The following is a 57,671-nucleotide window of genomic DNA, read 5'->3' as shown; positions in this document are numbered from 1 at the left end:
GGTTCACATTGCCGATATAGCGTTGGTCAGTACCAATACCTGCACCTGTATCTCCGTAGAAACCATCTTTTTTATCTGATTTCAGCTTAATATTCAATACATTCCGTTTCTGGCCATTCGCCAGGGTTTTTTCTATGAACTCCATTCGTTCAATCATATTGGCCTTAATACTTTCAAGTGTTAGCTGAGATACTCCGCCAAAAATCCGTTTTCCATCAACTGTAATCTCCTGTACATCTTCACCTAATATGCTTATACTTCCCCAAGAAGAATTTAATCCTGTGATTCTATCAAAAAGTGTTGAAGCAGCAGCATGAGGGCGAGCATCGTCATCTCTAACATTTACAAATAAAGTGTCTCCGCTTCTTTCAAATCTGTCTTTTTTTTCTTTCACAACCAACTCTTTTAGCTCTACACTCTTTTCTTTCAATATCACCTTAAATACATAATTGTTTTTGATCGTATCAGACAACCACTGTGAACCAGACGAAAAGCAACAATCTGACTGAACCAGAATTCTATAAGTTGTATTCGGTTCTATTTTAAATGAGGTGCATTCAAAATTGATATTACGTTCGGTATCTATTTTTTCTTTACTAGCAGTAAGCATGATTAACCTGATTTTATAATCTTTATGGATTTCAGGAGATTGAACGCAAACCTTAATTTGCTTATTGGATTGTGCGAAAGAATAAAAAAAATGAAAGACACACAGCAAAATGGTAAATAGTCTTACGCACATAAAATAAAATTGTCGGCTCAAATAATTTATTTTTTCTAACTTTTAGTCAGATAAACAACTATAACCAGTATTAATAATTAGTATCTTGTTCTGATAACTGTTGTCTTTCCGTCTTTATCTACACAAACTAAATCGTCTCCGATTACAACTTTACCTCGATAAACTGGGTATGATGTACAGCCAGCAACAAAACTTGCTTTTTTTGTTAGAGTGGGCTTCGCGGATTTTGCAAAAGCACCTGATGACGAAATTATTGAAATTAAAAATAGTACAGCGATTTTTTTCATATTTTTTTTATGATTTAAAGTTATTTAATTTGAGCCGACTTGAAATAATACTTTATTTTATGGAATTTTGCAATGAATAGTAATTTATTTTTTGGAATATTGTGATAAAAAAGATTTATGAAAAAATTAATAATCCTACTCCTGATTGTTTTGGACAGACAGATTGTGTTTGCCCAGACTTACAACTACAATTCTTTAGATAACAAAACCATTGTTTCTATAGTCTACAAAGAATCATCCTTTCTGAATACTGATCCTAAAACGGTAGTTGATGAGAACACAAATACAACCTTAGTAACCAACTATCCGCCCGGTAGTAATAGATTCATTGTTACCAGCAATCTTGATTTCAAAACCAAGGATTCTCCTTTGGTAAAGTTTAAAGTCATGCGGATCCAGCAAAAAACCAGTAAATTTAGTATTGATACGAATGTACCCTTTGGCAGTGACGAAATCTCGAAAATGGCTATTGAAGGGTATCTGCCTTTAATAAAGAAAAATATCAATGTTAAATTAAACCAGAAAAATAACCTGACAAAAGATCAAATTGAAATCATTGAATTGTCGCAGATGGATCTCCCAATTCTCAACTCACAAAGTGTTTTATCGGGTATATTAATAAACAAGCCTGATAATACTAATAGTTGGACAGATAGCGTAAAGGTAAAAGATGGCTTTTATATTAATACATACACAATGGTAGATGAGGCTAAACATCAATATAAATTGAACGGGTACTATAAACCTAATCCGAAAAAAGAATCTTCTTTGAAAAAAAGTACTACTGATGTAACTGATTTACAACCAGGGCAGGGGATTGAGGCTGAAGTAGAACTATTAGAGATGAAATACGAAGCCAGTATTCTATTATCTGGTCAATATACAGGCCTTATTCAAAGTATCGACCTTAACACTTACTCGTCAACCAATATTAAATCGATAGGCATTATTGAGAACGAACAGCTAAAAACAAAAACCCGAATCTCTAATAAGATTTCAGAGTGATAAATGCTATTTACCTTTATAAAAAATATTCCTGATTGACTTTAGCCAATCAGGAATATTTTTGCTATTAAATAAATTGTTACTTGTTTCAATGTTAAACTTAACATCCTTCAGTATGAGACTTAATATATCTTCCGCTTACTGCTATCTCAATCAGGCCAAAACCCAAAATCTACGAACCCGGGAATTGAATGGGTATTGTCCTCTGAATCAGGGAATTTTGCTGCTGATGTAATCGTAGGTTGAATTGTTGTGCCAAATGCCAGCACTTTCAGGCTTCCTTTGGTTATTGGATAAGTGATGATAGAACCTGCTTTAGGATAGGCCTCATTCCAGTTATCAGAGATAATCGAGATAAAATATTCTTTATTAGCTGTTAATGCTAAAGCGGGAATATCTGCCCAGGCTTGCACATTATTGATTATTTGATAGACATATTGCTGAACGATAATAGTCCTGGTAGCAACATCCCATACAGAAATGCGATAGATGCCCGCCTTGGGTAATCGGGAGCCTACTTTTACCATTCTGCCTTTTCTGGTTACAACAAACCTCAAGCCATATTCAAAAATGTTTTGGGCGGGGTTGTTAGTAACCGATATATTCATGGTATTATCTGCTAAAAAGTTTGAAAAAACTTCTGCCGATTCTAATGCCGATTTTGATTTGGTAATGATAACGGGTACACAATTTTTGGGCAGACAAGCCGCATGAGTATTGCCTGATTTTATGACTATATCAGGATTCTCGTTAATGACCTTGGATTGCGTAGGTTTTTCTTTCAAAGGCTTGTCTCCGGCACTATCTTTGGCAAAAACAGAAGAAACATGGATAATTAGCCAATATACGAAAAGTAGTTTGCGCATGCTTGATGAGCGATAGATTGTGGTTTTCATAAGTATATTTTGATGAATACAGCAATAGTTGTTAACTAAAAAAACTTTTTCAAAAACTATACCAAAAAAACAAAGCCTATATCTGGCAGGATATAGGCTTTGTTGATTATAAAACAAAACTGGATTAAATCTCTCTGATTCTCAGGTTTTTAAACCAAACTTTATTGCCGTGGTCTTGTAAGGCAATTTTGCCTTTGGCAAATTTACCGAAACCTTCCCAGGTTTTGAATTTGCTGTTGGCTACCATATTATCCCAACCCGGCCCGGTCAAATCAAACTGTACGGTTTGTTTGCCGTTCAGCCAGAAAGTGCCTTTATTGGCTTTGTGGTCGATTCTCATCTTGGCAGTATTCCACTCACCTGCAGGTTTTACGGCATCAAAACTTGCCGGAGGAATCATGTCATACAATGAACCGGCTTTGTGGTTACCGTCTTTACCTGCTTTTGCATCAGGGTGTCCCTGGTCGTCAAGTACCTGCATTTCAGGGCCTGTTGAATAAGGGCAACAGAACTTTTTATCTTCTATTACTCCCCACATGACCCCACTATTGCCTTTTTCTGAAATTTTCCAGTCTAATTCTAATTCAAAGTTTTCATACTCTTTGTCGGTAACCAGGTCTCCACCACCTCTGCCAGTCAACACCATAGCACCATCTTCTACCTGCCATTTGTCTGACACAGGCTCGGTTTTGTTATAAGCATGCCATCCGGTGAAATCTTTGCCATTAAAAATAGATACCCATTTACCTGGTTTGCTGACGAATGCTGTGGTAGTGCAAATAACCATAAGGGCTACTGATGCAACAGCGAATTGAATTTTTTTCATTGTAAATATGTAAGATTGAGGTTGATTTAAGTTCAAATTTCCTAATAAATCAATTGCAAACCAAATGCAGCAAATTTATTATCCTTTGAATCCGGTGATTATAACGAATGTGGATTGTTAATTATACGCTTGTCAATGAGTTTTTTATTTTCATCATAGATACATGATTAGCGTGTCAGCGAATGAATTCGCCGTCTAAAGTAACAAAGGAATAATTTTAGTAGTATAATGCGGACCGGGCGTCGGTCGCTTAAGTCCGCATATGTAAAATGATAGTACCATTGTTTTCTTAGACGGCGACCGCACGGCGGACCGTTTTAGTCGCTGAAATACTAATTGCGTTCATTAAAGCAATTATATCCCCAAAGCCTTACGATTTACTTTTTCATCGGCGCCAGTAGCCGCAAAGTCATCAAATGCACGGGTGGCTACCTGAATGATGTGGCTCTCGATAAAAGGCGCACCTTCTGCCGCACCTTGCTCTGATGATTTAATGCAGCATTCCCACTCCAATACTGCCCAGCTATCGTAGTCGTATTGTGATAATTTACTAAAAATACCTGAAAAATCCACTTGTCCATCACCCAATGAACGGAAACGTCCGGCACGGTTTGCCCAACCTGCATAGCCACTATACACACCCTGACGGCCAGATGAATTAAACTCTGCATCTTTTACATGGAATGCCTTGATGCGTTCGTGATAGATGTCTATAAATGCCAGATAGTCTAATTGTTGCAGCACAAAGTGGCTTGGGTCGTAGTTGATACAAGCACGTTTATGACCTTTTAGGTAATCAACAAACATTTCGAATGTGGTACCATCATACAAGTCTTCTCCCGGGTGTAATTCGTAGCAATAATCAACGCCATGTTCGTCAAATACATTCAGAATCGGTTTCCAGCGACGGGCTAATTCTTTAAACGCTGTTTCAATTAATCCGGCAGGGCGTTGCGGCCAGGGATATAAAAACGGCCATGCCAAAGCACCTGAGAAACCTACATGAGAGGTCAATCCTAAATTCTGAGAAGCCTTAGCTGCCCATAGTAATTGTTGCTCGGCCCATTTACGGCGAGCTTTTTCGTTACCATGCACTGCCGCAGGCGCAAAAGCGTCGTACATGGCATTGTAAGCAGGGTGAGAGGCAATCAACTGTCCTTGCAAGTGCGTTGAAAGTTCTGTAATGGCCAGCCCTTTGTCGGCTAATTTGCCTTTCAGTTCGTCGGCGTATGTTTTAGATTCTGCTGCTTTTTGCAGGTCAATCACTCTGCCATCCCAGGTTGGCAACTGGATACCTTTGTACCCTAAACCTGCCATATAATCGGCAATAGTATCTAATGAATTAAAAGGGGCTTCATCGCCCATAAATTGTGCTAAAAATATTGCTGGTCCTTTGATTGTTTTCATAAGTCTAATATCGAATTAGTGAATGGTGAATTAGTGAATAATTTCAGCCATTCTGATAGGTGTTTTTTCTTGATTTTGACAAAATTAACAGTACTTCGGTACTGTCACTAATTAAATTACTTAGTTTTTCCTGTTTAAAATAGTTGAGGTCAATTAGCATTTCTAACCAGAAAACAGACTCGTCTATTTCTTCGACGACGATACTTATCTTGGCATAAAATTCATTCTGGCTCCGTGCTCTTCTAACAGCCCTCTAATTAGTAGCTGATGAAGTAGCAGAACGTACTAATTGCTTACCAATATGTTGAGCAACAAAATCATTAAACGGTAAAGATTTATAAACATCAATACATCGAATAGCGAAAGATTTTAATTTCTTTTCGATGTTTTCTGCGAATTGAAATCTTTCTTCCTCTGAATATTTAGATATAGATCTTTGTTTCATAAATCATTAAATATTCGATATTTATGATTTAAATGTGTTTATAAATTATTCGCTAATTCGCCATTCGCTAATTCACCATTCTCCATTCACGATTTAAACTTTACCCACTTACTATTACTTTTCCCCGAAGCTATCACCGTCTCCACAAACTGCATGCCTCTGATACCATCGTCTATTGTCGGGAAATCTAATTCTATTTCAGTTGGGGTTTCGCCATTGATGCGTTTGCGGACAGTTCTGGCAAAATTGCGGTAAATATTGGCAAATGCTTCTAAATACCCTTCCGGATGACCTGATGGAAGACGGATATTCGCTTTGGCTTCAGGACATAAATTCCCTACTGACGGACGATATATATGCTGGAACTCCTGTGACTTATGGATTAAGGTATTTGGCTCTAACTGACCCCAATGCACACTACCTAACTCACCATAAACTCTGATGTAGAGGTTATTTTCATCACCGTTTGAAATCTGGCTGCAATGCAGAATACCTTTTGCACCACTATCGAAGTGTAAGAGAATATTGGCATCATCGTCTAATAGACGTCCTTCTACAAAAGTGCTTACATCTGCACACATTTCAGTAATTTTCAGACCTGTAATATATTCAGCCAGATTTTCGGCGTGTGTACCAATATCACCTACGGCACCTGCAATACCTGAGCGCTTAGGGTCTGTGCGCCATTCAGCTTGTTTATAGCCACGTTTTTCTTCTAAAAATGCCAGCCATCCTTGCGGATATTCTACTACTACTTTACGGATTTTTCCTAAAACACCACTTTTTACCAGATGACGTGCCTGTTTTACCATCGGATAACCGGTGTAGTTGTGCGTAAGTGCAAAAGTCAATCCGGTTTTTTCAACAAGGTCTTTGAGTTTTCGGGCTTCTGAAAGCGTGAAAGTTACAGGTTTATCACAAATGACATGGAAGCCGTTTTCCAATGCCATTTTTGCAGGGGCAAAGTGCATGTGATTGGGTGTAACAATCGAGACTGCATCTATGCGGTCTTTGCGGCGTTTCTCTTTCTGAATCATTTCTTTGAAATCGCCGTAGCAGCGATCAGGGGCAATCATTAAATCTTCTCCTGATGCTTTTGATTTCTCGGCTGTAGAACTGAAAGCCCCACACACCAAATCGATTTCGCCATCAATGGCAGCAGCAGTCCGGTGGACAGCACCAATAAACGCACCACGTCCGCCACCGACCATTCCCATTCGGATTTTTCGTTGCATATTGTAGACTAAAGGGTTGAAATTATGATTATCTATCAATTAAAAACCGCCTTCCATGAAATTGATTGATGAAAAACGATTGGGTTTTAATGCGATGAAAGTTTGTTTTCGTAGAGACGTAATGCATTACGTCTCAAAAGGCCAGTGCAATTCAAAAAATGATGTTTGTAGTAAATAAACCTCTGCGTGATTAAAATTTCTTGGTGAGGACAACCCCTTGGAGACGTATAGCAATACGTCTCTACGAATGCCTCCAAACCTCATTTACACCCTCCAAAAAACGCTTTACAATATCATTAAACACCTGAATTTGCAAATGCAAGGCAAAATTCTAACTTTGCGTAAAATAAAAAGGTTTAATCTGATTTTACAATTAACCATTCTTTTTATTTCTCTAATTTTCGACCACTTTTTATGAAAACCTGCCTCAATTGCCACAAGGAATACCAGGAGTCTTATCAGTTTTGCCCTACTTGTGGACAGAAAGCATCTGTTCATCGCATAAATACTCATTTTATGATTCATGAGGTGATTCATGCTTTTACACATGCCGATACAGGAATTTTTTATCTGATAAAAGAACTGGCCATCAAACCCGGCGAAGTAATAAAAGAATATGTAGCCGGAGCCAGAAAAAAATATTACAATCCTTTCAATTTCTTTCTGATTACTGTAGCTATTTCAACTTTTCTGGCAGCCTATTTTCATGTGTTTGATGGTAATCCCAATTCATCTAATCCGGTCTCAAATTTAGTAACCAAATATGTCAACTGGATTTTCGTGGCCTCGGTGCCTATTCAGGCATTTTTTACCTGGCTGTTCTTCCGGAAGAAGAAATATAACTATGCCGAAAATATCATCTTTCATCTGTTTTTAGGTGGATTCCGCATTGTATTCTATGTGCTGATATTTGTTATCTTTATTACGCTTTTCAGGCAATACTACAATGTTATTTTATATACTTATTTCTTTATTTATATAGTATATGTTTCGTGGGCGGCCAAGCAGTTTTATGAAGAAAATACTTGGCTTACCTTTCTGAAAATTTTACTGTCATTTGTTCTCAATCAGGCTTTGATAAGTGTTTTCATAGGCTTTATTTATCACGCCTTTCTGAAGAATCCGCACTAATTAGCATGTTAATTGTAGAAATTACAATTATAAATATCATTTTCTTTTGAAATTATATTAAAAAAGTTACTTTTACGTCCATAATTTATTACACCCTAAAACACTTTTAAACATTATGGTTAATGACTCGCGTCTATTTAATGCAAGTTGTTTTGCACTAATTACTACAGCATTTTCATTCAGTATCCGGGCAGGTATTTTGCCTCAACTTCAAACCGAATTAAATCTTACAGGTGAAGAAGTAGGAGTTATTAATTCAATGTGGTTCTATGGTTTTCCTCTTTCGATGATTATCGGAGGATTGGTTTATCATAGTATCGGACCAAAAATTATTATGCAGTTTGCTTTTTTTGCCCACTTTGTTGGTATTATCCTGACAATCTATGGCGGAAGCTACATTGGCTTATTGATTTCAACATTCCTTATCGGCTTAGGTAATGGTTGTACAGAAGCCGCCTGTAACCCTTTGATTGCTGATACTTATTCAGGAGCGAAAATGAACACTATGCTGAACAGATTTCACATGTGGTTTCCGGGTGGAATTGTCATCGGAAGTTTATTGTCTGAGTTCATGACTACTCAAGGCTTTGCCTGGCAAACACAAATCTGGATAATCCTGATACCGACTATTATTTATGCTTTCTTATTCTTTGGTCAAGCATTTCCTAAACCAAAAGTTGAGGGGGTTACATCGGTTGGAAACAACCTGAAAGCAATGGCTACTCCTTTGTTTATTTTCATTTTTATCTGTATGATTTTGACAGCAACTACAGAGTTTGGCCCGCAACAATGGGTAGGTTTAATTTTGAAAAGCAGTGGAGCTAAACCTATGTTAATTTTAGCATTAGTAACCGGACTAATGGCAGTTGCCCGCTTCTTCGGTGGTGCTATCATCCATAAATTTGACCAGACAGGTGTTTTACTTGGTTCGGCAGTACTTGCTACCATTGGTGTTTACCTATTCAGTACTCAAACAGGAACAATGGCTTATGTAGCGGCTATATTTTTTGCAATGGGTGTTGCTTATTTCTGGCCAACCATGATTGGTTTTACTGCCGAAAGAGTACCGCTAAGTGGTGCCTTGGGTATGTCAGTAATAGGAGGAATTGGTATGCTATCGCAGGCATTTATGAACCCGCAAATCGGTAAATGGCTGGATACAGCTAAAGCAGAGCAAACAGCTAAAGGTCTTCAGGGCGAAGCATTAGAATTAGCCGCAGGACAGCAAGTACTCGGAACCTTAACTTTATTCCCCTTAGTGTTAATTGTATTATTTGCAGGTTTATACTTCTGGCAAAGAGGTAAAAAACCAGTACATGCCTAATTTATATTTTCATCAAAAAAGCCTTGTTATCTCGAGATAACAAGGCTTTTTTGATGAAAATATAGTTACATATATTTATTCCGAAACTCTAAAATAACCTGAACCCTAAAGTTGCCTGTACTACTACATTTTTGTAGCGTGGATTGGTTGATGAACCATCGCCATTGTTATTTTGTAAATCCCAGCCTGCTCTTGTGCCAAAAACCACTCTGTCAAAGTTGAAATCAACACCTACGACTGCCCCTAAAGTGTTTTTACGGATATTATCATTGTCAAAATCGTTCTCGCCTATCACAGTTCCTAATCCGGTATTGAGTACAGTTTTCTGTCTCATCAGATAAGAAAACTGTGGGCCAACATGAAATGTAAGTACATCAGTAGGTTTGATAGAAACCAATAAAGGTATATCAAGATAATGAGAAGTACGGGTAAAATCATAATTGCTACCCAAAACACTACCCGATTGTTTATAACCTTTTTGTGAATACATTATTTCGGGTTGAATACCCAGAAACCTTCCGATAGGAATGGCAAGAAATCCCCCTGCTGCCAGACCGAATTTGCCATTAGCGTCGTATTCTTCGCTTTTTGAATCATAGATATTTGAATAATTCAAACCTGCTTTCAATCCCAGTTGAATCTTTGAACGGGCATCTTGTGCATAAGAATTGATAGCCAAAAGAGCAATTCCTGCGGTGATTAAAAATGTTTTTTTCATGGTTATTATAACGAAAGTATGTGAATTATATATTATTGTGGTGATTAGCCTAATATTAAAAATTTTGTTCTCTATCGAAACATGGCTGTCTAAAAAGGTTTTTGTGCCAAATAGTATTTTTATAACTTGGCTTTTTAGACAGCCCTGTTAAATGGTTCTATTTAATAACCCTGTCTCCACGGATAAGTCTCAAAACAATTGCAATTGCGGCAATAACAAGCAGGATATGAATAAGACCACCTGCGCTATAAACAAAAAATCCTAATACCCATCCTATAATCAGGATTACGGCGATTAAATACAGTAAATTTCCCATTGTGTTTGAATTTAGTAGTTAATAATTAAATATTTCGGCTTTTGCCTTTTTAAATACTTTTGTCTATTAACCTAAAAATTTCATGCCAGCAACCTGAATCTTGTGTAAATGGCTGTTTTTTGCGCAAATCAGACTATTCCCTTTAGAAAAATAGTGTGGTATTCGCTCCTCAATTTTGAGCAGATGCCATCTTTTAAAGAGTGGAACAACTGTTTTAGGGTTTATTCTTTTGCCTTTAAACCATGTTGCGGGATTAGGGTTGTCTGCATAGGTATAATGTTTAGACCATCCGGAAGTGGTTCAGAATTCTGAACCACTATAGATTTCCTTCTACAAATTCCTTACAGTAGTTTTTTATCATTGTTCGCACACGCCTGAATTCCGCCATCGTTTCTTCTTCTGTAGTTCCCTGAAATTTGGCAGGGTCAGGAAAATTATAATGAAATTTCTTTGCATCAGTCGAGAAATAGGGGCACCGCTCTTTAGCATTATCACACACGGTTATTACAAAATCGAAGTTAATATCTAAATATTCATTCACGTTATTCGAAGTGTGTTCTGAAATATCAATACCATCTTCTTTCATGGTGGCTATGGCTTTGGGGTTAACGCCATGTGTTTCAACCCCTGCGCTGTAAATATTCGCCTTGTTACCTGCAAAATGTCTTAAATAGCCTTCTGCTATCTGGCTCCGGCATGAATTGCCAGTGCATAAAACTAAAATATTTTTCATAAGCCTTAACAACAACCTGATTCAGGTGGACAACAATTTGATTTGGTGATAGACTCTTTTTCGGCATATACAGTTACACTGAAAATGCCACCTTCCTGATTTTTGAAGGCCTCAATTTCTTGCGTATTCAGATAATTGCTTAGAATATCATCAGGGATAATAATGGGTTTTTCTTTCTGCAAAGTAATATTCTGAAACCCTGCTTCTTTGATAAGGGCGAGATAATCGGTCTTTTGGATAGCACCAGATACACATCCTGCATACATTTCTGCTACTTCCTGAATTTTAATGGGTAGCTCACCCACCAATACAATATCAGAAATACTGAAATGCCCTGTTGGCTTCAGTATTCTGCGTATTTCATTAAATACAGCTTTTTTATTCGGCACAAGATTCAGTACGCAATTGCTTACCACAACATCAGCCAGATTATCTCTGAGAGGTATATCTTCAATATCCCCCTGTCTGAACTCTACATTACTAAAGCCCAGTTTTGCTGCATTTGCCTTTGCTTTCTCAATCATGGCTTCTGTAAAATCAACGCCATATACTTTGCCTGTTTCGCCTGTTTCAGCCCTTGCTACAAAACAATCATTTCCAGCACCCGAACCCAAATCAACTACTGTATCACCTTTTTTGATTCTGGCAAATTTGGTAGGCAAGCCACAACCAAGCCCTAAATCAGCATCGGTGGCATAACCATCTAATTCATTATAATCATCAGCCATAATATTATATACTTCTGTCGAGCAGCCTCCGCTGCCACAACAAGAGGCCATATTGGTTGCTGCATCCTGCAAGGCTATTTCGCCATATTTTTGCCTTACGATTTCTTTTAATTCTTGTTCATTTGCTGTCATAATTGTAAAATTTATAGTTTAAAATACTTAATTCGTATAACGTAAACATACGACATATAGGGGCAAAAAATTTTAGCAACATCCGCCAACTGCCTGATTCTTGGTATCTTCAAAGAAAGTGCCGAATAGATTTTTGATGTGTTCCACCACTTTTAAGTCAAGGCAATAGCAAACATTTAAACCACTTACTTCGCCCTGAATGATGCCAGATTCTTTCAGTTCGTTTAAATGCTGTGATACGGTAGTGCGGCTCAACGGTAATTCATCAGAAATATCACCCGAAATACAAACCTGTTTTCTGGCTAACAACTGAATAATGGCTATGCGTGCCGGGTGCGAAAGCACTTTGGCAATTTTAGCAATCTCTTGTTGGTCGGCCTGAAAAAGTTCTGTTTTGGCGTAGGTCATAAACTTAGTTTCTATTATGACGTAAATATACGACATAGTTTTGGACTTATACAAGTATTTGAAATTTTTATTTTCTATTTCAATAGATTTGACTTGCCAAAGTCTATTTTTGTTATTGATTTGATTTTTAACTTTACTTACTGTTGGGAGATTTATTGCGTTTGGCTTTTATCGCAGGCTTTGGCTGTGCGTTGGAAATTACAGGCACTTATTAGGCCAGAACAATAGAGCAAAACTATCAACACTACCACAATTATTCATAAAAAATGCTAACTATTTCTACTCCGGGCAGAATATGCCTCTTTGGCGAACATCAGGATTATTTAGGTTTACCAGTTATTGCAGCGGCTATTTCCCGAAGAGTACAGATTACAGGAGAACACCGGAACGATAAGAAAATCATTATTCATTTGCCTGATATTGGTTCAGAACTGCAAATGGAGTTATCAGATAGCCGTTTGCCCTATCTTGAAAAAAGAGATTATTTCAGAAGCGGATACAATATATTATTAGATAAAGGTCTTCGGTTTTCTAAAGGTATTGAATGTACGGTAAATGGCAATATTCCCATCAATTCGGGTACGTCAAGTTCATCGGCTCTATTGGTTACGTGGCTTCATTTTTTATCAAAAATGGCTGATAATCCGCATGATTTCAGTGCTAAAGAATTGGGTGAGTTGGCTTTTGTGGCAGAGGTAGCCGAGTTTGGAGAACCGGGAGGCATGATGGACCATCTTTCAACAGCTATTGGTAATGCGGTTTATCTGGAGTTTGATCCCCAAGTAACAGCCGAAGCATTGCAACCTAATCTTGGCACATTTGTCCTGGCCGATTCGATCGAACCTAAAGATACCATCGGGGTATTAAAACGAGCCAAGTTTGCCCGACTGGAATTAATAGAAAAGATTAAACAACAGTTGCCTGATTTCTCGCTACACACTTTCGGGACTGCTGATAAAGAACAATTAACACCTTTTTTGAGTAACGACGAATATGCTTTGCTGAGTGGCACACTAAGAAACCGTGATATTCTGCGAGAGGCATTAGAACTATTCAGAAGTCAGTCGATGAGCGATGAGCAATTGGGAGAGTTATTGTCTGAACATCATGGCATCTTACGAGATTTATTACAAATCTCAACACCCAAAATTGAACGTATGCTTGCGGCGGCCATAGAATCAGGTGCTTTGGGTGGCAAGATTAACGGCTCCGGTGGGGGAGGATGTATGTTTGTATATGCTCCGAATGACCCCGAAAAAGTAGCCGATGCCATTGATAAAGCAGGTGGAAAAAGCTATATAATTAAAATAGATAGGGGCACTACAAAGATTTGATAATAAATATTCCGGTATTAAGCAGATTGGCATAAGTTTTATTGCTATATATTTTTAGTATATATCCGCTTAATCATTTTGATTTCAGAACGTATTTAGAAAGTAAAAACAGGGAGTTGCAAAAATTTTTTATGCCAAATAATATTTTCAAAACACCCCATCCCAACCCTTCCGCGCGGCGGCCGCCCCAACTGTGGGGAAGGGCTAAAAGGTCATTCTCCCCACAGTTGGGGAGCGGCCGCCGCTGCGGAGGGATTTAGGGTGTGGGCGGACGTCGCACGGGTTGTATAGTGCCAAATAATATTTTTTGTAATTTTCTTTTGATATAGCCTATTTGTCATACAATTTATCTGATTTTGCGTTCTTTTTAAGAAAGTAGTATGGTTTTTGCTTTACAATTAGTGTAATTTTTGCTTACTTTATCTAAACCTGTATCAGATGAAAATACGTCAGAGTAAATTTGTTAATAAAGAGTGGAAAGAAATATCAACAGAAGAGCGTTTCTCAGCCGCCAAAGCCCAGTTAGTGTTAGCTTTCGGTGAAAGAAAACTATTAGAAACGCATGATCCTTATCCTTTCTTACATCAGGAATATCCGTCTGCTGAGATTATTATTAATTCGACCTCGGGAGAAATCTACGACGATAGTGTACATGATGATTCTATTATTGTAACAGCTATAGAGTTTGATAAAACTACTGTAAAAACGACAAAAATCGATATTCATAACCATACCGAAAGTTTTCGTGCAGGTGAAGCCATTGCGCATGATTTAAAAGGTGATGACCTTGCGGCTATCTTAGTGATTTCGGACGGAGGAAAAGTAAACGGGAGTAAACTGATTGAAGCGCTGAATATTGCTACCAATCACGAAATACCGATTTCGGGTGGTTTGGCAGGTGATGCAGGCCGTTTTGAAAAAACTCTGGTAGGCTTAAACGAACAACCCATTGAAGGGCGCATAGTAGGGATAGGCTTATATGGCAAAGACCTGAAAACAGGCCACGGCACGATGGGCGGATGGGACGTTTTCGGCCCTGAAAGAGAAGTAACGGAGTCAGAATATAATGTACTATACAAAATAGGAGATAAAGCCGCTCTTGATTTGTATAAAGAATATTTGGGCAAATATGCCAAAGAATTACCGGGTGCAGCCTTGCTATTCCCACTATCAATGCGTGTGAAACCAGACTCAGAACCAATTGTACGAACAATTCTGACGATTGATGAAGATAAAAAAAGTATGACTTTTGCCGGAGAGCTACCTAAGGGCGCAATGGTAAGATTTATGAAAGCCAATTTTGACCATCTGATTGAAGCCTCTTCAACGGCTGCACAGGGGTCTATCAAAAACATGGGCAAGTCGCCCGAATTAGCCTTACTGGTTAGCTGCGTAGGACGCAAATTGGTTCTGGGGCAACGTACAGAGGAAGAAGTAGAAGCCGCCAGAGATATTTTTGGTAAAGAAACCGTAATTACTGGTTTCTATTCGTATGGCGAAATCTCACCGCTTCGGCCTGATGCACAATGCGAACTCCATAACCAAACCATGACCATTACTACATTTTCTGAAAATTAACAAAATGGAGCTTGATAACCTACATAGACTGCTTGCTAAACAATTAAAGAAATATCTGTCAGAAGAGTGCTTACAGAATGAGGCTTTCCAGCCTTTTGTTAAAGCTGTAAACGACTCTTACCATAGTTTCGACCGTGATAAAGAATTATCAGAGCACTCTGCTTCTTTAAATGAGGTAGAATATTACGAGATAACTCAGAAATTAAAAAGTGAGATAGCCCAACGTCGTCAGTCAGTCGATAAACTGATTGAGGCCATTTATTTGCTTGAAACACCCGAAAGTGGCGAACTGGCCGGGGTAGATGATAGTAATTTATCTTCACTGGTTGATTTACTGCAAAGACAGATTCAGGTAAGAAAACAGATTGAGACTGAACTCATTCATGCCAAAGAAGTAGCAGAAAACGCCACACAGGCTAAATCGGAGTTTTTATCGATGATGAGCCACGAAATCAGAACACCACTGAATGCGATTATCGGGCTTACGTATCTGATGCAGCAGGAAGAGCAGACAGAGTCGGTAATGGAAAACCTGAAAACTTTGCAGTTTTCGGCAGAAAACCTGCATTTGCTCATAAACGATATTCTGGATTTCAGTAAGATAGAGGCCGGAAAAGTAGAATTGGAAGAAATGCCTTTCGATTTGAAATTGCTGGTATCTAATATCAAAAAAGCCAATCAGGTAAAGGCTGAGGAAAAAGGGAACAAGATTAAACTGATGCTTGATGATGATATTCCGACTACCTTGATAGGGGATTCATTGAGAATAGGGCAAGTATTAGCCAATCTGGTTTCTAATGCCGTGAAGTTTACCCTGAACGGCAGCGTAACCATTGAGGTATCGGTGATGAAAAAAGACGCCGAGAAAGCCAGTATCTATTTTTCTGTAAAAGATACCGGAATCGGGATTCCACCTGATAAGCAAAAGCTGATTTTTGAAAGATTTACACAAGCAAATTCTGAAACTACCCGTAAGTTTGGCGGTACAGGTTTAGGATTGGTAATCAGTAAAAAATTAGTACAGCTACACGGCAGCGATATTGAACTTGAAAGTGAAGCTGGCAAAGGTGCGCAATTCTCTTTTACACTTAATTTAAGAATTGGTACTACGCTTAAACAACAAATGGCCATTGCACTGGCAGAAAATGATAGCGAAGTGAGTCTGGAAGGGGTAAAATTATTGTTGGTAGATGATTATTTTGTGAATATAAAAGTGGCCTCTAAGTTTCTGGAGAAATGGAAAGTTACTTTTGATACGGCTGAAAATGGTTTAATAGCCGTGGATAAATTCAAGAATAACGAATACGATTTGATTCTGATGGACTTACTGATGCCTGAAATGGATGGCTATACTGCCGTTGAAAAAATACGTGAAACAGGTGCAGAGATTCCGATTATTGCGCTGACGGCTTCTGCCACACTCAATAACCAGGACAGAGCTTTTAACGTAGGCATGAATGATTACGTAACCAAGCCTTTCAATCCAAAAGAATTACATCACAAGATTGCTAAGTATAGTGGGAGGATATAGGAGAGGGTAGTTGTTTCGTTTGTAGAGACGCCATGCTGGCGTCTCCGTTGGCCTGTAAATGAGAAAGTCTTTATTCGGTTTTTAAAATTACTCCCACAATTTCTTTTTATTGACCGCATATGCTCTTAAAGACGCCAGCATGGCGTCTCTACGAAATCAGAATAAACTCTTATTCATAGACTCCAACACTATAGGAGATTTTGAATACGCTAATCTGTTCTTTTATTTTGTGGGATTTGAGTTTTCTTTTATTTGCGCTATATAAAGATTATTCATTTTTACTTTGTCTAAAACTTGTTCATCAAAATTCCATAACCTTAATAAGCAAAAATGGGATTCTATTTGAACCCAGCTTTTCCCATTTATCATGTTTCCTCCTTTAATAATTGAGCTATCTTTCTTGAAATGAAATTTTTCTATATAGTTTTTATTTAATTCTTTATTATAAGTAAAACCACATATAAAATCAATTCTTGAGGAATCCTTATATACATTGTCTTGCCCGTAGTAATCTACATCATTATAAACATAAGAGGTAATTTTTTGATAGGTACTTTTAATGTATATTTATGATTATTGCAATAAAATACACTCTTGCTTAGGTGAGTGGTTCTATTTGTTTTGCAACTGCTAATTATAAATACTAAGATAAAGTAGAATAGATTTCTCACGTTAATTATTAATGTTTTCATCCTTTTTATAATTCTGTTTTCTTCGCTACAATTGCTATTACTTGTATAAGCGATTCTATTAATCCCTTATATTGTTAATAAGTTATTACCACGAATATAACACCCTTCCGAGTTATAATAATCGTTTTTATTCGCTATAGAATTAGGCTATGAGCTTGAAAACTGAAAACAATCCCCTATATTAGTAAAATACAAAAATCAGGGAATACACATTTTGATAAAAACCATAGTTATCTCAGAGTTTAGCGCAATAAAAAAAGCAAGTGATTACGACCTGCCTATAGATTCTTTTGCTGAAATTTTTGTTAGTGATACTGCTTTTCTTCGTATCAAAGACCTTGTATTTACTTATGCCAACGATTTACTTTTTACTTACTCTGTTCAACGGGGCAAAGAGCAGATAAAAGTAAAAAACTATGTAGGGCTGATACCTGTTTCTGATACAATTCAGATAGAAATTCTGCCCAAATCTACTGCTGACTCTCCGAAAGAAGCCCGACGAATATTGCTGAAAATGTTGCAGAAAATACCTGCTTATCAGTCTTTATCAAAAGCGCATCTGGCTATCAGTAATCTGCCCTTGTTAGAAATCTATGTCAAGGCTTTTTTAGATGAATTAGAAAAACTACTGAGCACAGGCTTAGGCAGAAATTATGAGCACATAGAAGCCAACGAAACTTTTATCAAAGGTAAAGTACTGATTGCTGAAAATATCCACCGCAATTTATTGAAACAGCATTCAATCTTTATTGCTTACGATGATTTCATGCACGATATTCCGCAGAACAGAATTCTAAAAACCTGTCTGCATCGGCTGAAAAACTATTCCTTTACTAATTTTACCAAACAGCGCATCTGGCAGAACCTGTCTGTTTTTGACGAAATCAGTTTATCGGCTAATCTTCAGCAGGATTTTACTAAAAGTAATACGGTCAGCCCGCATTTTGAGCGATACGAAAACCTGTTACAGTGGGCGTGGGTGTTCCTGAACGAACATTCTTTTTTGCCTTTTTCGGGCAATTATTCGCAAATATCTTTATTGTTTCCGATGGAGGTGCTGTTTGAAAACTATGTAGGTAAGCTCTTTCAGAAATATGCTGGTTCAGACTTTAGTATCAGGTTGCAGGACAGGCGCAAACACCTGGTGCTGAAACACAAAGAAAACGCCAGGTTCAGAATGATACCTGATATTGTAGCAGAAAATAACGCCGGAGAAATATGGATTTTTGATGCCAAATGGAAAGTAATTGATGCCTCAAAACCCCGACAGAACTACGGCATTGAGCAGGCCGATTTATACCAGATGTATGCCTATGGTAAAAAGTATCAGGCTAAAAAGCTTTTCCTGATTTATCCGGCAAACGAAAATTTCAGGAATCCCTTAGAGGTTTTTGACTACGACGAAGATTTGGTACTACACGTTATGCCTTTCAACTTGATGAACGAAGGGGAAGAAGAAGTGAGAAAGATAATGTGTCCGTAGAGGTGTTCTATAATAGACATTTTTACTTATCTTGCACAGGCAACCTTCAACCTGATTTAAACAATGCCTATTTTACTCACCCTATTGGCTATCATAGCACTTGTAGTATTGGTAGCTTTCGTAAAACTCGACACCTTTATTTCATTCATTTTGATAGCTATTTGTCTGGGTCTGGCAACAGGTATGGAAATTCCTGCCATTGGTAAAGCCATTCAGACGGGTATTGGCGGTACTTTAGGCGATCTGATTCTGATTATCGGTTTTGGTGCCATGCTTGGCAAACTGGTAGCCGAAAGCGGTGCTGCCCAACGTATTACCGATACGTTAATTACTATTTTCGGTAAAAAATACCTGCAATGGGGGCTTGCCTTGGCAGGGTTTATTATCGGTATTCCGCTATTTTATAATGCCGGGTTTATCATTGTAGTACCCCTCATTTTCTCTATTGCCATTTCAACCAATATGCCTATTCTTTATGTAGGTATTCCTATGCTTTCGGCTTTGTCGGTCGCTCACGGCTATCTGCCACCACACCCTTCGCCTGCGGCCATTGCTTCTCAGTTGAATGCCAATGTCGGTCAGACACTGATATATGGTATCATTGTGGCTATTCCGGCTATTGCCATTGCAGGGCCTATCTTTGGGCGTACCCTCAAAAAATACAAGCCACAGTTAGATACTACTTTGTTTAATTTAAAGCCTATCCCCAAAGACAAACAACCCAGTTTGTTTGAAAGCCTTTTAGTAGCACTTATGCCTGTGTTTTTATTAACGCTTACCTCATTTATTAAAAAATACCTGCCTGATAATAAGGTAGTGCAACTCATTGCCGAACCATACGTGGGTATGTTGGTTTCGTTGCTATTGGCTATGTATCTATTGGGTATCAAGCAAGGGAACAGTATTAAAGTAGTAAGCAAACAATTAGAAGAAGCCTTCAAAAGTTGCGCAGGTATCCTTTTGATTATCGCAGGCGCAGGCGCATTAAAGCAGATATTGCAAGATAGCGGCACAAGTAGTTATATTGGCACACAATTACAAGGTTTCGATATTAATCCTTTAATATTGGGTTGGACAATTGCCGCAGTATTGCGGCTGTGCGTAGGCTCGGCTACTGTGGCAGGCTTAACTGCCGTAGGTATTTTAGCTCCATTAATTCAGCATCAGACAGGGGTAAAACCGGAGTTGATGGTATTGTCGATAGGTGCAGGGAGTTTGTTATTTTCGCATCTGAACGATGGCGGATTCTGGCTTTTCAAAGAGTATTTCAATCTCTCTATCAAAGATACCATCAAAACCTGGTCGGTTATGGAAACCATCGTTTCGGTCGTAGGTTTGTTAGGGGTATTGGTTTTGAATTTGTTTGTGTAGTAGCGTAACACGGATTGGTAATCCGTGGATGCAGTGAAGTTTTATTGTATAGGTAAACAATAGGCCGTAATTAAAAAGAACTATTATTTTCAAGTTTTAAACATTTAAGTAAATCACATTCATAATGACAGCTGAAGAAAACTTCGCAAAACTTAATTTAGAATTACCACCGGCTCCGACACCTAAAGGCGTATATAAACCAGCCTTAATAGTAGATAAATTTATTTATGTATCAGGGCATGGACCGGTTCAGACAGACGGCTCCCTGATTATTGGCCGGGTTGAAGAGGATATGGATATTGAAGCCGGAAAATTAGCAGCCCGTCAGGTTGGTTTAACTATCCTTACCACACTTAAAACAAAATTAGGTAGCCTTGATAAAATCAAACGGGTGGTAAAAGTATTAGGAATGGTAAACTGCACCAGTAGCTTTGAAAGACACCCCTATGTGATAAATGGTTGCAGCGAATTATTTGCCGAAGTGTGGGGTACCGAAAATGGTATTGGCGTGCGTTCAGCTGTAGGAATGGGTTCATTGCCTGACAATATTCCGGTAGAGATTGAAGCGATGTTTGAATTAAACGAAGATTGAGAGTATGCTTAAAATCAATAAAGTTCATCACATTGCCATTATCGGGTCTGACTATGCCAGATCAAAGCATTTTTATACAGAAATTCTGGGCTTGCGCATTATCAGAGAAGTATACAGGCAGGCACGGCAATCGTATAAACTGGATTTAGCGATTGATGATAACTATGTGATAGAATTGTTTTCGTTTCCTAATCCACCCCCACGTCCTTCACGACCTGAATCCTGTGGATTAAGACACCTCGCTTTTGAAGTAGCCGATGTAGAAGCAGCCAAGGCTGCTATTGAAGCCAAAGGCGTAGAAGTAGAGCCTATCAGGATAGATGAGTTTACAGGCAGGAAATTTACTTTCTTTGCCGACCCTGATGATTTGCCAATAGAGTTTTATGAGGCGTAGGAGCTTTACTTCGTCTCGTTTTTGTTTTAAATTTCCCCTCCTTTTTTCAAGGAGGGGTGTCAATTTTCCTGACGCAGTCGGGAAATTGACGGGGTGGTTAAAACCTTTAAAGCACTTTTATGTCTAATTTATGGAGCCTTTTAACCTCCTCCCCCAAAAATAACCGATGAAAAATCGGCTATTTTTGGGTACTCCTCCTTTTTAAGTAGGAGTAATTTATAAAACCAAAAATCAACAAGCAATTATGTCCTGGTACAAAATAACCAATGAGTACGAACTGGATTCTCCGGCACTGCTGATATATAAAGAGCGGGTAAAAGAGAATATCCGAAAGATGATTGATATTGCCGGAAGTGCCGAACGTCTTTTTACACACGTGAAGACCAACAAAATGCCTGAAATTGTAAAGATGATGTTGGAGCAGGGCATTACCAAGTTTAAGTGTGCCACTATTGCTGAAGCTGAAATCAGTGCAATGGCCGGAGCTAAATTTGTGCTGATAGCACACCAGTTGGTAGGCCCTAAAATTGATAGGTTGATTCAGCTTTCAAGACTATATCCTGCTGTAACTTTTGCATCTTTGATTGATACATTAGACGTTGCAAGAGAACACAATCAGGTTTTCGGGGCTAACGGGCTGGTATCTCATGTGTTTTTAGATGTGAATAGTGGCATGGATAGGTCAGGACATCCATTAGATGAAAATATCATGGATTTATACCGTTATCTTTCTTCACAGGCAGATATTAAACTACATGGCTTGCATGTATATGACGGACATATAAGAGCGGTTGATTTTGAAGAACGTAAACATGAAATTGATGAAGGTTTTGTAGATGTAAAACATTTTTTAGAAACCATAGAAGCCCAGGGATTCCGCAAGCCAATGGTGATTGCAGGCGGAACACCTGCTTTTACTTCTCATGCTTTACGGTCAGAAATCTATTGCAGTCCGGGTACTTGTGTGCTATGGGACTGGGGCTATGGCGATAAGCTGAACGAACAGCCTTTTGAATTCGCCGCTTTGGTATTGACACGGATTATATCTAAACCTCAGAAAGGTATTATAACAGTAGATATGGGGCATAAGGCAGTATCAGCCGAAAACCCGATTGATAAACGCATCCGTTTCCTGAACCTGTCTGATTATGAATTAATCGGGCAAAGCGAAGAACATGGTGTAGTAAAGGTAAAAGATTGGGAAGCCCTGAAGGTAGGCGATGTTTTATATGGCGTACCCTACCATGTTTGCCCAACTGTAAATCTGTATGATGAGGCTTATGTAGTGGAAAATCAGCACGTTGAAGAGACCTGGCAGGTATTGGGCAGGCGTAGAAAGATTAGTGTTTAGAGTAAAATTAGTTCTATGGTAGTGAGCAAATAATAATTTTTTAATGGTGTAAAGAGGGAATAAACTTCCCCGATATTTGGAAAAGATAAGTTTTTATAGAATATTTACAAAAAAACACTCACCCATAATTTATAATCAAATGAGCAAATTAGCAGAAGTAATTGAAGACTACAAAGCACAGGTAGCAGACCTTGGTTTAGGAGTTAGTGAAGAGTTACTAACCGCAGTAGCTAAAGGCTTAGGCCCCTCTATTTATAATGCCGACTCTTCAAAAATCTCCTCATCAGACCCTGAAGAATTAGCGCGTGTAAAAAATAATTTCCTTATCGGTAAATTAGGTCTGGCAGATAGCCCTGCATTAGATGCCGCTATTGACGAAGTAGTTGAACAAATGGGTAAATCTAACCGTAATAAATACCGTGCAGTAGTTTATGCACTACTGGTAAAGAAATTCGGAAAAGAGTCTATGTATGCATAAGCCGGAAAATCTGAAAGCATTAAAAAAGCGGTGTCAAGATTCCTGGCACCGCTTTCTGTTTCTATCTCCAAACTATCAGAACACCTGTCTGGCTACTGCCAGGGTTGTATCAGATTTGCTCATGGTATAAAAATGCAGGGCAGGCACACCAAAGTCTATCAGCTCCCGGCATTGTTGCACACACCATTCTATGCCTAATTGCTTGGCGTGTTTATCGTTTTCGCAAGCCATTACTTCTTTCCTGAAAGCCTCCGGCATATCCAGATAAAAAAGTTTAGGCAGCACATCTAATTGCTTTTTAGTAGCTAAAACCTTTAATCCCGGTATGATTGGAATAGTGATTCCCTCCGCACGACAACGGTTTACAAAATCAAAATATTTCTGGTTATCAAAAAACATCTGGGTTACCACGTAGTCGGCACCTGCGGCTATTTTGCGTTTCAGATTTTCAATATCCTGATCTAAGTCAGGGGCTTCAAAGTGCTTTTCGGGGTATGCTGCTACGCCAATACAAAAATTACTGGCATTCAGGTATTCGGCTTCTTCGTGCAGATATTTCCCGTTATTCATATCATTGATCTGACCTACCAGTTCATTGGCATAAAAATGACCGTCTTTCTTGGCTTTAAATGAGTTATAAGGCCGGGCATAATCGCCCCTGAGTGCCAGTACATTTTCAATACCCAGATAATTCAAATCTATCAGTAAATCTTCGGTTTCTTCTTTGGTAAATCCTCCACACAAAACATGCGGCACAGGATCTATGTTAAATTTATGCAAGATAGAGGCACAGATACCTACTGTACCCGGGCGTTTACGGATTTTTATTTCTTTACTACCTCCATCGGGCAGGTTTTTCAGAATATATTCTTCCCGGTGAAAAGTAACATCAATAAATGGCGGTTTCAGTTCCATCATCGGCTCAATAGATTTCAATAAATCATCAATATTACTTCCTTTTACAGGTGGAATGATTTCGATTGAAAAAACGGGCTTTCCTTGGGTATTGCTCAGATGCTCAGTTACTTTAGCCATTGTCTTGATTTGATAATATATCTTTTATATGTGGCAAAAGTAGATATATTATTTATGAATACAAATTTTTTTAGGTAAATTATCTTTAATTTTTAGCATGAATAGTTTTTATATCGGCTTAAAGGCTGGTTTTTAGATAATTGTTGTTTTATCATCAAAAACATGGTTATCAATCTCAATACCTATTCAATCATTGCCATTGCATAAAATTAATCTTTATCTAATAGTTTTTTTATTTATGATACATGTAAAATATCTATATTGCAACAAAGTATTATCTATTATCAACGTCAAATCATTACAAATTAAATGAAAAAACTATTAGTGTTAGTATGTATAGGCTTATTTGCCTTTTCTTTTGATGTATCTGCACAAACTACTGCAGCCCTTGATACCGTAGCTGCCAAAAGCTATGTAGGTAAATATAAAATGAAAGATTCTCCGTTTGAAGAAATAATAGTTACCCTGAAAGATGGTAAACTCAATGGTGAAGCAGTAGGGCAAGGCTCGGCAGAACTGGCACCTACCAAAGAAACCGATATTTTTGAGGTAGTAGGTTATGACGGAAAACTGGAGTTTGTAAGAAACGAAAATAAAATGGTTACGAAGATAAAACTGACCATGCAGGGCTCCACGATGGAAGGAGAAAAGCAGCCCTGAGTAAACTTTTTTATATAAAAAATCTGTTAAAGCCTGAAAGCCACTCAATAAAGCTCTCAGGCTTTTTGGTTTTATTGTTAGAGTATATTTAAAATTTATGATTCGACCTACAAAGCCATATTTTTCAGCTATACTGCGTTGCATTTTTTCGATGTAGCTGCTGGCTACATCTACAAAATACGCCTTGTCTATCTAAAAAATCTGTCCTTTTCGGTCAGAATAACAAAATTTAAATATACTCTTGAACATTTTGCTTACTTTTGTAAGAAAATTTAAGAACAAGCATACATAATGGATTTTGGACAACAACCTTATTGCTCTTTTTGCGGTAGAAGAAAAAACGAAGTTGAACTCTTAATATCAGGAACAGAAGCAAATATTTGTAACTACTGTGTAGAACAAGGCCATCAGCTTGTACAACAGGAGTTGTATGGCGTTGTAAAAAAGGAGAAAAAGAAAAAGAATGAATTACCCAAATTTGAATTAAAACCTCCGGCCGCACTCAAAGGCCATTTAGACCAATATGTAATAGGGCAGGATGAGGCGAAGAAAGTATTGAGCGTTGCGGTATATAATCACTACAAACGCCTGATGCAACCCAAGAAAGAAGATGATGTAACCATTGAGAAATCGAACATCATTATGGTAGGAGAAACCGGAACAGGTAAAACATATCTGGCTCGTACTATTGCTAAAGTATTGCAAGTGCCATTTGCCATTGCCGATGCTACAGTATTGACAGAAGCAGGCTATGTTGGTGAAGACGTAGAAAGTATTTTAAGCCGCTTGCTACAAGCAGCCGACTTTAATACCGAACTGGCCGAAAGAGGCATTGTTTATATAGACGAAATAGATAAAATTGCACGTAAAAGCGATAATCCGTCAATTACACGTGATGTGAGTGGTGAAGGTGTACAACAGGGATTACTGAAATTGTTGGAGGGTTCTATTGTGAATGTTCCTCCACAAGGCGGTAGAAAGCACCCTGAGCAGAAGTTGGTTCAAATCAATACCGAAAATATTCTGTTTATTTGTGGTGGTGCTTTTGATGGTATAGACAGACACATCGCCAAACGTATCAATACACGTCCAATCGGGTTTTCGAATGATGCCAAACGCCTTGAACTATGGGATAATACCAGTCTGTTGCGTTTTGTAACACAACAGGATTTAAAATCTTATGGATTGATTCCTGAGTTAATTGGTCGTTTACCATTATTAACCTACCTGAATCCGCTTGACCGTGAGGCACTAAGACGTATTCTGACAGAGCCTAAAAATGCTTTGGTAAAACAATACAAAAAACTTTTTGCGATGGAAGACGTAACCTTAGAGTTTTCGTCGGAAGTATTAGAATATATTGTTGACAGAGCGATGGAGTTTAAATTAGGTGCCAGAGGGTTACGTTCGATTTGTGAAGCTATCATGACTGACGTCATGTATGAAATTCCGTCTAATAAGGACGTTAAGCACTTTACGCTAACACTTGACTACGCACAAAATAAATTTGAACACTCGGCGTTCTATCAATTAAAACTGGTAGCATAAGCCATAGGAGAAAATAAAAGAGACCCTATAAAGCCCGCCAAGGTTTTATAGGGTTTTTTATTGCCTTTTGTTACCGTTTTCCCTTTTCATAACCGATTCGCTAATTCAGGAAATGCTTAAATCCCTAAAGTTTGTCTGCATACTGCTTGTTATGCTTGGTTGCAAACGCCGTGAGTATGCTCACTTTCAGAGAACTGCTACAGAAAATTTTCATCAGCCTAAAAAACAAGAATCAAAGCAATTGGTAGCGCAGACTGATGAATCAGATAATATTGGTACCGAAGAATACATACTATTGATAACAGCACCTGCAACAGCAAGTGTGGTTGCCGGAGTAGGTCAGGAAATACCATCAGGAAATAATCAGTTAAAAGAAAAAACAGATTTGTTTCCAAAATGGTTATTCAAGAAAAAGAAACGGTTTTTATCGAAAAATAAGAAAGGAGGACTTTTTCAGAAGCAGGAGAAAAGAGGGATTTTTGAGAAGAAAAAAACAAAAAAGAAACATAAGGGTTTTGGGCACGGTTTTAACGAACGTTTAAAAATTGGCCTGGTACTATTAGGAATTGCCGTAGTTTTTGCGTTGCTTCACATTAATCTCTTAGCCATTATCTTCGGATTATTATCCGCCTTTTTTATTATAAGAGGATTAAGGAAATTATTTTAGTTGTAATTATTAACAGGAATGAGAAAAATAGGTCATTAGTGGCTATTGTAGTCATAAGAAATTGATATTCAATATTTTATTCGCTAATTCACCATTCACTAATTCACTCATTATATTTTAGCCTATGAATATTATTCTGATACATGGCTTTGGCGAAGACCATTTCGTATGGAAACAATTTATGACTTTACTTCCCGCAAAGCATACCTATTATACCCCCGATTATGCCGCTTTTACCGACTGTGAAACCATAGAAGACTACGTAAAATGGCTGAAAGAATTTCTACGGGAAAGAGATATTGAAAGATGTGTTTTGATTGGGCATTCGATGGGTGGGTATATTGCCCTGTCTTTTGCCGAAAAACACCACGAAATGGTTCATGGCTTAGGGCTTTTTCATTCATCGGCTTATGCTGACGACGAAGAAAGAAAAGCAGGACGCTTAAAAACCATAGATTTTATTGAAAAACATGGTTCAGAAGAGTTTATCAAGGATTTTTATCCGAAAATGTTTACTGATGATTTCAGGAAGAAAAACAAAGAACTGATTGAAAGTCATATAGAACGTTATAGTACATTCTCGAAACGGTCGTTGAAAAATGCCCAGATGGCTATGCGTAACCGCAAGGATACCACAAAGGTATTGAAGCAGGCAAGTTATCCGGTAATGATTATTGCTGGAGAAGAAGACAAGTTTGTGCCGGTAGAGGCTGCCAAAGAGCAGATAAAACTCTTGAAAAAAGGCTATACTGATGTACTAAGCGGCGTAGCCCACGCAGGTATGTTTGAGCGACCTGAAGCGTGCGCCAAAATGGTAGAGACCTTTATTGCGGCTTGCTCGCATGTGCCGGTTTAGTAAATCCGGTTAGGTAGAACAAATTATTCTACATACTTCGCCAGTTTCTCTAAGGTCATTTCGGTGCCTTGTTCATTATCTTCAGGCTTAATCCCCGGAGGAATATTTTTAAATATAATAGAAACCTCAGTGCCTTTATCTTTTTTGGTAAATGTTACCTCCATAATCATTTCACCTGTGAGGTTTTCATCTGTAGAGTCAAAAGTGATGGCCTGAACAATTTTTTTGTTAGGAGTCAGCTCAACAAAACGGGCTTTGTATCTGTCTTCTTTATTGCTGCTTTTGCCTTGTGTCTGTTTTTCAGATTCAGGATAATAAAGCGACATTTCATAGCTTCCTCCTTCTCGAAGGTCAAAACTATGCATTTTCCCTGTCATTTCGCCGGGAGCCATCCATGTTTCTAAGGCTTTAGGCTCGGTAAATGCTTGATAAAGTACCTCAGGAGTGGCTTTAATATATCTGGAGTTTTTAGTTGTGGACATAAGTTACAAGAGATTAAGAACATAGTATATAACGAGGGCGGCTTCTACATTGTTTTTAATACAAGCAGAAGCCGCCCTTATCAGATACCTTTACAATCAACTACTTTACCACCTTCAAAGTGCCCTGCATCACCGTATAATGCCCCGGATAGGTACATACAAAAGTATAATTGCCCGGAGCAGTTGGTGCAACAAAATAAATAGATTCTGATGCTTCCGGTTGCATTAAACCTGTATGAAACAATACTTCAGGTAAATCTGGTACATAAGCTTTGCTTTCAGCGTCTAAGCCCATTTTAAAGGCCGCTTCGCCTACTTTACCTACAGTACCCGGTTTTACAATAACAAAGTTATGCAACATATCATCGTTATTATTAAACACAATATGAATTTTGCTGCCTGCTTTTACCTGAATATTGGCAATGTCAAATTTTAATCCCGGTTTAGTGCCTAAGGTAATGGTCTGGTCGGCTTTGCCTCCCCAGCTTTCAGGCATTTCTGTTACTCTTTTGGCACTGGCTTTCATCTCGGTTTTTGGCATAGCAGCGTGCCCTGCGTGCGCATCAACAACCGGTTTTTTCTCTACTACGGCATATTTTGCCACGTCCATTGCCGGAGCGGCATCGTTGATATTATTAAGGGTATAATAACCAAAATTATGCAACAAAGGTCTGTCTTCAGCGCTTCTGATGCCCTCTAATCTTAACTCGTGAATATAACCCAAACGCAGAGAGTCAATAGCGAGACGAACACTCATGCCATCTTCTGCCACCTGAATTGCCTTGATTTTTAAGGCTTTGGCATTGATAATCGGACTACCGTAGTTATGGTGATATTTGTAAGTGAAACTATTGATTTTGTAAGATTCAAGGTCTTTGGCAATGTCTTTATTGACAGGCTGGGTAAACTCAACCAGAAAACCCTCAGGCATTGATTTGATAGTTTTCATTTCAAAAGGAGTACGGCCTGTCCATTCCAGACGTTGTAAACCAAATTCATCTCTACCAGTCGATGACCAGCCACGGCTGGTCATGCCTACAAACATCGAGTTATCCAATCCCCATTTCATACGTAAAATCCCCGATTGGAAACCCTCACGGAAAGGAAAACAAGCACCCTGACTTTTGCCCTTTACTTTCTCTAAAAACACACGCATAATTTTACTATGTCCCTGGTCGCCTACAAACAATTGTCCTTCAAATGGCCCGAATTTGCCACCTGATAAATCTTCGGCTATATCAGAAGTGGAAATACCCATTAACGTATGCGGAAACCAGATTGCCGGAACTTTCAGATTAGGTACTTTGGGTGCAATATCATACATCGGTTCACCTGTATCCAATACATTAGACGCCTTTAGTTTCAGTGGAGAATCAGGCTCTGATGTCCAGATTAAACCCTCAGGATTTCCGGCAAAATCACCTTCTTCCAGTTGGGTCATACGTCCTGAACCTACCCAGTCGCCCTGATTTTCGGTATAATAAATATCACCGTTTTTCAAGACGGCAAATCCTGCCGGAGAACGTAAACCTGTAGCCCAAGGAGTCATTTTTCCATCGGGTGTCAGGCGTAACATCCAACCACGCCATTTTGATAAACTGGCACCATGACCAATCCAGCCTAAATTCAGGGTAATCAGCATATCGTTGTTAGGCAGCAGAACAGGACCATACGAATATTCATGGTAATTGCCTGAAAGCGGAAATTTGTAGAAAGCGTTGTACTCGTCGGCTAAGCCATTGCCATCTGTATCTTTCAGAATCGTTAGTTCGCCTCTTTGTGTAGCCCAGAGGTTGCCATTGATATAATTCAGGCCTAATGGTTCGTGTAAACCCGTAGCAAATTTTTTGTAGGTGGGCGTAGTGCCATTTTTCATGTAAGGGTTTGAAACGAGCCAGACATCGCCCCGGCGGGTACAAACCCCCACACGGCCATCAGGCAAAACGGCTAATCCGCCTACTTCTAACTGAATACCCTCTGGTATGGGAAGTGTTACAATCCGATAAAAATCTTCTTCAACTAAAGGACGGGTTTGTGCAAAGGCTCCTGAGATAGTGAATAGTAATAAAATGAATGTTTTTTTCATTTCTTATGGTTTGGTTGAATATCTGAAAGATTATACAAGGTAATAAATGTCTTTTTGACAGTTATTCTTGATTGACTAAACTTTACTATACAAATGTATGAAAAATGTGGTTAGGTTATAGTGGAAAGGTATTAAAAATGCAGTTGCGTATGATAAATAAAAACTAATGAGGTTTTTAGTTCACGGGCTTGAAACCGTGTAAAGAATAGTAGTTGAATAGGATTGCGCAGGTATGGTTACAGACAATCCTCTGATTTCGTATTGTATATTAAAAGAAGGCAAGGTGCAACTGACTTCTTTAACGACTATTATAGAGGCTCATAATTCTGAACTTCTGCAACAACGCAATAAAAAAACGGATTGAGTCTGAAACTCAATCCGGTTACAAAATGATTCGAAAAATTGTGGCACAATGGAATTGATACAATTTCTTACCACATGGTAGTATAGCTCACACTACCTGTAAGTGGCAGAATAATTTCCTGCCCTGCTTTAGAGGCAGTTCTTACAATTGGTTTTAATTTTGGGTCAAGCTGGATATAGCTGTCATTATTAGGGCTTTCCAATAGATAGAAGCCTTTGTTGAGCATCGTAATAGTCTGGGCTTCGCCTAATTTTACATATAAATTATTGCCACCGCTGGCTGTGATAGTAGTTGCCATACCGCCGTCAGCCGATGGTGTAAGTTTTTCTGTCAGTTCTGCCCCTTTGTATTGGTACTTAAAAGTAGGTAAACCCTCGCCATCGAGCGAATAACCTTTGTATATCAGTTCCTTATAATCGTCAAGCGTATCAGGCATATTGGCATTGGCATCTGCTAACATAGCTACTGTGGGTTTACCTGAAAAAGTAGTTTTTACGCCTTTAGGCTTCAATAACTGTGGTTCTCCACGCTCATGAAACATTTCTGTTACATCAGCAAAGTCTCCACGCCACGCATACAATGGGGTCCCCTGGTCTAAATCGTAAGTATAATGGGTGCCTGAAGGTGAACCTACCGAAATAACATGCGTACGTTTCTTGCCACCGAACATTACAAATGAACGAACCATTTCAACCTGACTGGTTGGCGTAATATCAATTTCACCTACTGCCTGTGGCGATGGGAGAGAGGTTTCGGCATGCAAGGCATAAGGTCTGATTTCAGGCCCTGCGGCAAATAGACCCAATTCGGCTTTCCACCATACTTTATTGTAACGCAGTTCAAATGGGTGTTTGCCTTTAGTGAGTTGTACATAGGCCGCTCTTGGTTTTCTGTAACTTTCACCACTTTCCATAGGCAATACGTCTTTGCCATCAACTTTGAGCGAGCCTTTTCCGGCATAATCAGCAATCAACGAATAACTGCCATCTTTCTCCACATCAATATTCCCTCTGAAAATCAATAAAAAGCGGTTGAATCCGGCACCAAAGTCTTTTGTGAGTGTAGCAGTAGTACCTTTGTCGTTAGGTGTGTCTTTTTTAGGTGCAAACTGCTGATTCCAGTCCCACGTTTCATACATTTCGTAAGTCAGGTCGGTGAGTTTCAGAGGCTTTTCTTTACTATATTTCAGATACTGCATATTTCTTACAGCTACTGTTCCGTTTTTGTTTTCAAAAGCCAGTGGGCCTTCGTTGGTTGTGGTGGTTGGTATCACATAACCCTGATGAATCACCACATCGTTTAAGGTTACTTTCTCTATTATCAATGCACCACCAAACGAAGCATCAGAAAAAGTTACTTCGAGGCTTTGCCATAAGCCCATCGCTTTACCTGCATTTTGTTCGGGTAGCTGCATAGTGCCGTCTGGTCTGATGATGGCACCTGTTGCCCGGGTATTGCTTAATACAATTCCGTGACGTCCCTGTATATAAAAAATGCCATCGCTGTTGTTGCCCAGCATAAACTCAAATTTCACTTTGGCATCGGCTGTAACCAATTTTGACGTAGTTTTGCCCGGAGTGTTCGAAAACAATATTTTGTTTCCGGCAGTAAAACCTGCTTTCTTTTTATAGGGGTTATCTATGCTTTCGGCTTGTTTCCAGTTCCCTAAATCCCAGTTATCAGTTGGTAGTTGGTTAAGCGGAAACTCTTGAGCGAATGTCTGAAAACAAAGAAAAAATGCCCAGAAAACGGACAGGAAGCGTAGGGTCATGGTTGAATCTGTTAGAGTTTTAGAAAGTTTTTCAGCTACCTTCTGATTCAGAAAAATATGCTTAAATTGTTTCTTTAGTACAAAACTATGCGATTAACTGTATTTTTTACAATTAAAATCGAAAAAACTTTTTGAGGAGTAACAAAACAGTTTCGTACTTTTGTCAGGAATTCAAGAAACCAAAGCATTTTATGTCAAAACCAACTTTATTGATTTTAGCGGCCGGAATGGGAAGCCGCTATGGAGGTATAAAACAATTAGATAAGTTTGGCCCTAATGGCGAAACCATTATCGATTATTCAATACATGATGCTATCAAAGCCGGATTTGGGAAAATAGTATTCATTATCAGAGAAGAACTCAAAGAAGATTTTCAGGAAATATTCGGGCCGAAATTAGAAGGTAAAATTGAGTACGATTTTGCCATTCAAAGCGTGCAAAGCTATGTGCCTGTCGAGTTGGGCACTATAGAACGCACCAAGCCCTGGGGAACAGGCCATGCCGTATTGTGTGCCTGGGAACAAACCAATACACCATTTGCAGTTATTAATGCCGATGATTTTTATGGGTTTGAAGGTTTTAAAATCATGGCCGATTTCTTAGCTAATAATACCGATGAAACCTGCCACGCCATGGTAGGTTACCAGATTAAAAATACATTATCAGAAAACGGTTCGGTATCAAGAGGTGTATGCGAACTGGATAAGGACGGTTTTCTGGAGGTAGTAACCGAGCGTACCAAGATTTATCGCCAACCAAACGACCAGATTGTTTTTGAAGAAAGTGATATTCTGACCGAATTAGAGGATAATACGATTGTATCGATGAATTTCTGGGGTTTTATGCCGAATGTATTTCCGGTAATTAATGAAATGTTTCAGGAGTATTCAGCCAAAAATCTTCACTCGCCTAAAGCAGAGTTTTACATTCCTACTGTCATGACGTACCTGATTCAGAATGGTCTGGGTAAATGCAAAGTGTTTTCGAATGAATCGGAGTGGTTTGGCGTAACTTATCCTGAAGATAAACCAACAGTTACAGAGGCTCTGAGAAAATTGCATGAAAACGGTTTGTATCCGGTTGAGGCTTAATAAAACTTAAGCAATTGTATGAATATTACGTATCGTGAAGCTACCCTTGCCGATGTACAAGCACTGGCAAAACTAAGGATTGATTTTTTAAAAGAAGTACAAAGCCCTGAAACACATTTAATCAACGAAGAAGGGTTGAATGAAATACTGCAAGATTATTTCCGGCAATACATAGCAAACGGAGAGTTTGTGGCATGGATAGCCATCGCTGAAGATGAAATTGTGTCCACCAGTGGCTTGTGTTTCTCTAAGATTATTCCGGGTTTCAGCTTGTTAGATGGCCGAGTGGCCTATATCATGAATATTTATACATTGCCCGACTGGCGGAAAAAAGGCATAGGCAAACAGGTTTTTCATCATATTTTAGAGGCAGCCAAAGAAAGAGATTACAAACGGATTTTGTTGCATGCTACTGAGGATGGGCGGCCTATTTATGAGAAATTTGGCTTTAAAGCCACCGATGATGAAATGATGCTGAAAATTGAGTGAATGGCGAATTAGTGATTGAGTAAATGAGTGATTGAGTGATTGTTTTTTTTATTCCTATATGTACAAAACTATTATTCACCGTGCAGCGGCCGCTAATTCACAATTAATTACTCAATCACTCAATCACTCAATCACTCAATCACTCATTCACTCAATCACTCATTCACTCAATTAAGAACTCTTTCAATAAAAGATATGATAATAATAGACGCCCACCTCGACATGGCCATGAATGCCATTGAATGGAACAGAGACTACCGACGCTCGGTAGCCGAAATCCGGACGATGGAAAAGGATATGACTGACAAGATAGACCGTGCCAAAGGAGTGGTATCATTGCCCGACCTGCGTAAAGGTAAAATAGCAGTGGTGGTTGCTACGCAGTTAGCCCGATACAGTGAAAATAATGGCAATATGCCCGGTTCAGGCTGGAATTCTCCGCATCAGGCATGGGCTATGACACAGGCACAACTGGCGTGGTATCAGGCAATGGCCGAGGCTGGCGAAATGGTGCAGATTACCACTGCATTGCAACTGGATAATCATATAGCTTTATGGGAGAATACGACTATTGATGATGCTACCAAACCCATAGGCTTTATTTTAAGTTTAGAAGGTGCCGACTCACTGGTAAACCTGTCTTATCTCGAAAAAGCCTATAACTACGGACTAAGGGCCATTGGTCCGGCACATTATGGGCCGGGACGCTACGCACCCGGAACAGGTATGACAGGTGGCCTGACCAGAGAGGGGAGGGAACTGGTAACAGAAATGGATAAATTAGGGATGGTGCTTGATGCTACTCACCTGACTGATGAAGGCTTTGACGAGGCTCTTGATTTGTTTCAGGGACAGGTATGGGCAAGCCATCATAACTGCAGGAGCTTAGTACCGCACCAACGACAGCTGAACGATGAGCAAATTAAACGGCTCACAGAAAGAGATGCCGTGATTGGCGGCTGCCTTGATGTATGGATGATGAAGCCGGGTCTGAAACAAAGACAGATAAATCCGTTGGCAGTAGGGGCTGATTTAGAAGTGTTGATTGACCACTTCGACCATATATGTCAGATAACCGGCAACAGCCTGCATATAGCCATAGGAAGTGATTTAGATGGTACTTTTGGTACAGAACAATCTCCTTACGATTTAGATACGATTGCCGATTTACAAAAATATCAGCATTTGTTAGCTAAAAGAGGCTACTCAAATGCCGATATTGAAAACATATTTCATAAAAACTGGCTAAGAGTTATGCGTAAGGCATTGGCTTAGACTTCAAAGAGGTTTGCAGGAGCGATACCTTCAAACTTCTTTATTTTTCTTCTTGACACAAAAATCCTTTCACCTGTTGACAGATACGCCCAGTTTCCTTCAGTATCTTTTTCAAATTTGGTCAGATACTTCAGATTCAGGAGTGTGCCTCTATGTACACGTGTAAAATTCCCTGTATTCTGTAGTTGCTGTTCATAGATTTTCATGGTGTGGGATGAAATAAATTGTCTGCCGTTACGCAAATAAAACTTAGTGTAGTTTTCGATACTTTTCAGATAAACCACCTCATCGGTGCGAACATAATTTTTCTTATGGTTAAACCATAATACGTTTGATTCCTGAGTTACGTCGTTTTTAGTTTTCATGATTTTAAAGGGATTTAAAGGCATACATACGCATATTTGTTGGTTTGTGTGGTACTCTTTCCATCTTTGGCAGTCAATTTCTCTACAAGCGATTTTACAAAGCCATTGCTGTTGAGTTCATAAGTATATTCTGATAGCTCTGTGTTTTTATCAGCATAAGTGTATTTAATTGTTTTCACCAGATTCTTCGATATTCTGCCATACATATCAGGCTGATTCTGATTGCCTATCAGGTCGGCTTTATTCAATTTATCTTCGTAGTAAGTGTAATCAACCACATAGTTTACTACAGTTCCGGTCATATTCTTTACCTGAGTCAGATTACCATTTGTATAGCTATAAGTTGAATTACTATTCAGTTTGGCATCATTGGCAAAGACATAACTGGCTGTTTTCAGGAAACCTTCGGTATCATAAGTAAAAGTATTGGTATATCCGGCAGTTCCTTCCTGAACGAATTTTAGTACATAGCCTTTTTCGTTTAAAGTAGTTCTGAAAGTATTACCTATACCACCATCTGAAAAATTCCGGGTAATTATCAGTTCACTGGCCGATTGGTAATTATAGTTTTCAACAAGGCCTTTTCCGTCGGCACGGGCAACTTTTGCTATTTTGCCATTTTCATAGCTGATTACCATTTCAAGGTTGCCAAACGACTGACGGGTGATTTTAGCCGTTTTATCACAGATGAAATCTGCTGGTTCAACGGCTTCGTTTTTGCATGAGAAACTTACTGAAATAAGCGAACATACGATGATAGCGATTACTGTTTTCATGGTCTTTATTTATGTTTAATGGTATCCCATGACTAACAAGACAAAAGTCGCATATTAAATATTGTCTGTCAATCACGGTTTACCGTGATTTATTACTACATGGAAACCTGTAGATGGATTTATAAAAACTAATAGAACAAAGTTGTAGGATTAAAACGCAACTATCAATTACGGAAAACCGTGATAGGGCCTAATTAATATCAAACAAAGAAGGGCATATCAGCAAAACCAATATGCTCTGAGAATGATGTCAATAACAGCTTAATTACAATAAGGATTAGACTTGACTGAAACAAGTCCGCCGGAGGCAGGAGAGAATTTAGTGCCTGATTTGACTGACACTTTTTTAGCCTGATAGTATTGCCTGGCCGTACCATTGACAGTCAGGTTTGCGCTGCCTTCAGAAATATATACGGCTTCTCTTGCCAGCGTATGGCCTGTACCACTTGAAATAGTGGTGTTTCCGAAAACCGGGGTATATAAGGCATCGTGCACTAAAAAAGCGTTTAACGCACTATTAGTAGCTAAAAATGTGCGCATGCGTTCACCTTGCCCATTTGTAAGGGTAGTAATGCACCGATAATCTCCATAAGCCATCAGATTGTTGGTGAGCGGAGAATAAGAGGTATTGCAGGCATCTTTTGCAGTGCCAGTATATATGCATGAAGCATCTACACCGCCATTATCATCTGCTGGTGTATCGCACAATACGTCTCCTTCAATCTCACAGTTCTTGCAATCGCCTGATCGGGCAACATTTTCTTTGTGAACAGTGCCATTTTTCTCTACCCAGGAACTAAAAGTGTGATAGAGACCCAGACAATGACCCATCTCGTGGCCTAAGATTCCGGTAACGTCAGTGCTTTCTATAATATTTCCGGTAACACTGAGATAGGTATTAGGAATAGCATAAGCATACCCATGATAACCCGGAAGATACTTATGAACGAATATATTCAGAAAACCATTTACCATATAAGGAGTCAATTCGGTATTCTCTGTTGAATCACTGACATTATGATCGTTCAGGTCAGTATTGTTTATTTGCCTGATACCCACCAATAAAAAACAGATGTTCTGTGACTGGTACTGATTGGCCATATTCTGAATCTGTCTCAGAACGTGCTCATTGGTAGTTGCTTTGTTAGAGCCGCCATTATCAGCAAAAATAGTAACATAAATTTTTACTGTATATGGCATATTAATGGCATTGGTCTGTTTGAGACTGTCATTTGTTTTTTTTGAGAAAATAATCGGTGGCTTATTCTCATGAGTAATGCACTTGAGGGTTTGTGCCATTGAGGTTATGCTTGATAGCATAATAAAAAAGAAGAGTATTTTTTTCATGGCTATCTTAGTTTTGAGATTTAACAGCATTCAACTCTTTTTTCAAAGCCTCGTTTTCTGCTTCTACCTTTTGCAATCTTTTATTCATTTCTATCAGGTAGAGTGTCAGTTCTTCTATTTTTTCCATTTGCAGTTTACTCATGTTACCAACTGCTAATGATTTGCTTTCGATTTCGGAGGCTTTCGGAATATTGGGTAGATGTCCGTTAGTCTGAATAAAATTCTCTACTTCATGAAGTGGTTTTAAACGGTAATCAGGTTTGAATACATAATCAGGCCACGGAGTAACCAATACCTCTAATTCGGTGCAGATAACCTTGCCATCAACACTCATCTTATATCCTGCCGGAATGGTTGTACCCCCAAACTGAAAGCGTTCATCGGTTGTGACTGTAAGGGCAGCATTTCCATTATTAACAAAAAGAGCCAAAGGGTGATTTGAGAGAGTTCCGAACCAGCCAGCTGAATAACCTATATAAGTACCAACCCGAATACCTGTATTATCGGCATGAACAATACCAGCAATGTTTCCGGTAGTATTTACCTGAAGTTTATAGGCAGGCGAAGCCGTACCAATCCCTACATTGCCTAACCCTGCCACATCATTAATAATAACTTTTGAATTAGCCTTTCCACCTCTGATATAGGTATCTTCGGCTGTACTGTAATTGAAGTGAGAAGAGTGCAAATTGCCATAAAAAGCGGCTGTACCGTTTACACCTGTTCCTCTGGTTACCTCTAAAGAGCCCTGCGGATTGTTTATACCAATACCCACATTTCCGGCACCTGTTATACGTACTTTCTCTGTAAAAGCGCCACTTCTGCCCGTACCAAAAACTATACTTTCATTGGTAGAAGGTACATATAGTTGTAAAGCTGCTGACTGAATTCCCATACCATAATGATTATCAGTAGCGGCAGTATTGCCTCCCCAGAACGAAATCTTATCACCAAGCGCACTCGAAAATGTCAAGGGGTGCTTCGGAGTCATGGTGCCTATACCCATTTTAGTATTAACCAAATCAAATCCGAATTTCCAGTTTGAGACCGCACCCATGCCAAACAGACCATAGATGTCGTTGTTATACATCCCTGCAAAAGCCCCTTCTGTATCATCTGATTTGTTGTACCATATACCCGCAGTTTCACCAGTATTGTGTCTTATCCGGCCTCTTCCTTTTACATCTAACCAATAAAATGGAGTAAATGAGCCTATGCCTACTTTTCCGTCTGTATTAATAATGAATTGCTGAGAGCCATTATTAGTGGCAAATCTTAATGGATGGTTTGAATGGGTCTGAATAAAGGCTGAATAATCATTGACAAAGGTTCCGACTCTGACAGAGTTATTGCTATGCTCGTACCCGATACCTGACTTACGGATATTAGTATTAGGATTCAAACCGTCAGAAGTCGGGGTAATTTCAACCGACTGCCCAAAAACTGCGGTAGATACAAAGAGTAATAATAGAAGTTTTTTCATGGTTTATATGCTTTGAGAAATGTTGAAGCAAATTTCCCTAATTAATAAACACCCATCAATTACGGAAAACCGTAATACAGCATGACGCTTAGTAGGGGTTTTTCATGGTAAATCCTGATAGATAGAAGAAATAACAGGTCAGGAGAGAGTACCTTGGATAGGTATGTACTAATAGAGAAAATTAAAAAAATAGGTTTTGTGGCAGACAAGAGCTTACGGTTTTAAAGAAAATACCCCTATATTTGGTGAAAAAAATATTGAGACTATGGTAAAATGGGTAAAGGTTTTTGAGACACCCGATGTTATTAAAGCCGAACTCCTTAAAAATGAATTACTGACACACGAAGTAATGGCTGTAGTTTTGAACAGGAAAGACCGTAATTATCTCTGGGGCTGGTGCGAAATACGTGTACCTGAGCATCAGGAAAATATTGCAAAAGTGATTATTGATATATTCAACCAAAATGACACAGAAACTAAACCAATTCTCTAACCTTACTCAACGAATCATTGCTGCTGTAATAGGCGTAACCATTATCTTAGCTGCCGTATTGTATAATGAATGGACATTCTGGGTACTGTTTCTGGCCATTAGTGTATTGACCCAACGTGAGTTTTATAAACTATTAAAATTAGACGCCAACCTGCCTTTAACTTTTTATGGAACTTTCTGTGGGATTGTATTAAACGGACTGACATTTTTTATTGAGAAAGACATGATTCCGTTTAAGTTTTATTATCTGATTGTACCTTTGCTTACTACTACTTTTTTTATAAAACTCTATAAAAAGAAAGACTCGAAGCCTTTTGCCAACCTTGGGTACACTTTTTTAGGCATTACTTATGTGGCAGTACCTTTTGCGCTGATTAATGAACTGGTGCTGACCGACAGAGGCTATGAGCCAAAACTGATATTGGGTTGTTTATTTATTTTATGGGCTAATGATACAGGAGCCTATTTTGCCGGAAGGTTTTTAGGCCGACGTAAATTATTCGAACGTGTCTCACCCAAAAAGACCTGGGAAGGCTTTTTCGGAGGGGCAATATTGGGTTTGGTTGTGGCGTTTATTTTAACACAGTATTTCGACTGTGTTCTGCCCTGGCAATGGTATGGAATTGCTGTAATAATTTCTGTTACCGGAACCCTCGGCGATTTGGTAGAATCATTATTTAAGCGTAGTATTGCTATAAAAGATTCGGGCAGTGTGATTCCGGGGCATGGGGGATTTCTGGATAGATTTGATGGATTACTGCTCTCGATGCCATTTATTGTAACATTTTTAAAGATTTTTGCTTAATCTTTTTGAACCTACCTGATTAAAAAAAATGTTTTAACTCTGTATGATTGTACCCTTATGGACTATACTATGAAAAAAAATCTTACATATCTTTTTATTTTTATCGGCCTGGTAGTGAGCTATTTAGGACATGCGCAGGGCGAAATAAAATACATTACTTTCTCAGGTGTAGTGATTGACGGGCAAACCAAAGAACCTTTGCCGGGTGCCTATATTACGATTCCACAGGCGGGTAGAGGAACTTTGTCTAATAGCAGAGGATACTTTGGTATAGCCGCCTTTCCGGGTGATACCATCGTATTCAGTTACTTAGGTTTTAAGAAACAATTTCATGTGATACCCCGAAAGACAGATGTCGATTATTCGGTGTTTGTAGAGTTGCAGGTGGACTCTAAAATGTTAAAAGAAGTTAAAGTTTATCCGTTCAGTACAGAAGAAGAATTCAAACAGGCGTTGGTTGACATGAAGTTGCCGGATGAACGTGAAAGACAGATTCTCAGAGAAACTTATAGCGCAGAGAATATAGCCAAGATGGCCTCTGTACACGGAATGACTTCCTATGATAATTTCAAGTATGGGCAAAATCAGTTTATCAAGCAAATTGAAAGCAGAGGCCAGTTAACGACCAATCCGCTGTTGAATCCATTCTCGTGGGCTAATTTCGTAAAATCGATTAAAAGCGGGGCATGGAAAGATAAATCATGGAAAGCAGGGGCAGAAGCTGCACCCAGTGATAATGTAACCCGAGACCAGTATTTCAGGGATATGAAGAAGCAGTAAATGACCTAATATATGTTGAATGACAGCGAATAGAAACGGTCCGCCGTCGCGGTCGCCGTCTAAGACAAAAAAGGAACAATTTTAGTATATAATGCGGACTTAAGTCCGCATATGTAAGAGGATAATACCTTTGTTATTTTAGACGGCGACCGCAACGGCGGACCGTTTCTATTCGCTGACCTTTCGAGGCTCGTCAGGTTCTTATAGATGAATAATAATAATTGCACTATAAAAAGAAAAAATACGCACTATTGTAGAATTCTGCTGACTGTATCTGTTTTTTATATAACTTTGTTCTCCGATACTGTACTTGAAACTAAATGCTATAAAGCATCAGTCAAAACAGATTTTATAATATTTATCGGAACACATACATTCTCCTTTCAATGACTCATACACCTTCTGACGCCATTCTACTTCTTGAAGATGGTACTTATTTCAAAGGTAAAGCTCTTGGTAAGATCGGTACTTCGGCTGGCGAAATCTGTTTTAATACTGGTATGACCGGCTATCAGGAAATTTATACCGACCCCTCGTATTTCGGGCAAATTGTTGTTAATACTACTTCACATATCGGTAATTATGGAGTGGTGTTAGACGATGAAGAAGAATCGAAGAGCGTAACAATCAGTGGTATGGTTTGTAATGCTTTTGCCAATCATTACTACTCACGTACAACGGCTGATTTTTCTTTGCAGGAATACTTTGAGCGTGCAGGTATAGTTGGGATTTGCGATGTAGATACCCGTCAGATTGTACGCCATATCCGTGATAAGGGCGTAATGAACTGCATTATTTCTTCCGAAATTCTTGACCCGGAAGATTTAATGGTAGAATTAAAAAAATGTCCGTCGATGGAAGGTCTCGAACTTTCGTCGGTGGTCAGTACACCCGAACCTTATACTTTAGGCGCAGAAGATGCGAAGTATAAAGTAGCTGTGCTTGACTTTGGAGTGAAGAAAAGTATCCTGAAAAACTTTACTTCAAGAGACTGTTACTGCAAGGTTTTCAATGCCAAGTCGAGCCTGGAAGAAATTAAAGAATTTAATCCTGATGGATTCTTCTTATCAAATGGCCCTGGCGACCCAGCTGCCATGCCTTATGCAGTTGAGACAATCAAAGAGGTAGTAGAAGAGGGTAAACCCGTATTTGGTATCTGTTTGGGGCATCAGCTTTTGGCACTTGCCAGTGGTATTGATACCTACAAAATGAAAAACGGACATCGTGGTCTGAATCATCCGGTAAAAAACCTCATTACAGGTCTTTGCGAGGTTACTTCACAAAATCATGGTTTTGCCGTAAAACCTGACCAGGTACGCAATAATGAGAATATCGAACTGACACACGTAAATCTGAACGATGATACCATTGAAGGAATCCGCCGTAAAGATAAACCTGCTTTCTCGGTTCAATATCACCCCGAAGCCTCCCCCGGCCCACATGATTCAAGATATTTGTTTGATGATTTTGTAAAAATGCTTGATAAATAATACGCACCAAGCGCAAAAAAATAAATTGATAGGACGGTTTTCCCAATCGTCCTATATTTGTAAAAAGGGGGATAGGATTGATTTATTGTTTTCTTGTAGAGACGCACGATTCGCCGAGCGATGTATTGCGTCTTCATTGGACGATGAATAGAGAAATTTATATTCGTTTTTCAAAATTCTCTTCTCAATTAAAATATATTGGTCAAGAAAGGCCAATAGAGACGCCATGCATCGCTCGGCGAACCGTTCGTCTCTATGAAATGAAACCTTAATATTTCTTTGAAACCATTGCTATGCAATTATACAGTACCCAACACCAAAGCCCTGATGTATCTTTAGAAGAAGCTATTTTTCGTGGATTACCACCAGATAATGGCTTATATATGCCTACCTCTATTCCGAAATTACCACGAACATTCTGGGATACTATAGAGAATCTGACCCTGCAAGAAATAGCCTTTGAGATTGCTCATGCCTTGATTGGTGATGATGTACCTGCCGATGATTTAAAAGAACTGGTAAACAAAGCCATTGATTTTCCTGCACCTTTGGTAGCAATAGAAGACGATACCTATTGCCTGGAATTGTTTCATGGGCCATCCATGGCATTTAAAGACTTCGGTGCCAGATTTATGGCGGCCTTGATGTCGTATTTCCTGCAAAAATCAGCACAACAGATTCATATATTAGTAGCGACTTCGGGCGATACGGGTGGGGCTGTAGCGCAAGGGTTTTATCAGACACCTAATATTGATGTAACCATTCTCTACCCAAGCGGAAAGGTAAGTGATATTCAGGAAAAACAATTGACAACCCTTGGCGAAAACGTAAGTGCTTTGGAAGTAGAAGGTACGTTTGATGATTGTCAGAAACTGGTAAAACAGGCATTTTTAGATAAAGAGCTAACGGCACAGTTTTCTTTGGCTTCTGCCAACTCTATCAATATTGCCCGTCTGATTCCGCAGGCTTTTTATTATGTCAATGCCTATGCGCAATTGAAGAAAAAGGGCTTGGCTAATGAGATAGTTATCTCAGTACCAAGTGGTAATTTTGGTAATTTGAGTGCCGGAATTATGGCGTGGCGGATGGGAATGCCTGTTAAGCAGTTTATTGCTGCTACCAATGTAAACAAAGTAGTGCCCGAATATCTGCAGTCAGGTATTTATCAGCCTATCAGCCCTTCGTTATCTACGATTTCTAATGCGATGGATGTGGGGAATCCGAGTAATTTTCCACGTATGCAGGCATTGTTTGACAATGATTTAGAGCAAATGCAAAAAATGCTGACGGGATATTTTTATACAGATACCGAAACCCGTACAGCCATGCGGGTAGTATATGAGCGCACAGGTTATGTCATGTGTCCGCATACGGCTGTGGCCTATCTTGGGTTAAAAGACTATACGCAAACACTTGAAAACCCCGTAACCGGTGTATTTTTATCTACAGCACACTATGCTAAATTTTTAGATGTGGTAGAAGAGGTAATTGGCGAACAAGCCATTCCCGAAAGATTGTCAGCCTTATTAGATAAAGAAAAACAAGCCACTAAAATAAGTACTGATTACGAAGAATTTAAACAGACAATAATAGCAGCTTTTTCAAAAGCCTGATCTGAAAGAAGAGAATGGCTATTGATTTATTCATTGCTCATGGTAGCTTTTCTCATGCTTCATCTATGAATTGAAAAATTTCAATTTCCTATTTTAATTTATTTGTTTAACTTTGGGTGAGTTTTTTTAAGTAAAAACTAAACAGCACTTATTTTCACCTACCTATAACCTCCTACCTGTATTTTCTGAAAAATAGACTATTATGGCTATTATTTCAGATAACTCTACCTCTTAATTTTTGAATATTGAATTTTTGTCTTTACTTAAAGTGTAAGGCTGAATTTATTAGTATAAGATTAGGGTTGGCTGGCGATTAGTTGAGCTTCTAATCAGGAGATATTTAAATATGCTATAATGATAAGTTATGGTGTTTAATAGGAAAACTACATGAAATCTGAAACCACAAAGTCATTTATTACAGGTGGGGGTGAAATGGGCGAATTGATTCGCCGGAAAGACTGGAGCAAAACAGCTATTGGAGATCCTGAAAACTGGCCTCAAAGTTTAAAAATTACCATTAATATTCTGCTTAATTCCAAATTCCCTATGTTTTTGTGGTGGGGACCTGATTTACTCTGTTTTTATAATGATGCCTATCGCCCCAGTTTAGGCAAAGAGGGCAAGCATCCGTTTATTTTAGGCATGGAGGCTCACAAAGCATGGCCCGAAATCTGGCATATCATTAAACCGCTTATTGACCATGTATTAACCACAGGTGAAGCCACCTGGAGCGAAAACCAATTAGTGCCTATATATCGCAACAATAGAATTGAAGATGTTTACTGGACTTTCAGCTATAGCTCGGTTAATGATGAATTGAGTAATTCGGTCGGTGTTTTTGTAACCTGCTATGAAACCACACAACAGGTTCAGAATCTGAAAGCATTTAAAGAAAGAGAAGACCAGCTTAGTTTTATTATTGATGCAGCCGAATTAGGTACCTGGGATTTGAACCCTGTAACCAATCGGTTTACAGGGAATGCCCGTTTAAAAAGCTGGTTTGGTCTGGCTCAGGATGCCGAAATAGAACTTCCACTGGCACTAAATAATATTATAGAATCTGATAGACAAAGAGTAATAGACGCTATCCAGCATACCCTGCAATTCAGTTCAGGAGGGAATTATGACATTGAATACACCATCAGGAATCCTGCTACGCAACAGGAAAGGATAGTTTTAGCTAAAGGGAAAGCCTTATTCGACCAAAATCATAAAGCCTATCGTTTTAGCGGTACACTACAGGATATTACCCAACAGGTAAAAGCCATAAAAAATCTTAAAGAAAGTGAGCAGAAATTCAGATTTCTGGCTGATTCTCTGCCGCAATTTGTATGGACAAGTACTCCACAAGGGAGTTTGAATTATTATAACCAATCTGTTGTGAAATACTCAGGCTTAAAGCCCGAAGAGTTTAAAGAAGATAAGTGGTTTGAAATGGTTCACTCTAATGATAGAGAAGAAAATATAAGAAAATGGAGGGAAGCCATTAGCACAGGGCAGGATTTTTTGTTCGAGCATCGTTTCCGTCGGTATGATGGCACTTATCGCTGGCACCTGAGCAGGGCAACCCCTCAACGTGATACACACGGAAATATACAGATGTGGGTAGGTACCAGCACAGATATTGAAGACCAGAAGTCCTTTTCTACTCAATTAGAAAAAGAAGTAGAAAGCCAGATAAAAGAACAGAAACGCCTGAATGCGATACTTAAAAAAAGTGAAGAACGCTACCATCTGATGGTAGAGGAAGTACAGGATTACGCCATTTTTTCGTTAAGCCGCAATGGCATAGTTGAGAACTGGAATAAAGGCGCAGAAAAAATAAAAGGTTATACTGCTCCGGAAATTATTGGTAAAAGTTTCTCGGCGTTTTATCCGCCGCAGGATAAAGCAAGTGGATTGCCTGAAAAACTATTACAAGAAGCTATAAGTACCGGAAGGGTCGCCCACGAAGGCTGGCGGATTAGGAAAGATGGCAGCCCTTTCTGGGCTAATGTAGTTATTACTGCCATTCATAACGAATCAGGAGAGGTTATCGGGTTTTCTAAAGTTACCCATGACCTGACAGAAAAAAAACAGGCAGAAGACAGAAGAAAAGCAGATGCACTGGTGCTCAAGCAAAAAAATAAAGAATTAGAGCGAATAAATACCGAACTTCAGTCTTTTGCTTACGTGGCAAGCCATGATTTGCAGGAGCCTCTAAGAAAAATTCAGACATTTTCAGGGCGGTTGTTAGAGAAAGAAACAGAAAACTTATCAGCAGCAGGGATAGATTATCTGGGTAGAATGAGAAACGCAGTAAGGAGAATGCAAACGCTGATTGAGGATTTATTAGCTTATTCAAGAACTAACTCGGTGGAAAAAGTTTTTGAGAAAATTTCCATAAATGAAGTTGTGAATGAAATAAAAGAAGATTTCAAGGAAATTATATCAGAAACAAAAGCAGTTATAGAGGTTGAAGTTTTATGCGAAGTTAAAGCCATTCCTTTTCAGTTTAAACAACTTCTGACTAATCTGATTGGTAATTCGCTGAAATTCTTAAATCCTGAAATTCCGCCAAAGATTCAGATACAAAGCCGTATAATTACAGCAACAGGTAAAGAAAATGTGGCATTGCTTGCTAATCAGAAATATTGCCATATCAGCATAACAGATAATGGTATTGGATTTGAGAATGAATATAGCGAGCGTATTTTTGAAATGTTTCAGCGCTTGCACGGTAAAAGCGAGTACAAAGGTACAGGCATTGGTTTGGCTATTGTAAAGAAAATTGTTGATAATCATCATGGATTTATTACAGCTAACGGCATACCAAACCAGGGAGCGACATTTGATATTTATATTCCTGCCGAGCAGCTTTGATAGCTTTCAGCATGTTTCTCAGAAAAAAGCCTTTTTGTATGCTTGCAAAAAGGCTTTTTTCTTTAATTTAGCCTCTCATTTACAACCTTACTTTATTAAATCATGATTAATGTAGCCTTAGTAGGTTTTGGACTATCGGGGAGATACCTGCAAGCTCCTTTCTTTGAAGCTAATCCTAATTTCCGTTTAAAAACTATTGTTTGCAACAGTCAGGACCCAAGGGCTATTTTTCCGAATGTTGGCGTAGCCAAAAGTATAGATGAAGTACTGGCCGACGATGAAATAGAGTTAGTAAGTATCTGTACCCCAAGTCTGACACACCACGAATTGGCTATCAAGAGCCTGCAAGCCAATAAACATATTTTAGTAGAGAAACCTTTTACTTCTATAGTAGCAGAGGCCGAAGAGATTGTGGCACTGGCTAAAGAAAAGAATAAGGTAGTTTGTGTGTTTCAGAACCGCCGTTTCGATGGTGATTTCAGAACGGTAAAGAAAGTGGTAGAAAGTGGCGTTTTAGGCGAATTAATGAGCTATGAAGCACATTATGATAGGTATAAACCTGTGCTGAACTCTAAAAGATGGAAAGAAGTAGTGAGTCCGGCCAATGGTATTCTATATGATTTAGGGGCGCATATCATCGACCAGACTATCACCCTTTTTGGTGCACCCAAAAGCGTATGGGGTGAAACGTATGTGCAAAGAGAAGGCTCAGAAATTGATGATGCTTTCGACATCAGATTAGATTATGGAAGCCTGAAAGTTACCCTTAAATCAAGCCTTCTGGTGCGGGAGGAAGGGCCAAGATATGTGATACACGGCACGAAAGGTTCATTTGTAAAATACGGGCTTGATGTACAGGAAGATAACCTGAAAGCTGGATTAATGCCCGGTATGGAAGGCTTCGGAGTAGAATCTAAAGCCAATAGTGGAATTCTGAATGCAGAAATCAATGGCGTATCTTTCAGAGGGCATGTTGATACCGAAGTGGGTAACTGGGGTATATTATTCCAGAATCTTTATGAGGTAATTGCTGAGGGCAAAGAACCACTCATCAAGCCCGAGCAGATAATAGCACAAATGAAGGTGATTGAGGCAGTGAGGCAATCGTGAATTAGCGAATAATTGAATTTTTTGATTTATCCATTACTATAAGAACTATTAGGGGTTATAGTAATGGATATTTTTTTTCGGTAGGGAAAATAATTGATTTACAATCTTTTACAATCAATTTACAGTATTTCAGGGAAATAACTGCATGAAAGTTCTTTCTTTGAATCTGGATATTTAATCGACATATTGGTAAGGAGTAAATATTCACTAAGCTGCATTCGCTAATTCTTTATTCACTCATTCACGATTTTACTGAATATGTTAAAAAATTACCTCAAAATAGCTGTGCGTAATCTTGCCAAAAACAAAATTTACGCTCTCATTCATATAGTTGGGTTAGCTATCGGTATGAGTTGTATGCTGCTGGCTTATTTGTTTGTAAGAGATGAATATGACTTCGATACATTTCATGAGAATAATCCGAATCTTTACAGGGTAACCACGGCCATTACAGAACAACCCGGTGCAGAAAGACAATTGACCGGAGGTACCGGAATGGTACAGGCAGTGGCCTTCAAACAACAAATTGCTGAAATAACTGCCATTACCCGGGTGATGGGAGGAAGCATCTATAGCGATGTACACGCTGGGAGTAAAGCAATACGATTACGACCTTTATTTGTGGACAGTACTTTTTTTGATGTTTTTTCTTTTCCTATGCTGAGAGGGACTCATGCACATAGCCTTTCTACCATAAATTCTGTAGTTATTACAGAAAAAACAGCTTTACGTTTTTTTAATAGCATTGATGTGTTAGGCAAATTATTGGAGCTTGATGCAGACCCATCGGCACAAACGTTGGGCAAGCCTTTGATTATTTCCGGCGTTGTAAAAGACCCTCCTGAAAATTCGTCCCTTCAATTCGAAATGCTTCTTCCATTCAGGTTTATGCAACTCGCTTTTAATGACCCTAACTGGCTGAATAGCTATCTGGGAACATTTATGGTACTGAACCCCAAAGCCAATACTGCCAATGTTATCAATACAATGAATAAGATTTATCGTGTCTATGCAAAGGACCAACTGGCAGAAAGTCTTAAAAATAAATTTAATCCTGATATTACTTATGGTTTGCAGTCAATACAAGATATACACCTGAATCCTTTACAACTTAATGGCGAATCGGGGGTTGTCAATACAAGTTCACCACTGTATAGCTATCTGTTTATAGGTATCGCTGCTTTCATACTGATTATGGCAAGTATTAACTTTATCAATATCAGTTTAGCCAATTCATTTTCCCGATTTAAAGAGGTGGGTATCCGCAAAGCCACAGGCAGTACACGGCAACAAATCATATTCCAGTTTCTGAGCGAATCCGGTATTATCTGCCTGATGGCTTTTCTATTGGCAATTGCTATTGTTAGTGTCTGTCTGCCAGTATTTAATGTTTTATCAGGGAAGGCTATCCAATTCATTGAGGTATTAAGTGTCAGGTCAATCTTATGCTTTGGCGCATTGTTGTTGATTAATATTCTGATGGCAGCCTTATATCCTTCTGTAGTTATGTCTGCTCTCCGGCCAGTTGATGCACTCTATAAAAAGCCGAAATTGCTGAATAATGGTCTTTTCGGTAATGGTCTGATTGTGTTTCAGTTTTCGCTTTCCATCATCATGATTATTGCTACCATGATATTCTATAGTCAGATGGATTTTATTCGGAACAAAGACCTCGGCTATATGCCTGCGCAGGTGCTAAGGTCAGAGATTCCGGGGAACAGAGATTTACCTAAAATCAGTGCCCAATTAAGAAATGAGGTTTTGAATGTTCCGTTTATTGAAAATATATCATTCGGCGCTGAGGCTGGCACTTATGATACAAAAGTGGGCAATCGTACCATTAAAACTACTTACAGGAATGGTGATTATAATCATATCCCGACTTTAGGTATCCAAGTAAAACTTGGGAGAAATTTCTCCCCTGATTTCTCAGGAGATAAACAACGGGGGTTGATTGTTAATGAGGCGTTCGTCAGAGCATACGGTCTTAAAAAGCCGCTGGGAGTGCAGGTAACAATTGCTCCCTATTTCGAGAATAGCAAGCGGGAGATTATAGGCGTGATTAAAGATTTCCATTCAGGGTCTTTGAAAGAACGGATTCAACCGATGATTATGTTTATGTATGAACCATTTGCGGGTGGAATATGGCTAAAACTCAATCGTAAAAATCAGGTACTGGCTTTGCAAGCTTGGGAAAAAATATTCAAAAAGGTGATGCCCGGAGCGGTTTATCGGTATAGTTTTTTAGACGAACTCAATCATCAACAATATTATCAGGAAGAGCGTTGGCAAAAGATTATAGGCTATGCTACGGGCATTTCTTTTTTCATCTGTTGCCTTGGACTATTCGGGATTGCCAAACTTTCAGCACACAGACGCACAAAAGAAATAGGTATCCGTAAAGTGCTGGGGGCATCTGTAGCCAGTATTGTTGCCTTACTTTCAACCAGATTCCTTAAACTGGTATTGATGGCTATTGTTATGGCTGTACCTGTTGGTTGGTACATAAGCCATCTATGGCTACAGAATTTCGTTTACAAGATAGAAATGGAATGGTGGATTTTTCTAACGGCAGGTGTCGTTTCGTTATTAGTAGCCTTTTTAACCGTAAGTTTAGAAAGCATCAAAGCCGCTTTGTTGAATCCGGTGAAGAGTTTGAGAATGGAGTAGGAAATTAGTGATTTAGTGATTGTGTGATTATTTAAAACTCTGTAAATTAATCACTAAATCACTAAATCACTAAATCACTAAATCACTAAATCACTAAATCACTAAATCACTAAATCGCTCATTCACAATTAATTCGGCAATCCCAACAAAAAGCCAATAGTAAAGTTTGCATCCCAGTCGAAAACGAATTGGTCACATTTGGTAGCGTCTTTAATGGCTTTGTAGATATTTACCCCTGCTTTGTCTTTGGCGTCTTTCAAATCTTTATAATCGGCTGGGGCTTTCAGAACTGTATAGCGTTCTTTACCATTTCTCACTTTCTTTGCCATTGAGAAAGGCACTCCACCAATAATAAAACAGGTTTTGCGTTTCATGCTTGGAATAGACGAGGCTTTGTCTTTTACGTCGTCATATACTTTACCATCATCTACACCATTCTGAAAGTATTTGGCTCCATAAGTTTCTAAAGCTGAAACACTTCCATTGTTAGACCACGAAATTTTGGTATTACCCGAGCCAATATCTGTTACAAAAGCCTCTTCCTCAAAATCTCTAGGCAATACGCACTTCAAAGCTAAAGCACCTTCCTGTTCCGGGGTTACAGTATTTACAAAGTAATTAAGTGCCTTTAAGTTCTTGACAATTTTTTGTGTAACATCGGCTTTTACAGCACCCGAACTCACTACAAAGTGAATATCACGGCCACTTACACCAAAATCGAGCATACTGCCAATATATTTTTTCAGACCTGTTCTGATGTCTTCATCGGTAGCCATGTTTTCGGTTACAAGGCTATTGCCAAACTCAGATTTCTCTAATTTCCAGTTTTTGTCTTTGTCTACTCTAACAATAAATGAGTTGAAACCACTGGCACCTAATTCTACCACGCCTTTCAGTTTGCCATTTACAGGCTCAGGGGCAACAAAATTAAACGATGAGGAGCCCGTAGCAGTTGCTTCATTATCACTCCCTGATGATGAGGCCGTTGAGGAACTTTCAGACGCAGGACCTTCTTCCGGTGCTTTGGTAGACGATTCTTCGGTGGGTGTCTCGTTGCTTTTGTTCATCAAAGAGCGTCCCCAACTGGTATTATCAAGAATATATTTGCCTCCAAAAAACAGACCTGCCAGAATAACAAGCGTAATCATAAATCGGGCAAATGGTGTGAGCGATGTTTTCATTGTGTTACGTTTTTAAATCTACTGAGATTTTGTGTAAATGTAATAGTTAGAAATTTGTAAACTGACGACCCTGCAAAAACGGTGATAACAGATACCTTTTACAGCGTTTTCAGAATACCTTAAGTACTAAAGATTTTTACTCAAAAAGTTTATCGTATTGGTTGCCTGATGGCTTGGTGGTAGGTATGGGTTTACCGGCAATAAGCGCTTTTTTATCATTACCCAAAAGCAACGATACGCCTTCCTCTTCCCATTTCTCCAGCATTTTCAAGCCTTCTTCTTCAAATACTCCGTTTTGCAGGTCGATAGAATCCATGAAGTTCGACGACATTTCCATGAAACGCTCCATTTCACCTACTTTCTGGCTTACATCATCAGCAATCGATTCCATAGCCATATCAAACATCTGGCGTTGGTCTTTATTGCCATTCAGGATATTCATGGCTGAACGCATCGCCGAGTGGCTGGCACGGATAGCTTTACGCTCTTGTTCTTTTACTGAAACCTGGTCTTTAATGTCTTCGAGCATTACTTCCGAGTTTTCATACATTTTGCCCAGTACCCGGTACAGAATCTCCATTTTTTTGTATAAATCCTCTAATTTTACGTTCGATTCCTGTAAACGTCCTGCCTTACGGGCTTTCAATACCATCATAGCCTGTTTATCGGTTTCTTTCGCTTTGCTTGCCAGATTCAGGTCGTTCTGAATCTGTTTTTTATTGGTTTCGATGATGGTTTTCAGGTTATACATCTGACCTTTCAGGGTCGAAATCTGCTGATTCATTTTAGCCAGATTATTCCGTAATTCATCAATGTAGGTTTTCAGAATACCGATAGGGTCGAGTTGTACAAAAAGCCCTGTTAACCAGCGCATGATACTCTTGTAAATGTAGAAAATAAGATTTCTCATTTTAGGGTCGAGTATCATATAGATAACAGCCGCCAGTACTATTAGCAAACCAGCCAGATACAGCGTGTTTGAGGCTAACGTAATGAGGTAAGGCAGTGCTTTATAGAGCAGATACCCCCCACCCAATAGTAAACCTGCGGCGAAAAGTGTTCCTGTCTTGCCTTCCGGGCGTTCCCAAAATGATTTGGGTTTGGTTTCTTGCATTTCCATATCTTATTGCATGACCCTCTGCCTCCCGAGGAATTTGATAAAATTCATGATGTATATTAGTAATTCTACCGGAGGTATGAGGCTTTCTCCTAACAGAATCAGGGTTTATTTATTTTAAATATTTGCCCATGTTGTCAACGTCCTGGCTGATTTGAGCGGTCAGTTCGTTGAAAGTGGCATGAAAATCACTGAGTGTTGTTTCAATTTTGATAACAGCATCTGAAATCTCTGCTTTCATCTTTTCCATATCTGTCTGGTGCACCTGTATTTCCTGTGTCAGTTTGGCAATCTGTTCGGCCTTTGCCTTAATGGTAGCATCCATATCAGCAATAGCTTTTTCTTTATTACCAATCTGTTTCTGGCGTTGCGCATTTACCGACTCCTGAAATTTGGCATCTTCTGAAGTCAACACTTTTAAATAAAAATTAGCCGATTCCGTTAGTTTCTGTGGGGTTACACCCATGGCCTGTGCGGCTGCATATGCCGAAAAATACCGGGTTTGTTCATCCATAGGCATTTTAGCCAGTGTTGCCAAAGACTTTTTATATTCTAAATAGTCAAATCCTTCCTGATTATTGGCTTCCATAGCACCCAACAGAATATCATAGAACTTTTCTGAAGCTTTTCCGGCAGGAGCAACAGGGGTAGAACTTGGCGAAGTGCTGGTAGGTTTTTCTTCAGGTTTGGCTGTTGAAGCATTGTCAGAGGCTTGTTCATCAGTTGGAGTTTCAACTATAAACATACCCTTTAGTTTTTTAAGAAAATCGCTCATTTTTTATTTGAAGGCTCTTGTTTAAGCTTAAATGAAATAATTAATGGGTCTATGAAAGTAACTTTGTGATTAATTTCGATTCAAATTTTGAGGGTTTGTAAGGATTGTACAAACATTATCATACAACACAAGTAAATAGTAGTGTCGAATGGTTAAATTTAGTGATGATTTTTGAAATCTTTCAAATCTGTAAGGTTTTTTGTTAAATATCTTTATTAAGTGAATGGGATCAAAAGGTTTTGCAATAATGCGTAGTAACAGCGAATGGAATTCGGCGCCTAAATTAACAATGGTATTTTTTGCATACATTGCCGGACTTATTAGGTTTCAAGAAATAATCGTTTTGGCTAAAGCCAATATAGGATGCTATAATTTAATATTCCACCCGCACGGCGTCCGTAGCTAAAGCTGGCGGCAATTGAATCAATAGCCCCGCGCGGCGTCCGCCCATTTTCAAATGGGGGTAACAGTAAATCATCAACCATATTTGGCTTCAGCCAAAACTATACGCAATTTCTAAAGAACGTTTATTTCTTGAAACCTAATAAGTCCGGCTTATACATAAATAATTCCTTTGTTGTCTTAGACGGTGACTGCGACGGCAGACCGTTTCCATTCACTGTCATTCTATTCTTTTAAAATTCTTAAGTGAATTGCATCGAATCCCCCAAACAATTTTTAAATTTGTAAAGATTTATTGTTGTATAGACAAGTTATGAAATACACAAGGCTTTTTTTGTTGTCTCTTTCAGTGGTAGCCATTGGGGCTATTATGGCTTTTAGCTTTAATCCTTTTTCAAGTCAGGTTGATTTCAATACCGAAATCAAACCGATTCTGAACAAGCATTGTGTGTCTTGTCATGGAGGTGTGAAAAAAGCTGCGGAGCTAAGTTTCCTGTTCTCGCAGGAAGCCATTAATACCAAAGGGAAATCGGGAAAAGTAGCCATTGTGCCGGGCGATGCCGAACACTCAGAGTTTTATAAGCGTCTGATAACCCACGATACCGAAGAGCGGATGCCTAAAGGCAAAGACCCGCTCAACAAAGAAGAAATTGCCCTACTCAAAAAATGGATTGACCAGGGTGCACCCTGGGGAGATCACTGGGCTTATCAGCAACCAGAAAAGCCAGCTGTACCCTCCGTAGGTGGCTTTTTTGCCCGTTTAGGCTTGATAGAAGATGAAGAAACCCGTTTTGCTAAGAATGAGATTGATAATTTTGTACTCAATAAACTGAAAGAAGAAGGGCTTGAACACTCAAAGCCAGCTGGCAAAGGCACTTTACTCCGTCGTGTTTATCTTGATTTGACAGGTTTACCCCCTACCGAAGCACAATTACAAGCCTTTCTGAATGATGCCTCCGAAAATGCTTATGAAAAAGTAGTTGACCAGCTATTAGCTTCATCTGCCTATGGTGAACGTTGGGCAGCTATGTGGTTAGATTTAGCCCGTTATGCCGATACCAAAGGGTATGAAAGAGATGTATATCGAAATATCTGGCGTTACCGGGATTATGTGATAAAGGCTTTTAACGAAGATAAACCTTTCGATCAATTTACGATTGAGCAATTGGCAGGAGATTTATTGCCCAATCCTACAAATGAGCAACTGATAGCCACAGGTTTCCACCGGAATACGATGAACAACGACGAAGGAGGAACGGTGGATGAAGAGTTCAGGGTAGCAGCTACGCTTGACAGGGTAAACACGACATTTGATGTATGGCAGGGTACTACCATGAGTTGTGTACAGTGTCATACACATCCTTACGACCCATTCAGGCATGAAGAATATTATAAACTGATGGCATTTTTTAACAATGCCCGTGATGAAGATGTAGTAAGTGATACCCCATACCTGAGATTCTATAAGCAAGAGGATTCAACCAAAATAGAAGAGTTGAAAAGCTGGATTTTGGCTAAAGGTAGAAACGAAAAGGATTTTGAAAAATTTATCAGGATTTTAGAACCTAAATTCAATTCGCATGATATTGTGCCGCTTTCTAATGGTACATCGTCTCTCTTAGATGCCAAGTATTTAGGGCTACAACACACGGGCTATGGCCGATTGAAAGGGGTAACCCTGACAGATAAGAATCGGCTGGTGATGAATTTTAGTACAGGTACTGAAAAAGGGATACTGCATATAAGAGAGGATAAAGTAGATGGCAATATCATACTTACTATTCCTATTTCTGCGGCTCGTGATACGGTTATGTTTTACCCTTTGCCAAAAATAGAAGGCAAGCACGATTTATATTTTACGTTTACTAATCCTAAAAAACCGAAAGACTGGTTGCAAATCAAGTGGTTGTCATTCCAGAAAACTTTTGGAGAGGGTAAAGACTATGAATCGGTTGAACTGAAATACACAGAGGTACTGAATGCCAAAGCTGATTTTACGCCAATTATGAGTGAGGGCGAGGGAGACCTGGCACGTAAACAACATATTTTTGAACGTGGGAACTGGCTGGTGCATGGCAAAGAGGTTAAACCCGGTGTGCCTAAGTATCTCTCAAAAATGTCGAAAGATTACCCTACTAATCGTCTGGGACTGGCGAAGTGGTTGGTAGATGGGAATAACCCACTTACGGCACGTGTGGCAGTCAATCGTTTCTGGGAGCAGATTTTCGGAACGGGCATTGTTGAAACTCTGGAAGATTTCGGTACACAGGGCTTTAGTGCCACTAATCCCGAATTGCTTGATTACCTGGCAGTAACTTTTCAGGACGATATGCAATGGAGTGTAAAGAAACTCCTTAAACTAATTGTTACCTCAGGTACTTACCGGCAATCGTCTGATGTTACGCCTGAACTGGTAGAAAAAGACCCATATAATCGTTACTTAGCCCGTGGGCCACGCATCCGTCTGTCAGCCGAGCAGGTAAGAGACCAGGCATTGTTGGTAAGTGGTTTGTTGTCTAAAAAAATGTATGGTAAAAGCGTAATGCCTTATCAGCCTGATGGCATGTGGCAGTCGCCGTGGAATGGAGAATCCTGGAAACTTTCGCAAGGGGAAGACAAGTATCGTAGGGCCATTTATACTTTCTGGAAACGTACGGCTCCTTATCCGTCTATGATGTCGTTTGATGCACCAAGCCGGGAATTCTGTCAGCTAAGACGTTTGCGCACTAACACGCCTTTACAGGCACTGGTAACCCTCAATGATCCTACTTATGTAGAAGCGGCACAGGAACTGGCAAAAAATATGCTGAAAAAAGGCAAGACCCCCGAAGAGCAGATACAGGCAGGCTTTAACCTGATAATGATGCGGAATATTGATAATCGCAAATTACAGGTACTCACTAAACTCTACCGACAAACTGAGCAGGAATATACCAGACAT

51 protein-coding genes and 1 pseudogene (2 of these 52 running past the window's edge) are annotated in these 57,671 nt (G+C 39.0%); 28 read left to right on the top strand and 24 right to left on the bottom strand.

The features are described from left to right. On the bottom strand, positions 1–610 hold the beginning of the coding sequence (locus EWM59_RS07695) for a TonB-dependent receptor (RefSeq protein WP_130020368.1). The gene continues 1,925 nt to the left of window position 1, outside the view; only the first 610 of its 2,535 coding nucleotides appear in the window; it begins with the start codon at positions 608–610; its stop codon lies off the left edge, out of view. Positions 611–819: 209 nt separating this feature from the next. Then, positions 820–1,029, bottom strand: coding sequence for a hypothetical protein (locus EWM59_RS07690; RefSeq protein WP_130020367.1), 210 nt, complete (start codon positions 1,027–1,029; stop codon positions 820–822). Between the two features lie 117 nt (positions 1,030–1,146). Between EWM59_RS07690 and EWM59_RS07685 the strand changes: the two genes are divergently transcribed. Further along, the gene (locus EWM59_RS07685; protein WP_130020366.1) at positions 1,147–2,034 is read left to right on the top strand and encodes a hypothetical protein; all 888 of its coding nucleotides are present in this window, start codon (positions 1,147–1,149) and stop codon (positions 2,032–2,034) included. 149 nt (positions 2,035–2,183) lie between these two features. On the opposite strand, the gene EWM59_RS07680 is transcribed toward EWM59_RS07685, so the two are convergent. The 6 genes and pseudogenes from EWM59_RS07680 to EWM59_RS07660 form a co-directional block, all read right to left on the bottom strand. After that, positions 2,184–2,930, bottom strand: a complete 747-nt coding sequence (locus tag EWM59_RS07680; protein ID WP_130020365.1) for a hypothetical protein — start codon at positions 2,928–2,930, stop codon at positions 2,184–2,186. 124 nt (positions 2,931–3,054) lie between these two features. Next, positions 3,055–3,756 carry a 3-keto-disaccharide hydrolase gene (locus EWM59_RS07675; RefSeq protein ID WP_130020364.1) on the bottom strand — a complete coding sequence of 234 codons (702 nt, stop codon included), beginning with the start codon at positions 3,754–3,756 and terminating at the stop codon, positions 3,055–3,057. A gap of 354 nt (positions 3,757–4,110) precedes the next feature. Continuing rightward, complete coding sequence (locus EWM59_RS07670) at positions 4,111–5,163, bottom strand: sugar phosphate isomerase/epimerase family protein (protein ID WP_130020363.1); 1,053 nt, start codon at positions 5,161–5,163, stop codon at positions 4,111–4,113. 43 nt (positions 5,164–5,206) lie between these two features. Further along, a pseudogene (locus EWM59_RS28760) lies at positions 5,207–5,392 on the bottom strand (four helix bundle protein); the annotation flags it as partial. A 24-nt stretch (positions 5,393–5,416) separates the two neighbouring features. Continuing rightward, a complete protein-coding gene (locus tag EWM59_RS28205; protein ID WP_207219951.1) occupies positions 5,417–5,608 on the bottom strand; it encodes a four helix bundle protein in 192 nt (63 codons plus the stop codon). A gap of 86 nt (positions 5,609–5,694) precedes the next feature. Beyond that, positions 5,695–6,843, bottom strand: coding sequence for a Gfo/Idh/MocA family protein (locus EWM59_RS07660; protein WP_207219950.1), 1,149 nt, complete (start codon positions 6,841–6,843; stop codon positions 5,695–5,697). Positions 6,844–7,257: 414 nt separating this feature from the next. Between EWM59_RS07660 and EWM59_RS07655 the strand changes: the two genes are divergently transcribed. Both EWM59_RS07655 and EWM59_RS07650 read left to right on the top strand, forming a co-directional pair. Next, entirely contained in the window at positions 7,258–7,974 is a 717-nt protein-coding gene (locus EWM59_RS07655) for a DUF3667 domain-containing protein (RefSeq protein WP_130020362.1), read from the top strand. A 115-nt stretch (positions 7,975–8,089) separates the two neighbouring features. Next, a complete protein-coding gene (locus EWM59_RS07650; RefSeq protein ID WP_130020361.1) occupies positions 8,090–9,298 on the top strand; it encodes an MFS transporter in 1,209 nt (402 codons plus the stop codon). Positions 9,299–9,386: 88 nt separating this feature from the next. Here the strand turns inward: EWM59_RS07650 and EWM59_RS07645 are convergent, their stop codons facing one another. The 5 genes from EWM59_RS07645 to EWM59_RS07625 form a co-directional block, all read right to left on the bottom strand. After that, positions 9,387–10,016: a porin family protein gene (locus tag EWM59_RS07645; RefSeq protein WP_130020360.1), complete on the bottom strand. Its 630-nt coding sequence runs from the start codon at positions 10,014–10,016 to the stop codon at positions 9,387–9,389. A gap of 157 nt (positions 10,017–10,173) precedes the next feature. Then, positions 10,174–10,332, bottom strand: coding sequence for a lmo0937 family membrane protein (locus tag EWM59_RS07640; protein WP_130020359.1), 159 nt, complete (start codon positions 10,330–10,332; stop codon positions 10,174–10,176). Between the two features lie 316 nt (positions 10,333–10,648). After that, positions 10,649–11,065: an arsenate reductase ArsC gene (locus EWM59_RS07635; RefSeq protein ID WP_130020358.1), complete on the bottom strand. Its 417-nt coding sequence runs from the start codon at positions 11,063–11,065 to the stop codon at positions 10,649–10,651. A gap of 5 nt (positions 11,066–11,070) precedes the next feature. Continuing rightward, positions 11,071–11,925 carry an arsenite methyltransferase gene (locus tag EWM59_RS07630; RefSeq protein ID WP_130020357.1) on the bottom strand — a complete coding sequence of 285 codons (855 nt, stop codon included), beginning with the start codon at positions 11,923–11,925 and terminating at the stop codon, positions 11,071–11,073. A gap of 72 nt (positions 11,926–11,997) precedes the next feature. After that, positions 11,998–12,369, bottom strand: a complete 372-nt coding sequence (locus EWM59_RS07625; protein WP_229239308.1) for an ArsR/SmtB family transcription factor — start codon at positions 12,367–12,369, stop codon at positions 11,998–12,000. Positions 12,370–12,599: 230 nt separating this feature from the next. On the opposite strand from EWM59_RS07625, the gene EWM59_RS07620 reads away from it, so the two are divergent. The 9 genes from EWM59_RS07620 to EWM59_RS07580 all read left to right on the top strand — a co-directional run bounded on the left by EWM59_RS07620 (position 12,600) and on the right by EWM59_RS07580 (position 23,137). Beyond that, positions 12,600–13,667 carry a mevalonate kinase family protein gene (locus EWM59_RS07620; RefSeq protein WP_130020355.1) on the top strand — a complete coding sequence of 356 codons (1,068 nt, stop codon included), beginning with the start codon at positions 12,600–12,602 and terminating at the stop codon, positions 13,665–13,667. 438 nt (positions 13,668–14,105) lie between these two features. After that, positions 14,106–15,245, top strand: coding sequence for an FIST signal transduction protein (locus EWM59_RS07615; protein WP_130020354.1), 1,140 nt, complete (start codon positions 14,106–14,108; stop codon positions 15,243–15,245). A gap of 4 nt (positions 15,246–15,249) precedes the next feature. Beyond that, positions 15,250–16,776: an ATP-binding protein gene (locus tag EWM59_RS07610; RefSeq protein WP_130020353.1), complete on the top strand. Its 1,527-nt coding sequence runs from the start codon at positions 15,250–15,252 to the stop codon at positions 16,774–16,776. A 906-nt stretch (positions 16,777–17,682) separates the two neighbouring features. Beyond that, the gene (locus EWM59_RS07605; RefSeq protein ID WP_165372136.1) at positions 17,683–18,951 is read left to right on the top strand and encodes an McrC family protein; all 1,269 of its coding nucleotides are present in this window, start codon (positions 17,683–17,685) and stop codon (positions 18,949–18,951) included. Positions 18,952–19,014: 63 nt separating this feature from the next. After that, a complete protein-coding gene (locus EWM59_RS07600; RefSeq protein ID WP_130020351.1) occupies positions 19,015–20,322 on the top strand; it encodes a gluconate:H+ symporter in 1,308 nt (435 codons plus the stop codon). Between the two features lie 124 nt (positions 20,323–20,446). Further along, positions 20,447–20,914, top strand: a complete 468-nt coding sequence (locus EWM59_RS07595; RefSeq protein ID WP_130020350.1) for a RidA family protein — start codon at positions 20,447–20,449, stop codon at positions 20,912–20,914. A gap of 4 nt (positions 20,915–20,918) precedes the next feature. Then, a complete protein-coding gene (gloA2, locus tag EWM59_RS07590) occupies positions 20,919–21,308 on the top strand; it encodes an SMU1112c/YaeR family gloxylase I-like metalloprotein (protein WP_130020349.1) in 390 nt (129 codons plus the stop codon). Between the two features lie 244 nt (positions 21,309–21,552). Next, positions 21,553–22,659, top strand: coding sequence for a D-TA family PLP-dependent enzyme (locus EWM59_RS07585; RefSeq protein WP_130020348.1), 1,107 nt, complete (start codon positions 21,553–21,555; stop codon positions 22,657–22,659). A 139-nt stretch (positions 22,660–22,798) separates the two neighbouring features. After that, positions 22,799–23,137, top strand: a complete 339-nt coding sequence (locus EWM59_RS07580; protein ID WP_130020347.1) for a DUF2853 family protein — start codon at positions 22,799–22,801, stop codon at positions 23,135–23,137. A 75-nt stretch (positions 23,138–23,212) separates the two neighbouring features. Here the strand turns inward: EWM59_RS07580 and metF are convergent, their stop codons facing one another. Continuing rightward, positions 23,213–24,172: a methylenetetrahydrofolate reductase [NAD(P)H] gene (gene metF, locus EWM59_RS07575; RefSeq protein WP_130020346.1), complete on the bottom strand. Its 960-nt coding sequence runs from the start codon at positions 24,170–24,172 to the stop codon at positions 23,213–23,215. Positions 24,173–24,481: 309 nt separating this feature from the next. Here metF and EWM59_RS07570 point away from each other — a divergent pair, with 309 nt between their 5' ends. The 4 genes from EWM59_RS07570 to EWM59_RS07555 all read left to right on the top strand — a co-directional run bounded on the left by EWM59_RS07570 (position 24,482) and on the right by EWM59_RS07555 (position 27,903). Further along, the gene (locus tag EWM59_RS07570; protein ID WP_130020345.1) at positions 24,482–24,832 is read left to right on the top strand and encodes a hypothetical protein; all 351 of its coding nucleotides are present in this window, start codon (positions 24,482–24,484) and stop codon (positions 24,830–24,832) included. Positions 24,833–25,123: 291 nt separating this feature from the next. Continuing rightward, the gene (clpX, locus tag EWM59_RS07565; protein ID WP_130020344.1) at positions 25,124–26,380 is read left to right on the top strand and encodes an ATP-dependent Clp protease ATP-binding subunit ClpX; all 1,257 of its coding nucleotides are present in this window, start codon (positions 25,124–25,126) and stop codon (positions 26,378–26,380) included. A 112-nt stretch (positions 26,381–26,492) separates the two neighbouring features. After that, entirely contained in the window at positions 26,493–27,047 is a 555-nt protein-coding gene (locus tag EWM59_RS07560) for a hypothetical protein (protein ID WP_130020343.1), read from the top strand. Between the two features lie 124 nt (positions 27,048–27,171). Continuing rightward, the gene (locus EWM59_RS07555; protein WP_130020342.1) at positions 27,172–27,903 is read left to right on the top strand and encodes an alpha/beta fold hydrolase; all 732 of its coding nucleotides are present in this window, start codon (positions 27,172–27,174) and stop codon (positions 27,901–27,903) included. A 23-nt stretch (positions 27,904–27,926) separates the two neighbouring features. Here EWM59_RS07555 and EWM59_RS07550 read toward each other — a convergent pair whose 3' ends face one another. The 3 genes from EWM59_RS07550 to EWM59_RS07540 all read right to left on the bottom strand — a co-directional run bounded on the left by EWM59_RS07550 (position 27,927) and on the right by EWM59_RS07540 (position 32,606). Then, positions 27,927–28,385, bottom strand: coding sequence for an SRPBCC family protein (locus tag EWM59_RS07550; RefSeq protein ID WP_130020341.1), 459 nt, complete (start codon positions 28,383–28,385; stop codon positions 27,927–27,929). Between the two features lie 100 nt (positions 28,386–28,485). After that, a complete protein-coding gene (locus tag EWM59_RS07545; RefSeq protein WP_130020340.1) occupies positions 28,486–30,471 on the bottom strand; it encodes a plastocyanin/azurin family copper-binding protein in 1,986 nt (661 codons plus the stop codon). Positions 30,472–30,902: 431 nt separating this feature from the next. Beyond that, complete coding sequence (locus tag EWM59_RS07540; protein ID WP_130020339.1) at positions 30,903–32,606, bottom strand: 3-keto-alpha-glucoside-1,2-lyase-like domain-containing protein; 1,704 nt, start codon at positions 32,604–32,606, stop codon at positions 30,903–30,905. Between the two features lie 191 nt (positions 32,607–32,797). Between EWM59_RS07540 and EWM59_RS07535 the strand changes: the two genes are divergently transcribed. The 3 genes from EWM59_RS07535 (at position 32,798) to EWM59_RS07525 (ending at position 35,461) form a co-directional block, all read left to right on the top strand. Next, positions 32,798–33,697, top strand: coding sequence for a nucleotidyltransferase family protein (locus EWM59_RS07535; RefSeq protein ID WP_130020338.1), 900 nt, complete (start codon positions 32,798–32,800; stop codon positions 33,695–33,697). 18 nt (positions 33,698–33,715) lie between these two features. Next, on the top strand, positions 33,716–34,186 hold the full coding sequence (locus EWM59_RS07530; protein WP_130020337.1) for a GNAT family N-acetyltransferase: 471 nt from the start codon (positions 33,716–33,718) through the stop codon (positions 34,184–34,186). A 195-nt stretch (positions 34,187–34,381) separates the two neighbouring features. Further along, complete coding sequence (locus tag EWM59_RS07525) at positions 34,382–35,461, top strand: dipeptidase (protein ID WP_130020336.1); 1,080 nt, start codon at positions 34,382–34,384, stop codon at positions 35,459–35,461. On the opposite strand, the gene EWM59_RS07520 is transcribed toward EWM59_RS07525, so the two are convergent. The 4 genes from EWM59_RS07520 to EWM59_RS07505 all read right to left on the bottom strand — a co-directional run bounded on the left by EWM59_RS07520 (position 35,458) and on the right by EWM59_RS07505 (position 39,432). After that, positions 35,458–35,826 (bottom strand): LytR/AlgR family response regulator transcription factor, encoded by a 369-nt coding sequence (locus EWM59_RS07520; RefSeq protein ID WP_165372135.1) that lies wholly within the window; start codon positions 35,824–35,826, stop codon positions 35,458–35,460. The genes EWM59_RS07525 and EWM59_RS07520 overlap by 4 nt on opposite strands. A 14-nt stretch (positions 35,827–35,840) precedes the next feature. Further along, complete coding sequence (locus EWM59_RS07515) at positions 35,841–36,602, bottom strand: DUF4595 domain-containing protein (RefSeq protein ID WP_130020334.1); 762 nt, start codon at positions 36,600–36,602, stop codon at positions 35,841–35,843. Between the two features lie 261 nt (positions 36,603–36,863). Beyond that, positions 36,864–37,949 carry a M43 family zinc metalloprotease gene (locus EWM59_RS07510; protein WP_165372134.1) on the bottom strand — a complete coding sequence of 362 codons (1,086 nt, stop codon included), beginning with the start codon at positions 37,947–37,949 and terminating at the stop codon, positions 36,864–36,866. 7 nt (positions 37,950–37,956) lie between these two features. Beyond that, positions 37,957–39,432 (bottom strand): cell division protein ZapB, encoded by a 1,476-nt coding sequence (locus EWM59_RS07505; protein ID WP_130020332.1) that lies wholly within the window; start codon positions 39,430–39,432, stop codon positions 37,957–37,959. 196 nt (positions 39,433–39,628) lie between these two features. Here EWM59_RS07505 and EWM59_RS07500 point away from each other — a divergent pair, with 196 nt between their 5' ends. The 8 genes from EWM59_RS07500 (at position 39,629) to EWM59_RS07465 (ending at position 51,255) form a co-directional block, all read left to right on the top strand. Next, positions 39,629–39,925 carry a putative signal transducing protein gene (locus EWM59_RS07500; RefSeq protein ID WP_130020331.1) on the top strand — a complete coding sequence of 99 codons (297 nt, stop codon included), beginning with the start codon at positions 39,629–39,631 and terminating at the stop codon, positions 39,923–39,925. Beyond that, on the top strand, positions 39,897–40,730 hold the full coding sequence (locus EWM59_RS07495) for a phosphatidate cytidylyltransferase (RefSeq protein ID WP_130020330.1): 834 nt from the start codon (positions 39,897–39,899) through the stop codon (positions 40,728–40,730). The genes EWM59_RS07500 and EWM59_RS07495 overlap by 29 nt, the downstream gene beginning before the upstream one ends. 69 nt (positions 40,731–40,799) lie before the next feature. Further along, positions 40,800–41,510, top strand: a complete 711-nt coding sequence (locus EWM59_RS07490) for a carboxypeptidase-like regulatory domain-containing protein (protein WP_165372133.1) — start codon at positions 40,800–40,802, stop codon at positions 41,508–41,510. Positions 41,511–41,896: 386 nt separating this feature from the next. Then, positions 41,897–43,000 carry a glutamine-hydrolyzing carbamoyl-phosphate synthase small subunit gene (gene carA / locus EWM59_RS07485; RefSeq protein WP_130020328.1) on the top strand — a complete coding sequence of 368 codons (1,104 nt, stop codon included), beginning with the start codon at positions 41,897–41,899 and terminating at the stop codon, positions 42,998–43,000. Positions 43,001–43,293: 293 nt separating this feature from the next. Next, the gene (gene thrC, locus EWM59_RS07480) at positions 43,294–44,613 is read left to right on the top strand and encodes a threonine synthase (RefSeq protein WP_130020327.1); all 1,320 of its coding nucleotides are present in this window, start codon (positions 43,294–43,296) and stop codon (positions 44,611–44,613) included. Positions 44,614–45,000: 387 nt separating this feature from the next. Further along, a complete protein-coding gene (locus EWM59_RS07475) occupies positions 45,001–47,475 on the top strand; it encodes a PAS domain-containing sensor histidine kinase (RefSeq protein ID WP_130020326.1) in 2,475 nt (824 codons plus the stop codon). Between the two features lie 102 nt (positions 47,476–47,577). Continuing rightward, positions 47,578–48,585 (top strand): Gfo/Idh/MocA family oxidoreductase, encoded by a 1,008-nt coding sequence (locus EWM59_RS07470; RefSeq protein ID WP_130020325.1) that lies wholly within the window; start codon positions 47,578–47,580, stop codon positions 48,583–48,585. A 258-nt stretch (positions 48,586–48,843) separates the two neighbouring features. Next, positions 48,844–51,255, top strand: coding sequence for an ABC transporter permease (locus EWM59_RS07465; RefSeq protein WP_130020324.1), 2,412 nt, complete (start codon positions 48,844–48,846; stop codon positions 51,253–51,255). Between the two features lie 128 nt (positions 51,256–51,383). Here the strand turns inward: EWM59_RS07465 and EWM59_RS07460 are convergent, their stop codons facing one another. The 3 genes from EWM59_RS07460 to EWM59_RS07450 form a co-directional block, all read right to left on the bottom strand. Further along, complete coding sequence (locus tag EWM59_RS07460; protein ID WP_130020323.1) at positions 51,384–52,436, bottom strand: hypothetical protein; 1,053 nt, start codon at positions 52,434–52,436, stop codon at positions 51,384–51,386. Positions 52,437–52,572: 136 nt separating this feature from the next. Further along, complete coding sequence (locus EWM59_RS07455; protein WP_130020322.1) at positions 52,573–53,556, bottom strand: hypothetical protein; 984 nt, start codon at positions 53,554–53,556, stop codon at positions 52,573–52,575. 109 nt (positions 53,557–53,665) lie between these two features. Next, a complete protein-coding gene (locus tag EWM59_RS07450; RefSeq protein WP_130020321.1) occupies positions 53,666–54,328 on the bottom strand; it encodes a hypothetical protein in 663 nt (220 codons plus the stop codon). Positions 54,329–55,043: 715 nt separating this feature from the next. Here EWM59_RS07450 and EWM59_RS07445 point away from each other — a divergent pair. Then, a protein-coding gene (locus EWM59_RS07445; protein WP_130020320.1) for a DUF1553 domain-containing protein crosses the window boundary here: on the top strand, positions 55,044–57,671 show its 5' portion. It continues 114 nt past the right edge of the window; 2,628 of the gene's 2,742 nt are visible here — the first part of the coding sequence; its start codon is at positions 55,044–55,046; its stop codon lies off the right edge, out of view.

Origin of the sequence: Emticicia agri, assembly GCF_004168285.1 — a bacterium.
In the GTDB taxonomy this organism is placed as follows: domain Bacteria; phylum Bacteroidota; class Bacteroidia; order Cytophagales; family Spirosomataceae; genus Emticicia; species Emticicia agri.
The sequence above is the reverse complement of the archived record's forward strand: the minus strand, read 5'-3'. Positions and strand labels throughout refer to the sequence as shown.

What these genes read in the sequence shown, in the direction of transcription:
- EWM59_RS07450 (WP_130020321.1), bottom strand. Translation starts at nt 54,328, where the DNA reads ATGAGCGATTTTCTTAAAAAACTAAAGGGTATGTTTATAGTTGAAACT.
- clpX (WP_130020344.1), top strand. Translation starts at nt 25,124, where the DNA reads ATGGATTTTGGACAACAACCTTATTGCTCTTTTTGCGGTAGAAGAAAA.
- gloA2 (WP_130020349.1), top strand. Translation starts at nt 20,919, where the DNA reads ATGCTTAAAATCAATAAAGTTCATCACATTGCCATTATCGGGTCTGAC.
- EWM59_RS07615 (WP_130020354.1), top strand. Translation starts at nt 14,106, where the DNA reads ATGAAAATACGTCAGAGTAAATTTGTTAATAAAGAGTGGAAAGAAATA.
- EWM59_RS07625 (WP_229239308.1), bottom strand. Translation starts at nt 12,369, where the DNA reads ATGTCGTATATTTACGTCATAATAGAAACTAAGTTTATGACCTACGCC.
- EWM59_RS07545 (WP_130020340.1), bottom strand. Translation starts at nt 30,471, where the DNA reads ATGAAAAAAACATTCATTTTATTACTATTCACTATCTCAGGAGCCTTT.
- EWM59_RS07460 (WP_130020323.1), bottom strand. Translation starts at nt 52,436, where the DNA reads ATGAAAACATCGCTCACACCATTTGCCCGATTTATGATTACGCTTGTT.
- EWM59_RS07560 (WP_130020343.1), top strand. Translation starts at nt 26,493, where the DNA reads ATGCTTAAATCCCTAAAGTTTGTCTGCATACTGCTTGTTATGCTTGGT.
- EWM59_RS07505 (WP_130020332.1), bottom strand. Translation starts at nt 39,432, where the DNA reads ATGAAAAAACTTCTATTATTACTCTTTGTATCTACCGCAGTTTTTGGG.
- EWM59_RS07655 (WP_130020362.1), top strand. Translation starts at nt 7,258, where the DNA reads ATGAAAACCTGCCTCAATTGCCACAAGGAATACCAGGAGTCTTATCAG.
- EWM59_RS07600 (WP_130020351.1), top strand. Translation starts at nt 19,015, where the DNA reads ATGCCTATTTTACTCACCCTATTGGCTATCATAGCACTTGTAGTATTG.
- EWM59_RS07540 (WP_130020339.1), bottom strand. Translation starts at nt 32,606, where the DNA reads ATGACCCTACGCTTCCTGTCCGTTTTCTGGGCATTTTTTCTTTGTTTT.
- EWM59_RS07520 (WP_165372135.1), bottom strand. Translation starts at nt 35,826, where the DNA reads ATGAAAACTAAAAACGACGTAACTCAGGAATCAAACGTATTATGGTTT.
- EWM59_RS07650 (WP_130020361.1), top strand. Translation starts at nt 8,090, where the DNA reads ATGGTTAATGACTCGCGTCTATTTAATGCAAGTTGTTTTGCACTAATT.
- EWM59_RS07495 (WP_130020330.1), top strand. Translation starts at nt 39,897, where the DNA reads ATGACACAGAAACTAAACCAATTCTCTAACCTTACTCAACGAATCATT.
- EWM59_RS07535 (WP_130020338.1), top strand. Translation starts at nt 32,798, where the DNA reads ATGTCAAAACCAACTTTATTGATTTTAGCGGCCGGAATGGGAAGCCGC.
- EWM59_RS07455 (WP_130020322.1), bottom strand. Translation starts at nt 53,556, where the DNA reads ATGGAAATGCAAGAAACCAAACCCAAATCATTTTGGGAACGCCCGGAA.
- EWM59_RS07465 (WP_130020324.1), top strand. Translation starts at nt 48,844, where the DNA reads ATGTTAAAAAATTACCTCAAAATAGCTGTGCGTAATCTTGCCAAAAAC.
- EWM59_RS07640 (WP_130020359.1), bottom strand. Translation starts at nt 10,332, where the DNA reads ATGGGAAATTTACTGTATTTAATCGCCGTAATCCTGATTATAGGATGG.
- EWM59_RS07515 (WP_130020334.1), bottom strand. Translation starts at nt 36,602, where the DNA reads ATGAAAACAGTAATCGCTATCATCGTATGTTCGCTTATTTCAGTAAGT.
- EWM59_RS07570 (WP_130020345.1), top strand. Translation starts at nt 24,482, where the DNA reads ATGAAAAAACTATTAGTGTTAGTATGTATAGGCTTATTTGCCTTTTCT.
- EWM59_RS07595 (WP_130020350.1), top strand. Translation starts at nt 20,447, where the DNA reads ATGACAGCTGAAGAAAACTTCGCAAAACTTAATTTAGAATTACCACCG.
- EWM59_RS07470 (WP_130020325.1), top strand. Translation starts at nt 47,578, where the DNA reads ATGATTAATGTAGCCTTAGTAGGTTTTGGACTATCGGGGAGATACCTG.
- EWM59_RS07525 (WP_130020336.1), top strand. Translation starts at nt 34,382, where the DNA reads ATGATAATAATAGACGCCCACCTCGACATGGCCATGAATGCCATTGAA.
- EWM59_RS07620 (WP_130020355.1), top strand. Translation starts at nt 12,600, where the DNA reads ATGCTAACTATTTCTACTCCGGGCAGAATATGCCTCTTTGGCGAACAT.
- EWM59_RS28205 (WP_207219951.1), bottom strand. Translation starts at nt 5,608, where the DNA reads ATGAAACAAAGATCTATATCTAAATATTCAGAGGAAGAAAGATTTCAA.
- EWM59_RS07580 (WP_130020347.1), top strand. Translation starts at nt 22,799, where the DNA reads ATGAGCAAATTAGCAGAAGTAATTGAAGACTACAAAGCACAGGTAGCA.
- EWM59_RS07670 (WP_130020363.1), bottom strand. Translation starts at nt 5,163, where the DNA reads ATGAAAACAATCAAAGGACCAGCAATATTTTTAGCACAATTTATGGGC.
- metF (WP_130020346.1), bottom strand. Translation starts at nt 24,172, where the DNA reads ATGGCTAAAGTAACTGAGCATCTGAGCAATACCCAAGGAAAGCCCGTT.
- EWM59_RS07645 (WP_130020360.1), bottom strand. Translation starts at nt 10,016, where the DNA reads ATGAAAAAAACATTTTTAATCACCGCAGGAATTGCTCTTTTGGCTATC.
- EWM59_RS07630 (WP_130020357.1), bottom strand. Translation starts at nt 11,925, where the DNA reads ATGACAGCAAATGAACAAGAATTAAAAGAAATCGTAAGGCAAAAATAT.
- EWM59_RS07490 (WP_165372133.1), top strand. Translation starts at nt 40,800, where the DNA reads ATGAAAAAAAATCTTACATATCTTTTTATTTTTATCGGCCTGGTAGTG.
- carA (WP_130020328.1), top strand. Translation starts at nt 41,897, where the DNA reads ATGACTCATACACCTTCTGACGCCATTCTACTTCTTGAAGATGGTACT.
- EWM59_RS07660 (WP_207219950.1), bottom strand. Translation starts at nt 6,843, where the DNA reads ATGCAACGAAAAATCCGAATGGGAATGGTCGGTGGCGGACGTGGTGCG.
- EWM59_RS07690 (WP_130020367.1), bottom strand. Translation starts at nt 1,029, where the DNA reads ATGAAAAAAATCGCTGTACTATTTTTAATTTCAATAATTTCGTCATCA.
- EWM59_RS07530 (WP_130020337.1), top strand. Translation starts at nt 33,716, where the DNA reads ATGAATATTACGTATCGTGAAGCTACCCTTGCCGATGTACAAGCACTG.
- EWM59_RS07475 (WP_130020326.1), top strand. Translation starts at nt 45,001, where the DNA reads ATGAAATCTGAAACCACAAAGTCATTTATTACAGGTGGGGGTGAAATG.
- EWM59_RS07610 (WP_130020353.1), top strand. Translation starts at nt 15,250, where the DNA reads ATGGAGCTTGATAACCTACATAGACTGCTTGCTAAACAATTAAAGAAA.
- EWM59_RS07585 (WP_130020348.1), top strand. Translation starts at nt 21,553, where the DNA reads ATGTCCTGGTACAAAATAACCAATGAGTACGAACTGGATTCTCCGGCA.
- EWM59_RS07635 (WP_130020358.1), bottom strand. Translation starts at nt 11,065, where the DNA reads ATGAAAAATATTTTAGTTTTATGCACTGGCAATTCATGCCGGAGCCAG.
- thrC (WP_130020327.1), top strand. Translation starts at nt 43,294, where the DNA reads ATGCAATTATACAGTACCCAACACCAAAGCCCTGATGTATCTTTAGAA.
- EWM59_RS07675 (WP_130020364.1), bottom strand. Translation starts at nt 3,756, where the DNA reads ATGAAAAAAATTCAATTCGCTGTTGCATCAGTAGCCCTTATGGTTATT.
- EWM59_RS07680 (WP_130020365.1), bottom strand. Translation starts at nt 2,930, where the DNA reads ATGAAAACCACAATCTATCGCTCATCAAGCATGCGCAAACTACTTTTC.
- EWM59_RS07555 (WP_130020342.1), top strand. Translation starts at nt 27,172, where the DNA reads ATGAATATTATTCTGATACATGGCTTTGGCGAAGACCATTTCGTATGG.
- EWM59_RS07550 (WP_130020341.1), bottom strand. Translation starts at nt 28,385, where the DNA reads ATGTCCACAACTAAAAACTCCAGATATATTAAAGCCACTCCTGAGGTA.
- EWM59_RS07510 (WP_165372134.1), bottom strand. Translation starts at nt 37,949, where the DNA reads ATGAAAAAAATACTCTTCTTTTTTATTATGCTATCAAGCATAACCTCA.
- EWM59_RS07685 (WP_130020366.1), top strand. Translation starts at nt 1,147, where the DNA reads ATGAAAAAATTAATAATCCTACTCCTGATTGTTTTGGACAGACAGATT.